Source organism: Shewanella gelidimarina, assembly GCF_023283945.1.
In the GTDB taxonomy this organism is placed as follows: Bacteria; Pseudomonadota; Gammaproteobacteria; order Enterobacterales; family Shewanellaceae; genus Shewanella; species Shewanella gelidimarina.
Map to the genome: position 1 here is coordinate 1 of NZ_JAKIKW010000001.1, position 57,671 is coordinate 57,671.

General features: G+C 43.3%; 50 protein-coding genes and 2 rRNA genes. 27 read left to right on the top strand and 25 right to left on the bottom strand.

Features of this window, described 5'->3' with window-relative positions:
* Together L2729_RS00005 and rrf are read left to right on the top strand one after the other, a co-directional pair.
* Positions 1 to 93: ribosomal RNA gene (locus L2729_RS00005) — 23S ribosomal RNA — on the top strand; the annotation flags it as partial.
* A 155-nt stretch (positions 94 to 248) separates the two neighbouring features.
* Positions 249 to 364 (top strand): 5S ribosomal RNA (rrf, locus tag L2729_RS00010).
* Positions 365 to 788: 424 nt separating this feature from the next.
* Here the strand turns inward: rrf and L2729_RS00015 are convergent.
* From L2729_RS00015 to L2729_RS00045, 7 genes are all read right to left on the bottom strand, one after another.
* Positions 789 to 1,763 carry an alpha/beta fold hydrolase gene (locus L2729_RS00015; RefSeq protein ID WP_248986398.1) on the bottom strand — a complete coding sequence of 325 codons (975 nt, stop codon included), beginning with the start codon at positions 1,761 to 1,763 and terminating at the stop codon, positions 789 to 791.
* 112 nt (positions 1,764 to 1,875) lie between these two features.
* Positions 1,876 to 3,672 (bottom strand): DUF885 domain-containing protein, encoded by a 1,797-nt coding sequence (locus L2729_RS00020; RefSeq protein WP_248986399.1) that lies wholly within the window; start codon positions 3,670 to 3,672, stop codon positions 1,876 to 1,878.
* A gap of 646 nt (positions 3,673 to 4,318) precedes the next feature.
* Positions 4,319 to 5,695, bottom strand: coding sequence for an oxygen-independent coproporphyrinogen III oxidase (gene hemN, locus L2729_RS00025; protein ID WP_101090170.1), 1,377 nt, complete (start codon positions 5,693 to 5,695; stop codon positions 4,319 to 4,321).
* A gap of 264 nt (positions 5,696 to 5,959) precedes the next feature.
* Positions 5,960 to 6,427, bottom strand: coding sequence for a DUF2489 domain-containing protein (locus L2729_RS00030; protein WP_248986400.1), 468 nt, complete (start codon positions 6,425 to 6,427; stop codon positions 5,960 to 5,962).
* Positions 6,428 to 6,516: 89 nt separating this feature from the next.
* Positions 6,517 to 7,068 (bottom strand): Der GTPase-activating protein YihI, encoded by a 552-nt coding sequence (gene yihI, locus L2729_RS00035; protein ID WP_248986401.1) that lies wholly within the window; start codon positions 7,066 to 7,068, stop codon positions 6,517 to 6,519.
* A gap of 45 nt (positions 7,069 to 7,113) precedes the next feature.
* Positions 7,114 to 7,791 (bottom strand): class I SAM-dependent methyltransferase, encoded by a 678-nt coding sequence (locus tag L2729_RS00040; RefSeq protein WP_248986402.1) that lies wholly within the window; start codon positions 7,789 to 7,791, stop codon positions 7,114 to 7,116.
* 1,524 nt (positions 7,792 to 9,315) lie between these two features.
* On the bottom strand, positions 9,316 to 9,936 hold the full coding sequence (locus L2729_RS00045) for a c-type cytochrome (RefSeq protein WP_248986403.1): 621 nt from the start codon (positions 9,934 to 9,936) through the stop codon (positions 9,316 to 9,318).
* A 169-nt stretch (positions 9,937 to 10,105) separates the two neighbouring features.
* Here L2729_RS00045 and yihA point away from each other — a divergent pair, with 169 nt between their 5' ends.
* A complete protein-coding gene (gene yihA, locus L2729_RS00050; RefSeq protein ID WP_248986404.1) occupies positions 10,106 to 10,774 on the top strand; it encodes a ribosome biogenesis GTP-binding protein YihA/YsxC in 669 nt (222 codons plus the stop codon).
* A gap of 666 nt (positions 10,775 to 11,440) precedes the next feature.
* Here the strand turns inward: yihA and polA are convergent.
* Positions 11,441 to 14,194 (bottom strand): DNA polymerase I, encoded by a 2,754-nt coding sequence (gene polA / locus L2729_RS00055; RefSeq protein WP_248986405.1) that lies wholly within the window; start codon positions 14,192 to 14,194, stop codon positions 11,441 to 11,443.
* A gap of 386 nt (positions 14,195 to 14,580) precedes the next feature.
* Here polA and elbB point away from each other — a divergent pair, with 386 nt between their 5' ends.
* Entirely contained in the window at positions 14,581 to 15,234 is a 654-nt protein-coding gene (elbB, locus tag L2729_RS00060; RefSeq protein ID WP_248986406.1) for an isoprenoid biosynthesis glyoxalase ElbB, read from the top strand.
* A gap of 99 nt (positions 15,235 to 15,333) precedes the next feature.
* On the opposite strand, the gene glpG is transcribed toward elbB, so the two are convergent.
* The 4 genes from glpG to L2729_RS00080 all read right to left on the bottom strand — a co-directional run bounded on the left by glpG (position 15,334) and on the right by L2729_RS00080 (position 19,138).
* The gene (gene glpG / locus L2729_RS00065; RefSeq protein WP_248986407.1) at positions 15,334 to 16,173 is read right to left on the bottom strand and encodes a rhomboid family intramembrane serine protease GlpG; all 840 of its coding nucleotides are present in this window, start codon (positions 16,171 to 16,173) and stop codon (positions 15,334 to 15,336) included.
* Between the two features lie 280 nt (positions 16,174 to 16,453).
* The gene (gene glpE / locus L2729_RS00070) at positions 16,454 to 16,762 is read right to left on the bottom strand and encodes a thiosulfate sulfurtransferase GlpE (RefSeq protein ID WP_248986408.1); all 309 of its coding nucleotides are present in this window, start codon (positions 16,760 to 16,762) and stop codon (positions 16,454 to 16,456) included.
* 64 nt (positions 16,763 to 16,826) lie between these two features.
* Complete coding sequence (tdh, locus tag L2729_RS00075; protein WP_248986409.1) at positions 16,827 to 17,852, bottom strand: L-threonine 3-dehydrogenase; 1,026 nt, start codon at positions 17,850 to 17,852, stop codon at positions 16,827 to 16,829.
* An 89-nt stretch (positions 17,853 to 17,941) separates the two neighbouring features.
* Positions 17,942 to 19,138, bottom strand: a complete 1,197-nt coding sequence (locus L2729_RS00080) for a glycine C-acetyltransferase (protein ID WP_101090147.1) — start codon at positions 19,136 to 19,138, stop codon at positions 17,942 to 17,944.
* 186 nt (positions 19,139 to 19,324) lie between these two features.
* Here L2729_RS00080 and L2729_RS00085 point away from each other — a divergent pair, with 186 nt between their 5' ends.
* The gene (locus L2729_RS00085; RefSeq protein WP_248986410.1) at positions 19,325 to 19,516 is read left to right on the top strand and encodes a hypothetical protein; all 192 of its coding nucleotides are present in this window, start codon (positions 19,325 to 19,327) and stop codon (positions 19,514 to 19,516) included.
* A gap of 12 nt (positions 19,517 to 19,528) precedes the next feature.
* On the opposite strand, the gene L2729_RS00090 is transcribed toward L2729_RS00085, so the two are convergent.
* On the bottom strand, positions 19,529 to 20,188 hold the full coding sequence (locus L2729_RS00090; RefSeq protein ID WP_101090145.1) for a TetR/AcrR family transcriptional regulator: 660 nt from the start codon (positions 20,186 to 20,188) through the stop codon (positions 19,529 to 19,531).
* Positions 20,189 to 20,366: 178 nt separating this feature from the next.
* On the opposite strand from L2729_RS00090, the gene waaA reads away from it, so the two are divergent.
* Entirely contained in the window at positions 20,367 to 21,638 is a 1,272-nt protein-coding gene (gene waaA / locus L2729_RS00095; protein WP_248986411.1) for a lipid IV(A) 3-deoxy-D-manno-octulosonic acid transferase, read from the top strand.
* A gap of 21 nt (positions 21,639 to 21,659) precedes the next feature.
* On the opposite strand, the gene L2729_RS00100 is transcribed toward waaA, so the two are convergent.
* Positions 21,660 to 22,394, bottom strand: a complete 735-nt coding sequence (locus L2729_RS00100) for a 3-deoxy-D-manno-octulosonic acid kinase (RefSeq protein ID WP_248986412.1) — start codon at positions 22,392 to 22,394, stop codon at positions 21,660 to 21,662.
* 84 nt (positions 22,395 to 22,478) lie between these two features.
* On the opposite strand from L2729_RS00100, the gene L2729_RS00105 reads away from it, so the two are divergent.
* The 5 genes from L2729_RS00105 to L2729_RS00125 all read left to right on the top strand — a co-directional run bounded on the left by L2729_RS00105 (position 22,479) and on the right by L2729_RS00125 (position 27,843).
* Positions 22,479 to 23,543, top strand: a complete 1,065-nt coding sequence (locus tag L2729_RS00105) for a glycosyltransferase family 9 protein (RefSeq protein WP_248986413.1) — start codon at positions 22,479 to 22,481, stop codon at positions 23,541 to 23,543.
* Between the two features lie 56 nt (positions 23,544 to 23,599).
* On the top strand, positions 23,600 to 24,685 hold the full coding sequence (locus L2729_RS00110; protein ID WP_248986414.1) for a hypothetical protein: 1,086 nt from the start codon (positions 23,600 to 23,602) through the stop codon (positions 24,683 to 24,685).
* Entirely contained in the window at positions 24,682 to 25,767 is a 1,086-nt protein-coding gene (locus L2729_RS00115; RefSeq protein WP_248986415.1) for a glycosyltransferase, read from the top strand. Before L2729_RS00110 ends, L2729_RS00115 begins: the two co-directional genes overlap by 4 nt.
* An 85-nt stretch (positions 25,768 to 25,852) precedes the next feature.
* Positions 25,853 to 26,866 carry a CDP-glycerol glycerophosphotransferase family protein gene (locus L2729_RS00120; RefSeq protein ID WP_248986707.1) on the top strand — a complete coding sequence of 338 codons (1,014 nt, stop codon included), beginning with the start codon at positions 25,853 to 25,855 and terminating at the stop codon, positions 26,864 to 26,866.
* An 80-nt stretch (positions 26,867 to 26,946) separates the two neighbouring features.
* Positions 26,947 to 27,843: a WavE lipopolysaccharide synthesis family protein gene (locus L2729_RS00125; RefSeq protein WP_248986416.1), complete on the top strand. Its 897-nt coding sequence runs from the start codon at positions 26,947 to 26,949 to the stop codon at positions 27,841 to 27,843.
* An 86-nt stretch (positions 27,844 to 27,929) separates the two neighbouring features.
* Here L2729_RS00125 and L2729_RS00130 read toward each other — a convergent pair whose 3' ends face one another.
* The 4 genes from L2729_RS00130 to L2729_RS00145 all read right to left on the bottom strand — a co-directional run bounded on the left by L2729_RS00130 (position 27,930) and on the right by L2729_RS00145 (position 31,876).
* Complete coding sequence (locus L2729_RS00130; RefSeq protein ID WP_248986417.1) at positions 27,930 to 29,003, bottom strand: glycosyltransferase; 1,074 nt, start codon at positions 29,001 to 29,003, stop codon at positions 27,930 to 27,932.
* 193 nt (positions 29,004 to 29,196) lie between these two features.
* Positions 29,197 to 29,913 carry a glycosyltransferase family 2 protein gene (locus tag L2729_RS00135; RefSeq protein ID WP_248986418.1) on the bottom strand — a complete coding sequence of 239 codons (717 nt, stop codon included), beginning with the start codon at positions 29,911 to 29,913 and terminating at the stop codon, positions 29,197 to 29,199.
* Complete coding sequence (locus L2729_RS00140) at positions 29,913 to 31,493, bottom strand: capsular biosynthesis protein (RefSeq protein ID WP_248986419.1); 1,581 nt, start codon at positions 31,491 to 31,493, stop codon at positions 29,913 to 29,915. The genes L2729_RS00135 and L2729_RS00140 overlap by 1 nt, the downstream gene beginning before the upstream one ends.
* Positions 31,484 to 31,876, bottom strand: coding sequence for an HAD-IIIC family phosphatase (locus tag L2729_RS00145; protein ID WP_346347747.1), 393 nt, complete (start codon positions 31,874 to 31,876; stop codon positions 31,484 to 31,486). The genes L2729_RS00140 and L2729_RS00145 overlap by 10 nt, the downstream gene beginning before the upstream one ends.
* 260 nt (positions 31,877 to 32,136) lie before the next feature.
* Here L2729_RS00145 and L2729_RS00150 point away from each other — a divergent pair, with 260 nt between their 5' ends.
* Positions 32,137 to 32,298: a DUF2986 domain-containing protein gene (locus tag L2729_RS00150; protein WP_248986420.1), complete on the top strand. Its 162-nt coding sequence runs from the start codon at positions 32,137 to 32,139 to the stop codon at positions 32,296 to 32,298.
* A gap of 153 nt (positions 32,299 to 32,451) precedes the next feature.
* On the top strand, positions 32,452 to 33,675 hold the full coding sequence (gltS, locus tag L2729_RS00155; RefSeq protein WP_248986421.1) for a sodium/glutamate symporter: 1,224 nt from the start codon (positions 32,452 to 32,454) through the stop codon (positions 33,673 to 33,675).
* A gap of 3 nt (positions 33,676 to 33,678) precedes the next feature.
* Here the strand turns inward: gltS and L2729_RS00160 are convergent, their stop codons facing one another.
* Both L2729_RS00160 and L2729_RS00165 read right to left on the bottom strand, forming a co-directional pair.
* On the bottom strand, positions 33,679 to 34,299 hold the full coding sequence (locus tag L2729_RS00160) for a LysE family translocator (RefSeq protein WP_248986422.1): 621 nt from the start codon (positions 34,297 to 34,299) through the stop codon (positions 33,679 to 33,681).
* A 67-nt stretch (positions 34,300 to 34,366) separates the two neighbouring features.
* Positions 34,367 to 34,918 (bottom strand): lysophospholipid acyltransferase family protein, encoded by a 552-nt coding sequence (locus tag L2729_RS00165; protein WP_248986423.1) that lies wholly within the window; start codon positions 34,916 to 34,918, stop codon positions 34,367 to 34,369.
* A gap of 136 nt (positions 34,919 to 35,054) precedes the next feature.
* Between L2729_RS00165 and L2729_RS00170 the strand changes: the two genes are divergently transcribed.
* Positions 35,055 to 35,477 carry a YybH family protein gene (locus L2729_RS00170; protein ID WP_248986424.1) on the top strand — a complete coding sequence of 141 codons (423 nt, stop codon included), beginning with the start codon at positions 35,055 to 35,057 and terminating at the stop codon, positions 35,475 to 35,477.
* A gap of 51 nt (positions 35,478 to 35,528) precedes the next feature.
* Here the strand turns inward: L2729_RS00170 and L2729_RS00175 are convergent, their stop codons facing one another.
* Both L2729_RS00175 and L2729_RS00180 read right to left on the bottom strand, forming a co-directional pair.
* Positions 35,529 to 36,278 (bottom strand): NRDE family protein, encoded by a 750-nt coding sequence (locus tag L2729_RS00175; RefSeq protein ID WP_248986425.1) that lies wholly within the window; start codon positions 36,276 to 36,278, stop codon positions 35,529 to 35,531.
* 65 nt (positions 36,279 to 36,343) lie between these two features.
* Entirely contained in the window at positions 36,344 to 37,882 is a 1,539-nt protein-coding gene (locus L2729_RS00180; protein WP_248986426.1) for a metal transporter, read from the bottom strand.
* A 240-nt stretch (positions 37,883 to 38,122) separates the two neighbouring features.
* Between L2729_RS00180 and L2729_RS00185 the strand changes: the two genes are divergently transcribed.
* From L2729_RS00185 to L2729_RS00195, 3 genes are all read left to right on the top strand, one after another.
* Positions 38,123 to 38,713 (top strand): YhgN family NAAT transporter, encoded by a 591-nt coding sequence (locus L2729_RS00185; protein WP_248986709.1) that lies wholly within the window; start codon positions 38,123 to 38,125, stop codon positions 38,711 to 38,713.
* A 141-nt stretch (positions 38,714 to 38,854) separates the two neighbouring features.
* Positions 38,855 to 41,011, top strand: a complete 2,157-nt coding sequence (locus L2729_RS00190; RefSeq protein WP_248986427.1) for an MGH1-like glycoside hydrolase domain-containing protein — start codon at positions 38,855 to 38,857, stop codon at positions 41,009 to 41,011.
* A gap of 285 nt (positions 41,012 to 41,296) precedes the next feature.
* Positions 41,297 to 44,128: an immune inhibitor A domain-containing protein gene (locus L2729_RS00195; RefSeq protein WP_248986428.1), complete on the top strand. Its 2,832-nt coding sequence runs from the start codon at positions 41,297 to 41,299 to the stop codon at positions 44,126 to 44,128.
* Positions 44,129 to 44,221: 93 nt separating this feature from the next.
* Here L2729_RS00195 and L2729_RS00200 read toward each other — a convergent pair whose 3' ends face one another.
* Positions 44,222 to 44,791: a chorismate--pyruvate lyase family protein gene (locus L2729_RS00200; protein ID WP_248986429.1), complete on the bottom strand. Its 570-nt coding sequence runs from the start codon at positions 44,789 to 44,791 to the stop codon at positions 44,222 to 44,224.
* 154 nt (positions 44,792 to 44,945) lie between these two features.
* On the opposite strand from L2729_RS00200, the gene L2729_RS00205 reads away from it, so the two are divergent.
* Positions 44,946 to 45,344, top strand: coding sequence for a flagellar basal body-associated protein FliL (locus tag L2729_RS00205; protein WP_101090122.1), 399 nt, complete (start codon positions 44,946 to 44,948; stop codon positions 45,342 to 45,344).
* Positions 45,345 to 45,405: 61 nt separating this feature from the next.
* Complete coding sequence (gene rlmF, locus L2729_RS00210; RefSeq protein ID WP_248986430.1) at positions 45,406 to 46,458, top strand: 23S rRNA (adenine(1618)-N(6))-methyltransferase RlmF; 1,053 nt, start codon at positions 45,406 to 45,408, stop codon at positions 46,456 to 46,458.
* Positions 46,459 to 46,829: 371 nt separating this feature from the next.
* Here rlmF and L2729_RS00215 read toward each other — a convergent pair whose 3' ends face one another.
* Together L2729_RS00215 and L2729_RS00220 are read right to left on the bottom strand one after the other, a co-directional pair.
* The gene (locus L2729_RS00215; protein ID WP_101090120.1) at positions 46,830 to 47,735 is read right to left on the bottom strand and encodes a substrate-binding domain-containing protein; all 906 of its coding nucleotides are present in this window, start codon (positions 47,733 to 47,735) and stop codon (positions 46,830 to 46,832) included.
* A gap of 45 nt (positions 47,736 to 47,780) precedes the next feature.
* On the bottom strand, positions 47,781 to 48,608 hold the full coding sequence (locus L2729_RS00220; protein WP_232775011.1) for a formate dehydrogenase accessory sulfurtransferase FdhD: 828 nt from the start codon (positions 48,606 to 48,608) through the stop codon (positions 47,781 to 47,783).
* A gap of 293 nt (positions 48,609 to 48,901) precedes the next feature.
* Between L2729_RS00220 and L2729_RS00225 the strand changes: the two genes are divergently transcribed.
* From L2729_RS00225 to L2729_RS00260, 8 genes are all read left to right on the top strand, one after another.
* A complete protein-coding gene (locus L2729_RS00225) occupies positions 48,902 to 49,372 on the top strand; it encodes a DUF3305 domain-containing protein (RefSeq protein WP_101090118.1) in 471 nt (156 codons plus the stop codon).
* On the top strand, positions 49,369 to 49,992 hold the full coding sequence (locus tag L2729_RS00230) for a DUF3306 domain-containing protein (protein ID WP_248986431.1): 624 nt from the start codon (positions 49,369 to 49,371) through the stop codon (positions 49,990 to 49,992). Before L2729_RS00225 ends, L2729_RS00230 begins: the two co-directional genes overlap by 4 nt.
* A gap of 144 nt (positions 49,993 to 50,136) precedes the next feature.
* Complete coding sequence (locus L2729_RS00235; RefSeq protein ID WP_248986432.1) at positions 50,137 to 51,816, top strand: 4Fe-4S binding protein; 1,680 nt, start codon at positions 50,137 to 50,139, stop codon at positions 51,814 to 51,816.
* A gap of 10 nt (positions 51,817 to 51,826) precedes the next feature.
* Positions 51,827 to 52,492: a TorD/DmsD family molecular chaperone gene (locus L2729_RS00240; protein ID WP_248986433.1), complete on the top strand. Its 666-nt coding sequence runs from the start codon at positions 51,827 to 51,829 to the stop codon at positions 52,490 to 52,492.
* Between the two features lie 154 nt (positions 52,493 to 52,646).
* Positions 52,647 to 52,844 carry a twin-arginine translocation signal domain-containing protein gene (locus L2729_RS00245; protein WP_101090114.1) on the top strand — a complete coding sequence of 66 codons (198 nt, stop codon included), beginning with the start codon at positions 52,647 to 52,649 and terminating at the stop codon, positions 52,842 to 52,844.
* A 35-nt stretch (positions 52,845 to 52,879) separates the two neighbouring features.
* Positions 52,880 to 55,729 carry a formate dehydrogenase subunit alpha gene (locus tag L2729_RS00250; protein WP_248986434.1) on the top strand — a complete coding sequence of 950 codons (2,850 nt, stop codon included), beginning with the start codon at positions 52,880 to 52,882 and terminating at the stop codon, positions 55,727 to 55,729.
* A gap of 26 nt (positions 55,730 to 55,755) precedes the next feature.
* Complete coding sequence (gene fdh3B, locus L2729_RS00255; RefSeq protein WP_101090112.1) at positions 55,756 to 56,346, top strand: formate dehydrogenase FDH3 subunit beta; 591 nt, start codon at positions 55,756 to 55,758, stop codon at positions 56,344 to 56,346.
* A gap of 50 nt (positions 56,347 to 56,396) precedes the next feature.
* The gene (locus L2729_RS00260) at positions 56,397 to 57,407 is read left to right on the top strand and encodes a formate dehydrogenase subunit gamma (protein WP_101090111.1); all 1,011 of its coding nucleotides are present in this window, start codon (positions 56,397 to 56,399) and stop codon (positions 57,405 to 57,407) included.
* Positions 57,408 to 57,671 lie beyond the last annotated feature (264 nt).

The following is a 57,671-nucleotide window of genomic DNA, read 5'->3' on the forward strand; positions in this document are numbered from 1 at the left end:
AGCCGTTCGAGACTAGGACGTTGATAGGCAAGGTGTGTAAGCGTTGTGAGGCGTTGAGCTAACTTGTACTAATGACTCGTGAGGCTTAACCATACAACCCTGATGGGTTTTGTATGAGACTGGTGTTTCAACAGAAACCAGAATTAGAACTTACTCTGAAAAGAGTGGGCACTTAATGTAGTGTGAACTCAATAATTAATTTCGATTACTTGCAGTAGCGAGTAACAGCTTTTCGAATTCCAAATTTGTCTGGAGACCATAGAGCTGTGGCCCCACCTGATCCCATTCCGAACTCAGAAGTGAAACACAGTATCGCCGATGGTAGTGTGGGGTTTCCCCATGTGAGAGTAGGTCATTTCCAGGCGCCTAATTTCTCGAAAGAGAGTGAACAGCCCGTTGCTAACGCAACGGGCTTTTTTACGTCTGCGATTTGTGGTTTTTAAGTTGATGAACTGACGGAACAACAGAATGCAGTAGGCCTTATCAAAGTGCTGTGGTCGATATTACCTAGGTGCGAGTCGAATATTTCCAGTCGGCACTCTTTTTATCTTGGTCTGATAAGAGAGTGAATAGCCCGTTGCTAACGCAACGGGCTTTTTTACGTCTGTTATTTAGGAGCTGATCCAGCGGCATACAAGTGCTGTTGAGTTGTTGGCGGGCACTTAACAAACTTAAATAGGGCTGGATAATTGTAGTGTCAGAATGGTCGTCGCAATAATACGCTTTAAAGTACTTTTTGAAATGCTTTTCTAAAGCACGTGTTATACGTACTTTAGAATATTGGCTAGCTATGCCTCTATGAAGTTAAGTAAAGCAGTTAGTGCAGTATTTCTGGCTTTGTCACGCTCCATAAAGATCTCATGCCGTGCATAGGGGATTTTGATCAACTTACAAAAGCCAGTACTTGCGCGTTTCTGGGCTGCATTAGACACAATGGTATCTTCCTCTGCCTGAAGTATTAACAAAGGAATATTGATATTCTGAGCTGCTTTTATCGCATTTTCTCCAGCATCGATAGATTCTACTAACCAACGGTTAGTGGGTGAACCTAATTGGAGTTTAGGTTCTTTTTGGTAGAGATCTCGATAATCGTCATAGCGTAATTTGCTATTGGTCAGGTCATTCTTTTCAAATGCTGGAGCATGGTAACCTTTGCCACCTAAAATATAGTTTGGTTGCTGGCTATTATTGTTATCTAGAAGTGAAGCGAGTTTGCGAATGAAACGCTTTGGCAAGGGCAATTTTATGCCATACATTGGGGCTGACAATACCGCCGCTTTAAAGACCCCTGGTTGCTGTGAAAGGTATAATGTTCCTATCGCCCCTCCCATTGAATGCGCTACAAGGAAATAGTTTTTTTCAGGTACTGGTTTTACAATCTTGTCTATAAATTCACCGAAGTCGTCGACATATCGCTGGAACTTGTCGATATGTCCCTGATGAGGATTAACCGTTGTTCTACTGGAAAGACCTTGTCCGCGATGATCGATAGCAAACAAGTCGTAGCCTTGTTGGAAAAGATCGAACATCAGTTCTTTATATTTTAAGTAGGACTCAACTCGTCCACTGCTCAACACAATAGTACCTTTGCTATTTTGTTGAATAACCGATGCATAAGCGAGTGATATACCATCTTTGGTTTTAAAACTTGCTTGTGTTACCTGCTGCCAAAATGCAGTTTGCTCGGGGCTGCTTAGATGATGCTCAGATGAAAAGGTACAGACAGAGCTTAGTGATATGGCGGGTTCAGCAGCATTTGGCATGGTTGTATTCTATTGGATAAAGATATTTGCAGTGTAGCAAACTCCCTTTGCTATAAGGGGCTCTAGTGGATAATAAAATGGTCGCTTATAGCGACCATTTTATCGGGTCAGGTTAAAGCGCTGCTTGCTGTTGCTCTATAAAGTCGTTAATTTGCTGCTCAAGAATCGACATCGGCACTGAACCATTGGCCAACACTGCATCGTGAAATGCCCTGATATCGAAGTTTTCGCCTAGTTCTTGTTCCGCTTGGGCGCGTAAACGCTTTATGGTTAACTCCCCTATTTTGTAAGATAGAGCTTGGCCAGGCCACGAGATGTAGCGGTCGATCTCTGTCGTCACGTTATGTAGTGATAAAGCGGTGTTACTTGCCATAAAGTCGATCGCTTGCTGACGACTCCAACCTTTTGCGTGCATACCCGTATCGACGACAAGTCTTGCTGCGCGCCACATTTCATAGGTAAGTCGACCGAAATTACTGTACGGATCTTGATAGAATCCAGCTTCCAGCCCTAGATACTCAGAGTAGAGACCCCAACCTTCACCAAATGCTGAGATATAACCATAACGTCGAAAACTGGGTAGATCTGTTAGCTCGCGATTTAATGATATCTGTAGGTGATGCCCCGGTACTGCTTCGTGTAATGTTAAGGCTTCCATTTCATACAGAGGTCGTTTATCGAGCGCATAGGTGTTGACCCAATAGTAGCCTGGTTCATCATCTCGGTTGGAGCCAGAGTATCTGCCCGTGGTGTATTTTGGTGCTATTTCAGCGGGTACCGGTGCAATACCGTATGGCTGACGTGGTAGTTTACCGAAGTACTTGGGCAGCATAGCATCTGCTTTTTTGGCGATGTAGGCCGCTTCTTTTAGTAGTTCTTCTGCTGTTTTAGGGTAAAACTGCGGATCTGTTCTTAGGAAGTGTAAAAAATCAGCAAAGCTGCCCTCAAATTCAACCTCATCAATGATCTGCTGCATCTCTGCTCGAATACGCTTAACTTCGCTCAAGCCTAGTTGGTGCACTTCATCTGATGTCATGTCTAGTGTTGTGTAGTAACGAACCCGGTTTTCATAAAACTCTTTACCATCAGGCAGTTTTGAAGCCGCAATATCAGTACGCGCATTTGGAATATATTCATTAACCATGAAGTCATAAAAAGCTTGGTACTGAGGTAATACAGTGTTCTCTACTAGTTCTAAACCTTGGTTGGTTAACGCTATCTTTTCAGCGTTACTGAAATGCGCTGGATATTCAGTGAAAGGCTTAAAGTAGCCGCTTTCTTCCACTGGTACAATAAAGGCGCTAATGCTGGTTTCGAATCCATTTAAGGTGACTTTGGCTGGTGTGATCCCGGATGCAAGTCCTTGCTTTAACCAATAGGTTTGCTGTGAAAAGTAAGTCGGCAATGCTTTCAGCTGGCTAATATAATTTTGATAATCTTCTATTTTTGCAAAGCGACCATTGGCGATTGAGGCTATATATGCATGAAAGCCGCTCTCGGCTGACAAAGGGATGTAGTGGTCTTTATAGCGAAATTGGTCAACGCTATTTTGTAATTGGTCTTGTAAAATTTTGGCGTTGATAACATCGCCGGGATTCAACTCCGCTCTATTAAGTGCTTTTATTTCACTTAACAACGTAATACGACGTTGATTTAGTGAGCTTAGGGCTGTTGGCGATAGATCTTGCAGCTTTCCTGCTGCGGATAGATCGCCCAATGAATATGCCAAACCAGGACTTTCATCTAATGATATCTGCCATGCCTGATCGATTGCTATTTGCAGTTGTGCATTTATCGATTGTTTTGCTGATGTTGCAACCGTCGTTGTTTGAGAGGTCGGAGCCGTTGAATTAGTTTGGCAGGCACTGAGACTGATGACTAAAATGGAGGGGAGCAGGTATTTGTACATGTTATATCCGTTTTTGTTATGGACTTATTTTTATTCTGACTTCGATTATGCCGATTGTGGCGTAAAAGGTCACGCCGATAAGTTAAAGCAAATGTGACAAACAGTGCTAGATTGAGATGAATGTGAATAGTGTTATGAGTATAGATAACTGGTTTGAGGCTACTATTATAAGTTCATGACTAATAACAAAAAATAAGTAGAGTGTCTGTTCGCCTTAGAGTTAAGCACCGTCGATGTATTGGTCATCTCGATGACAATATCAGGGCGTTAGCTAATTGGGAGTTCAGATAAAATTATGTCATAGCGTTACTAGTGGCAAATATTGTCCCTTTGTTACTTCGTGGTCAAATTGAAGCTGGGTAACGACTCCAATTGCTTTTGTTAATGTTAGATGTGCTGGCTAATTTAGATTGAGTCAAGCGTGCCGCTTAGCAAACATGTCTCTATTATATTATGAGTGCTTTATCCATATGGCTAGCGATGCTGTATAAATTGGCTTTGGAAGGTGTTGTTAAAGCCGTATGGATACTTTTCGGTGGCTGCTATAAAAGGTTAATTTAGTCTGTATTAAGACTGCAATGAGTCGCTGCTTTGTTGCAGGCATAAAAAAACCGGCTAATGCCGGTTCTTTATGTGTGAATCTTAATTAGATAACACGCGAGAACTGTTGCTGTCTTGCTTTTTCACGGTAGTAAACATCAAAACAGATACAGATATTACGGATCAACAAACGGCCTGTTGGACTGATGGTGATCTTTCTGTCAGTAATGTCGACTAACTCATCATCAATGAATGTCTGTAGCAGTTTTAAGTCTTCTACAAAGTACTCTTCAAAGTTGATATTCAGCTTTTCTTCTATCAGGGCCATATCAAGCTCGAAGTGACAGATAAGCTGCTTAATAACGACGCGACGAATCTCGTCATCGCGGTTTAAGCCACAACCTTTCCAAAGTGCGTGACCATTAGCATCGATAGATTCGAAGTAAGGGCGAACATCTTTTTGGTTCTGAGCATAACAATCACCAATTTGGCTGATAGATGAGACACCTAAACCAAGTAGGTCACACTCTTCTTGGGTGGTATAACCTTGGAAATTACGGTGCAAGCGGCCTTCATTTTGTAAAATTGAAAGCTCATCATCAGGCTTAGCAAAGTGATCCATACCGATATACTGGTAACCAGCACCGGTTAAGGTTTCGATTGTTTGATGCAGCATATCTAGCTTTTGCTGTGGAGAGGCTAAGTCTTCATCTTTAATCTTACGCTGCGCTGCAAAACGTGATGGCAGGTGAGCATAGTTAAAGACAGACAAACGGTCCGGATCAAGATCGAGAACACGTTGCATTGTTTCAGCAAATGTCTCTGGAGTTTGATGTGGCAAGCCGTAGATAAGATCAATGTTTGTAGAAACAAAGCCAAGTTCTTTAGCGCGTGCCATAAGGTCAAAAATAAACTGCTCATCTTGTTCGCGATTGACAGCAATTTGAACCTTTTTATTGAAATCCTGAACACCGATAGAGATACGGTTAAAGCCCGCTTCTTTTAGTGTGTCGAGCATCGATAGCTCTATTTCACGTGGGTCAACTTCAATCGAGTATTCACCGACTTCTGCAACGTTAAAGTTTGCTTTAACAAGTGCTGACAGCGTTAGAATCTGCTCAGGAGTAAGGAATGTTGGCGTACCACCACCCCAATGAATTTGTGTGACTAAATAGTTTTTAAATAACGGCGCGCGTTTAATTATCTCTTTCGCAAGATACTCAAGATACTGATCGGCTTTATGCTGATGACGAGTGATGACTTTATTGCAGCCACAGTAGTAACAAAGCTTGGCGCAAAAAGGGATATGGATATAAAGAGAAAGCTTATCACTCTTGCTGTTTTTAATGGAGGTCAGCAATTTATCTTCGGTAAACGAATCATCGAACTCAAGCGCCGTTGGATAAGAGGTATAACGTGGGCCGCTATAGTTGTACTTCTCGATCATTGACTGATCCCAGCTAATTTGGGTGGGCTGCTTCAAGGCGTATCCTCCGATGTATAGTAATTTAGCAACATGTGAAGTATGCATCGTTATTTGTGCAATAACTTTGATCCATGTTGTAAATTTGAAATGTGGGTAACAAAGAGCGATAGAATATCGCTGAATTTGGAGTTTATGTCTGCGCTGTTAAGTAGATTTTGTGCACAGACTCACCCTATATTAATAAAATCTTCTATAACTGAGATCTGGGTAGAGATCTAATATAGCCATAGTACACGCTATAACTATAATTGTAGCGGGTGATTAATGCAGTGCGGAGGCGTTAAATTGACTAAGTTGTTTAGCTTCTTTTAAGATTTTACTCTCTAGCTCACCCTCTGATTTTATTCGAGCAAAATCGAGTTTCATTCGCTGTTTTTTGGACAGTGCAGTGCGACTTTCTTTAATGGGGTGCTCTTTGATGACTTCAAAATGCTTGAATGTTGCAGGATACTGTTCGCTGACTAACTCTGACATACCGACTAAGTTAAATAACTTAGCGATACGCATTACCCCTTCTGATAGCTCACAACGCTCCTCGAGCATCGCTGCTGCTATGTAACGTACACTGTCGAGTAACTCTTCTGACTTTGCTTTTGCCGTTGCAGCCTGTTCTTGTTGCTGCTTGATTTTAGCTTGATTTTGCTTACGTATGCGCATCAGCAGGTAAGTTGCATAAGTCGTTAGTGCAACGATAATAAAAAAGCCAATAACGATAAGAGCTGTGGTCATGCTAAATCCTGTTACAGTCGGGAAGTGAGAGTGTCAGATAAAAATATGGCATCAATTAAGATGCCATATAGGAGCTGTGTCTCTAAGGACTAGTCCTTCTGTTGGAAATCCTTAAGCAGATCTGCACCAGATTCAAACTTGTCGAAGAGGTCGTCATCGCTGACGGCTTTCTTCGGTTTAGTCTTAGGCTGTGGCTGTGGCAGCTCTTCTTCTTCGGTAATCCCGAGTTTATCTAACAGAGTTTCAATTTGGGTTAATTGCTTATTTAACCACTTTTGATCATCTGGAGTTAGGTTTTTACCCTCCTCAAGCATATCCAATAGACCATTGAGTCTCGGATTCTCTTCTAGCTTTAATAGTTTTTCATCATCAGATAGTTTTGGCCCTTTTGGCTTGCTTTCTATCTTCTGCTCTTTAACGATATTAAGCTGAATAGGCTTTTTACTGCCGTGACGTGGGTCGCTGTTTTTAGCGCTGCCACCGTTCGCTTGGCTTTCAATCATTGAAGCGTTATGACGACTTCCCGCTTTATTGCCGGCAATTTGTTTCTTACCTCCAAGAACACGATCATTTTTCTTAGTTCTTGGGGCTAATTTTGGAGCATTCTCGTTGCTCTTACGCGATTTCTTACTACGGGACATGATTTGCTTATCTCGTTAACTTAAATGACTCTGCTGCCGACAAAACTAATAATCTCTATCAACAATTGAAGTTTGGCCGCGTGTTATACCAGATCCTGATGGTTTTTGCACCAGAATGAGATCGTTTGCCGCAAATAATAGCTTAAAACCGGCATTATTAGCCAGATATTTGAAACTTTGTTGTTGATAGAAGCTAACGTGGGTGATGTTATTTTTGTGGTGCCATTTATCAAACCCGTCGAGATCGGTCAGTAATGGCGTGTTAATCGCAATCCAGCCGCCAGGTTTGACCAATTCACACAGTAGTCTCCACTCTTTGTAGGGAAACCTGAAATGCTCAAAAACACGATAGCAGCAGATGAAATCGTATTGCTGTTTTAGCTGACGATTCCAAGGTGCGAGGCTAGGGTCATATTGATTAATTATATGGCCATGCTCTGTCACCCTTTGCAAACTCTTGGGATCTAAGGTTCTGCCGAAATTAAGACCGAGTAATGATTGTCCGCTTGTTTCGCATTGAGACACTAAATCAAACAGGAATTGTGAGAGTAATTTGTGTTTGTTATTAGCGAGGCGATACTTTTGCAGTTCGGCATTGGGTGGCAAATGCGAGTTGGCGTCAGCAAATACCAGTTCACATTGGTGACAACGATATAAACAGCGTTTTTTATTTTCATAAAATAGTTGGCTATTGCTACTCAAGCACAACGGGCATCGACGCATAAAACGATTCCCTCTCAAATCAATGCATTAAAGATATGGAAACCGAAACAGACGGATAAAAACGTGGTGCTATGCTAAATGGCGAACTAAGAGTCTGAATTGATAACGACATATAAACCAATTTTTAAAGGGTCTTTAGCCAGTATATACCTGTTCTCCCTGAAGATGCAGGATTCAGTGGGAGTTTAATGGGGTTTAATCAAAGCATTGATTGCAAGTAATGGTCGCTCCCTCGATAAAATCAATAATGTAGAGTAACCCCCATTAAAACCCATCGTAGAAGGCGTTGTGCAAGCCCACTTCGTTGTTGCATTAACTTAAAAGGGAATAACCATTTCTTTATTAATGCGTCTAGAATTGAACTCGCACACCGCCTCTGAAACGAGCACCTTCAAGTAGAATGGGTATATACCTAAGTGACTTTAAAATGCTTGTTTCAAAGATTTTGTAAGGAGCTGGAGAAGGTATTGGTTGGGATAATGGTATTTTGCCTTTTAAATGTCACTAAAGCAGGACTGCGTTCCCATGGGGTGCTTCTGTAAAGGCAAGGCGAAACGTCACCAGCTTTTACATTCTTTTTTGATAAACATAGATTTTGAATTCGAATATTCAGAATGGCTATTTTTTGAAGACAGTCACGGACGGAAAGTCGTTAATGCTGTGACCATTATCGAGCTTAAACTCTGCCACTGCTTAGCATGGTGAGCACTGCATCTCGAGGTTGTTTTGCCATAACGCGAGGACATTTGAATGGAATACAATGAATCGGCTTTTTTGAGTAATAAAAAAGGCGACAGATAAACTGTCGCCTATAAAAGTGCAATTAGCACCAATTCTTATTTCAAGTATCCATACTTGCTAGTGACTATCCCGGTCAATATCCATCTTATTTTTTTGTTTGCTTTCCATGCAATTATTTTTAGTTTTTGGTCGTCCTGACACTTTATTGTTAATCCTGTTGTCATCCTGACCACAGTTTCCGTAGATGGTCTTTATGACACATCTCAATTCATCGTCTATCAATGACGCCTAAGTAACCATCCATGTTAGTTGTATCTAAGTATCTTCCAGTGATAACAAGCTTCCAGCGAGTGCATCCTAAGCAATTAGCTTCCTTTGCCAATGTTTGTATCCTACAAACATTCTCCTATTTATGCGTGTTTCTCTGAACGTAAGGGTAAATGCTAAATAGCGCTTTGGCCTTCCTAACCAAAATCCTTACTAAAATTCTTACGACCTGGACTTCAAATAGAAATCTCTACTCTTATTATTGTTAGTGAGTGGTCTCAATCATATTATTATTATGTGTCTAATTTATTCTTATATCTTAAATGTATAAATACCGAAATCTGAAAGTTGTTATTAAAATTCTTGTACTAACAGTTGGGTTCATCTCGGTACGGGGCTCATTAAACAGAAATCTGTGATCACTGTCAAGTAAGTTTTTAAGGGAAGTTTACGTAAACGTTAATCTTGTTAAATAAAAAAGGACAGCTTTACTGTCCCTTTAGGATTAACTAATGTTTACTTAAGGCTTGATATATACTTAGATAATGCATCCATATCGTCAGCATTTAGCTTTTTAGCGATATCTTGCATCATGCCATTTAAGTCGTTGTTACGATTTGTATCGTGGAACTTATTTAGCTGGATCTTGATATAATTAGCATGTTGTCCGCTAAGGTCAGGGAAGCCTGCAGCTTCAGAGCCTTTACCTTCAGGTCCATGACAAGCAATACATGCCGTGACGCCACGAGCGGAGTCACCACCCTTGTATAGCTGTTCACCCAAAGCAGGAACGTCTTTAACGTCGATCACTTGCTTTGTTTGGCTTGAATAGAATGCAGCGACATCAGCGATGTCTTTATCGCTAAGCATCATTGCCATACCGCCCATGATTGGATCGGCACGGCCTTCTTTACCACCTGATTTAGCCGCACTGCGGAAATCATGTAGTTGCTTTTCGATATAGGTCGATTGTTGACCTGCAAGTTTAGGGTACATGTCTATCATGCTGTTGCCGTCAACGCCGTGACAAGCAGAACAAACAATGGTTTTAGTTTTTCCTGCTTCAGCATTACCTTCAGCCATTACTGGTGAAGACATTGTGGCTAAAACAGACAGCGCAAGAGCTAACTTTTTCATAGCGTTCCAACTTCTTATTAAAATATTTGTCATGGGCTTACTAGGGAGACCCGCAAGCGTGATAAAATGTATTTTATGTGATCGAGGTAATATTTTACACGAAATTGTGAAAATGTAAGCAACTCTTCGATATTTAACAAAGTTAGTTGATAAAATTTTGGAGTTAATTGTGAGTGAATCTCGTATCGATTTCCGTAAAGCTGAGTTTTTAATTAGTGCGCCAGACATCGCACACTTAAATGAATACCTGCCTGGTGATGTTGGGGTAGAGATAGCCTTTGCGGGTCGTTCGAACGCGGGTAAGTCTAGTGCGTTGAATCTACTAACGGAGCAGAAGATAGCCCGTACCAGTAAAACGCCTGGTCGTACTCAGCTCATCAACGTATTTAGACTCGATAAGCATCGTCGTTTAGTGGATTTACCTGGTTATGGTTTTGCCCAAGTTCCTTTGGCGCTCAAGAAAAAATGGCAACTTGCGCTTGGTGAGTATTTACTCAAGCGTAATTGTTTGGGTGGCGTGGTTGTGTTGATGGATATTCGCCATCCGCTTAAAGATCTTGATATGCAAATGATTGAGTGGGCTGTAGAAAGCGACATTCCAGTTTTAGCACTGTTAACTAAGGCTGATAAGTTAGGCCAAAGTGACAGAATGAAGATGGTAAATGAAGTGCGCAAGAAGCTAAGTCATTTTGATGATGCGGTAAAAGTTGAACCGTTCTCATCGCTCAAAGGTATAGGTAAAAGCAAGGCACTTGGTATTTTGGATGAATGGTGTAAGCCTGAATGGTTGAAGCAACAGTTAGCGGTAGAAGCCGCAGACGAAGCTGATGGCGAGTAACGTCGAGGTTGTTGATTGATATAAAACGCTCCTATTTAGGGGCGTTTTTTTATGGCTAGAATTGCCGTTAGTCGATTTGAAAGCAAAAAAAAACCGACGGAATAAACCATCGGCGTAAATTAGCTCTTTTGGGGAGAAGCTAAATTCAACAAGACTCAAGACCTACCAACCTAAGTTGATAGCACTTAATGAAACTATGATAACTCTTTTTTTGAGCGATTTAAAGTAATTGCTCTAAATCAAATTTTAGACGAAAAAAAGCCCCAGCAAATTAGATTTGCTGAGGCGCCATAATTTGGCAATTCACTTTAAATCAGTGAATTTAAAAAAGGTCTGAAAGATAGAACATCTTAACCTCTGTACCCTACGCAGAGAATATTACCCTATTAACCGTATTATGAAAAACTGTTTTTGTAAAAAAGACACAATAATGTGATGAAGATCTCAAGGTTTGTTCAATAAAAACACACTAATTGATCTATATATTTCATATTACGGATTCAAAAACATAGGTTTATATCAGGTTTTTAGCTGAATAATTATTTAGCGATCAATGTGGAGGCGTTATAAAGGGAGGGCTTGGGTTGGTGGTTTTGCTGGCATAGATTCAGATTTTCAGTTGGTTGTCGAGACAACCAACTGAAAAATGACTGTAGCTGAGCTTACTTAATGGGCTTGTTCCCAGTTGTCGCCTACACCGGCTTCTGCGAGTAATTCGACATCGAGCTTGGTAGCTGCAGCCATTAGCTGACAGACTTTGACTTTTAGTGTCTCCGCTTGCGCTGCATCTACCTCAAAAACCAATTCATCGTGCACTTGCATGATCATGGTTATCTCACCTTGAGTCTCCGTTTCAATCCACTTGGCAACATCGATCATGGCTTTCTTAATGATATCGGCAGCCGTTCCTTGCATCGGCGCATTAATCGCTGCACGTTCTGCAGCTTGTCTGCGCATGGCATTGCGGTCTTTAATGGCCGGTAAATATAGACGACGGCCGTACAGAGTTGAAACATAACCGAGATCTGCTGCTATGGCGCGCGTTTCTTCCATATACTTCAGCACACCTGGGTAACGCTTAAAGTAGGTGTCGATATAAAGCTGTGCTTCTGCGCGTGGGATATCAAGTTGTTTGGCTAAGCCAAAAGCTGACATGCCATAGATTAGACCAAAGTTAACCGCTTTAGCGCGACGACGCTGATCGGTGGTGACTTCACTGAAATCAACATTGAATACTTCTGCTGCTGTGGCTTTGTGAATATCTTTGCCTGCGGCAAAGGCGGTCAGTAGGCCCTTATCTTGAGATAAATGCGCCATGATGCGTAGTTCGATTTGCGAGTAATCGGCTGCGAGAATCTTTTTCCCCGCTGGGGCTATAAACGCATGGCGAATACGGCGACCCTCTTCTGTTCTAATCGGGATATTCTGCAAGTTTGGCTCACTAGACGATAAGCGACCAGTGGCGGCGTTGGCTTGATGATAACTGGTGTGGACTCGCCCCGTTTTGGCATTAACCATCAAAGGCAGCTTGTCAGTATAAGTGCTCTTTAGTTTTGCCAGGCTACGATGCTCAAGAATAATCTTTGGCAGAGGGTAGTCTAATGCGAGCTCAACCAGTACCTCTTCAGCTGTTGAAGGCGCACCTTTAGGCGTTTTCTTTAGGATAGGGTAGCCGAGTTTCTCGAAAAACAGCTCTTGTAGCTGTTTCGGTGAGGCAAGGTTAAAAGGCTGGCCAGCAATCTCATGCGCTTTACTTTGAAGTTCATCTATTTTCCGGGCGAGCTCTTCACTTTGCTGTCCTAACAACATGCTATCAATGAGCACTCCTTGGCGCTCAATGGTCGATAGAATATCAATTAATGGCAGTTCAATATCAGTAAATACACTGGCTAACTCAGGCTGCTTTTCTAGTCGAGGCCACAAATGCTGATGAAGTCTTAGGGTAATATCTGCATCTTCAGCTGCGTAAGGTGCTGCAACCTCAAGTGGAACTTGGTTAAAGGTGATCTGTTTTACGCCTTTGCCGGCAATCTCTTCGAAGCTAATATTTTTATGACCAAGATACTTAAGGGCTAAGTCGTCCATATTGTGCTTTGATGCAACGGAGTTAAATACATATGACTCCAGCATGGTGTCGAACTGAACGCCACGAAGGGTTATGCCTGCGTTAGCAAAAATGCTGATGTCGTACTTTAAGTTTTGCCCCACTTTCTTGATGGCTTCGTTTTCCAGTAATGGGGTTAACTTTTCAAACACCATTGCTTTATCGAGCTGCTCTGGAGCATCAATGTAGTCATGTGATAATGGTAAGTAAGCGGCTTTGCCTGCTTCAATAGCAAACGAGATACCAACCAGTTCAGCTTTCATATAGTTGAGGCTGGTTGTTTCGGTATCGATGGCTATAAGGTCGGCTTTATTAAGTTTTTCTATCCAGTTATCGAGTTGTTCGACCGATAGAATGGTGTCGTATTCTACGCTGATATCTTGCTTAACGACGACTTCGTCGGTGTCATCGTTTGCCGTTACTGCGCTGGGTTTGTTATCGAGTACTTCTGCTAACCAACGTTTAAACTCCATTTCGCCGTAGCACTTAATTAACTCGTCTTTGTTTGCAGGCTCTATGTCCATAGTGCGCCAGTCTTGCTCAAGCTCTACATCGAGCTTAATCGTGGCTAGCTCATAACTTAACTTGAGCATATCGCCATGCTCAATAATCTTAGCTGGCATGGTTTTAGAACCACGAAAGCCAAGCTCAGGCATTTTTTCTGGTGCCGCTAGAATATTGGCTACGGAGCCAACGCCCGTTAACATTGCCAATGCTGTTTTCTCGCCAACACCAGGCAGGCCTGGGATATTGTCGGCCTTATCGCCCTGTAGCGCGAGTAGGTCAATAATGAGCTCTGGGCCCACACCAAACTTTTCAGTGACCTCAGCAGGACCCATTATGGTATTAGTCATGGTGTTGATTAGGGTGACATTTTCGTCAACCAGTTGCGCCATATCTTTATCGCCAGTACTGATTAATACGGCACGCCCTTCTTTACTTGCTTGAGTGGCAATCGTACCGATAACATCATCAGCTTCAACACCCGAAATACACACGAGCGGTAATCCTAGGGCTTTAATGAGTTTATGTAAGGGGGCGATCTGGCTACGAAGATCATCAGGCATTGGCGGACGCTGCGCCTTATATTCCGAATACATGTCGTTACGGAATGTTTTACCCTTTGCATCAAAAATAACTGCCATTTGGCTAGGCTTATATTGATTTAAAAGACTGCGAAGCATGTTGATCACACCATAGACTGCACCAGTTGCTTCACCTTTAGAGTTAGTCAAATGAGGTGGAGAATAATAGGCGCGGTAAAGGTAAGAAGAACCATCCACAAGAACTAAAGGGTTGTCGGCAATTTTAGGCATAATAGGTATTCGTTTATCGCATTTCGATGATGGCGCTAGCATGCCATATCAGGGCTGTTTCAGCCATGGATAAATATTAGAGAGCCTGTGGATAACTCTGTGCATGGAACAGCCGAACTTAAATCCACTGATTTTTATCAGTAAAACTGACAAGGCATAAGTAATTGAAAATTAGCTATTAAATCTAATTGTGTGAAGTGGGTGCTATTTTAGATAATTAAACTATAAATGTGGACTTTTTATTTTCACTCGCATTACAAACCTATTCCTTGGTCAAATAATCACCGTTTGATAAAGTGCAGTGATAACTTAGCACGATAATTAATCTGATCAAGTGCTTCGTTGCACTTTTGTTAAAACAATATGATATATAAATGGAGATTTTAATGAAAAAAGTCGCAGTTCTTTTAAGTGGGAGTGGTGTTTTTGATGGCGCAGAGCTACATGAATCGGTTTTAACCTTACTGGAGATTGCTCGTTCTGGCGCTAGTTACCAATGTTTTGCGCCTGACATGGCTCAGTTGCATGTCGTCAATCATCTTACGGGTGAAGTTGATGAAGCCGATAATCGGAATGTGTTAGTGGAGTCGGCGCGAATTGCTCGTGGCGATGTGAAGCCGGTTGCTGATCTTAATGTTGACGAATTCGTGGCGTTAATTATTCCAGGTGGTTTTGGTGCGGCTAAGAACCTGTGTAACTTTGCTTTAGCCGGCGCCGATCATATTATTGAATCCAGTGTAAAACACTTCATTAGTCAGTTTACTCAGGCTAAAAAGCCCGTTGGCTTTATGTGTATTTCACCCGTCATGATCCCGCAGTGTTATGAGGCAGGTGCGCTTGGCACTATAGGATCTGATGTTGGCACCGCTGCAGCGTTTGAAAAGCAAGGAGGAGTCCATAAGGTGGCTCTGGTTGATGATATTGTTGTCGATGAGGTCAACAAGGTGGTGAGTACGCCTGCTTATATGCTTGCGGACAATATAGTCGATGCGCATAACGGCATCACTAAGCTGGTAGCGAGAGTGTTAAGTATGGCTTAAATCATAATATTGGGCTTATACCCGAGTGGCTAAACTCCCACTGAATCCTGCATCTTCAGGTAGGACGGGTATAAGCATTTTCAGCAAGGCAAGATTAAGCTATACCTGCTGTTTGCGGCTATCGATAAAGCCTTGTAACACGCCGACAAGTAAACCGCCTAGATGTGCGCCATTTGCGATAGAAAGGCCGAACATATCGGTAAAACCAAATACTAGCCATAGCAACATAAAGCCGATGTAGGCGGGTGGAAGTCCTATTCCAGATTCAGGACGTTTAACGCCCATAATCCAGGTGTAGCCGACCACGGCATAAACAACCCCTGATAACCCCCCAAAATTAGGGCCTGCCATATAATATTGCAATATGTTAGGTAGAGTGCCGCCAATCAATAGCAGAATAAACAGCGGTTTAAAGCCTATTTTGTTTTCAATCTTGCCGCCTAAGTACCACCACCATAATAAATTAAAGATGATGTGCATTGCAGAAAAGTGGATAAGACTGGGGGTAAATAATCGCCAAAATTCACTGATAGATGCGGGTGAAGTCGCGCCAAAAAATGACAAGGTTTCAAAGATGGGGTTAGCAAAGCCGAGGTTCATTGCGGCATAAATAACAATGCAGGTGAAAAACACTCCTAAAGTGAGTGGTCCCGCTCCCGTCAAAAATTGGCTCAGTAGTAGTAACTTGGGATTGCCGTAATCTAATTTTGTATGGGTGTCGCCATAGTCCCATGATGCCGCTAAGTATTTTTCATCATAAGGGTTACTTAGAAAGGCTTGATACTCTTGCTGTACGCGAGCGTGGTGTGGTTCATCGTGCAATACCAGCATAACGCCTTGCTCGGCAGGCACTACTGCGCAGTTTATGTTTTGCCCTTTTAGGTAGTCGATGAGTGCTTGCGCTGCTCTGCTATTGGGTAAGCTGCCTATCTCTATCATCGACCTTTCCTCTTATACCAATTCCACTAAATAGTTGATCATTCAGCGGGAATTAAAATTACTTTAGGCAAGCAAGTGGGTTGTAGCTAATAGCTATTCTATATCGAAAATCACATGCGTAGTATAAAGTGATTTTAAAACCGCACAACGTGAGCTTCTCAGGACTTTCACTGCTGCGTTGCATAGCCTTAAAAGGGAATAACCATTTTTTCAACAATGCGCCTAGAATTGAAAGCCCTGAAAGAGCTCTGAATTGAACACATATTTAATGGAACTGGTATTACGCGTTAGCCTGATGCCAAGCACTATAGCCGCCATCCAAGCTATAAACATGATCAAAACCCTGCTCACTTAAATAGGTGGCCGCACTTTGGCTACTAATCCCATGATAACAGACAACGATAACAGGCTGATCCATATCAGCTTCAGCAATAAAGTGACTGATATTTTCGTTATTGAGATTAACAGCAGCGTCAATGTGTCCCGCGTCGAAGCTCGCGGCATCTCTTATATCGACAATCTGTAAATCGGCGGTGGCTTCCTGCATATGAATAAGTTGATTGATACTTAAGTGTTGAAAATCTGACATAGGAAACCTGTAGTAATAGTGGAATAAAAAGGGGCTGACATTACTGTTAGCCCCATAGGACTAACTAGTCCCAGTTTAAGATTACTTTTCCTGATTGGCCTGAACGCATAGCATCAAAACCTTGTTGGAAATCATCAATCTTAAAGTGATGAGTAATAATAGGAGATAAATCTAAGCCTGACTGGATTAAGCTTGCCATCTTGTACCAGGTTTCAAACATCTCACGGCCATAAATACCTTTGATGATTAACCCTTTAAAGATCACTTTGCTCCAATCAATCGCCATCTCGCCACCGGGAATACCCAGCATGGCGACTTTACCGCCATGGTTCATGGTGTCGAGCATTGAGTGAAATGCAGCAGGTACGCCCGACATTTCAAGACCGACATCGAAGCCTTCGGTCATGCCAAGCTCGCTCATAACGTCATCTAAGCTTTCTTTAGCAACGTTGACGGCACGCGTCGCGCCCATTTTTTCGGCGAGCTCAAGGCGATAGTCATTAACGTCGGTGATCACAACGTGGCGTGCACCAACATGGCGACATACCGCGGCAGCCATAATCCCGATAGGACCAGCACCGGTGATTAATACATCTTCACCGACAAGGTCGAATGACAATGCGGTATGAACAGCATTACCAAACGGGTCAAAGATAGACGCTAAATCGTCAGAGATATCATCAGGGATCTTAAAAGCGTTAAACGCTGGGATCACCAAATATTCAGCAAAAGCCCCTTCACGGTTTACACCAACGCCTGAAGTGTTACGGCATAAATGGGTGCGACCACCGCGACAATTACGGCAATGACCACAGGTAATATGACCTTCACCCGAGACTCGGTCACCAATCGTAAAACCACGTACTTCTTGGCCCATATCGACGACTTCACCCACATATTCGTGGCCGACTACCATAGGCACGGGAATGGTGTTCTGTGCCCATTCGTCCCAGTTGTAGATATGAACATCAGTACCGCAAATAGCTGTTTTGCGGATCTTAATCAGTAGATCGTTGTGGCCCATTTCAGGTTTAGGAGCATCAACCATCCAGATGCCTTCTTCAGGCTTTAATTTGCTAAGCGCTTTCATCTTATGACCTATGACAGACCACTCAGTCGCAGTCTGCTAAATTGATTCAATTAGGGTGACAACATCGTGTCGCCCTATTTGGTTTAATTCTAGCTGATAATACCCATCTCTTTAGCGATACGGGTGAAGGCTTCGATTGCTTTGTCGATCTGCGCTTTAGTGTGCGCGGCTGACATTTGAGTACGAATACGTGCTTGGCCTTTTGGTACTACAGGGAAAGAGAAGCCAACGACGTAGATTTTTTCTGCGAGGAGACGATTAGCAAAATCACCCGCAATTTTGGCGTCGCCAATCATTACTGGAATAATGGCATGATCGGCGCCCCCAAGAGTAAAACCTGCTGCAGACATCTTCTCACGGAAATAACGACTGTTTTCCCAAACGGCTTCACGTAAATCTTGACCTGTTTTGAGCATTTCAAGAACATGAATCGATGCGGTAACAATCGAAGGAGCTAACGAATTAGAGAAAAGGTATGGGCGTGAACGTTGACGTAACCATTCAACAACCTCTTTTTTAGCAGAAGTGAATCCACCTGAAGCCCCACCAAGTGCTTTACCTAAAGTACCGGTAATGATATCTACACGGTCCATCACATCGCAAAATTCGTGGGTACCGCGACCTTCTTGACCAACAAAGCCAACAGCGTGTGAGTCATCAACCATCACTAGCGCATCGTACTTGTCAGCAAGATCGCATACGCCTTTGAGGTTAGCAATGACGCCATCCATTGAGAATACACCGTCAGTCGCAATCAGGATATTACGTGCACCGGCTTCTTTAGCGGCTTTTAGCTGCGTCTCAAGATCGGCCATATCATTGTTGGCATAACGGAAGCGCTTGGCTTTACATAAACGCACACCATCAATGATTGATGCATGGTTAAGTGCATCAGAGACAATAGCGTCTTCTGCACTTAACAGTGTCTCAAACAAACCGGCATTAGCATCAAAGCATGAAGAGTAAAGAATGGTATCTTCCATGCCAAGGAAAGCGCTTAAACTGGCTTCCAGTTGCTTATGGATATCCTGTGTGCCACAGATAAATCGTACTGATGCCATGCCAAAACCATGAGCATCAAGCCCGCCATGGGCAGCTTTAATCAACTCTGGGTGATTAGCCAAACCTAAGTAGTTATTGGCACAAAAGTTGATGACTTGGTCGCCATTAACTTCAATTGCTGTTTGTTGAGGAGAAACAATTACGCGTTCACTCTTATAAAGGCCTTCTGCTTTTACATCGGTAATTTGTTGATTTATTTGGTCGTAGAATGAGGTCTTTGACACCCAAATTCTCCTTAATTAGTATTGTTTTGATTATTGGAGTGGCGGCATTTTAACCTTAAACAGCCCAGCCCCACAGCCTTTTTTTAGCAGCGCTAGCGAGATAAGTTAGATTAGGGCTACTGTATGTTTCAGATTAGTTAAACTAATTGTTTATTTTGTATTTTAGTGTTTGAGGACGCCATATGTATGAATACGTGTAGCTGGCTGTTTTATAGGGCGCTTAGATTTGCACTTGAACGTGCCGCAGCCCAAAATTTAATGCCAACAGAGGTCATAATGGCTAATGAGAAGCCAATGCCTTGGTTGCTTAATGACAAGGACACGTTAATTCAAAAGTTACTTTTTGCAAAAATGGCTTCAAGTCAGATGTTGCAGTAGCACTTTATTAAACTAAGAGGGTGTACTTGTACTGAGTGCCATTGAGCGGTAGTACTCTTCAAGCCTTTCAAATGTAGCGGTAGAATTCGGAGTAGAATAGGCCTTGAATATCATGATCACCCTAAGTAGCCCTTCATATAGTGACTCTTTGGTAATTGAGCCGATACAAGACTGTGTTTGGGTCAGTTTATAGCTTATCCAGAAGCTAACCAGCATTTTAATGGTATCAGCAAGCGGGGCTATATTTTCTTCATTAATCGCTAAAAAGCCATCTTGAGTCAGTTTTATAAGGACACTGCTAGAGCGTGCTAAAACGTCTTGTTGTGCCTGTAAATATCGATTTTTTAACGCTTCATCGCGGCTAAGAATGTCTGCAAGGTTGGCATACATAAAGCGGAACTGCCATAAGGTGTAGAACATCGCATCAAAGTAACCAACCAAGAGATCGACATCGACCTCTTTGTCGACGTAGGGCTGAAAGCCTGATTCTAAATGTTGCTCATAGAGACTGAAAATTGAGCGGATGATGTCTTCTTTATTACGGAAGTGATAATAGAGGTTACCTGGACTAATATTTAGGTGGGCTGCAATATGATTGGTTGTGATAGCTCTTTCGCCATGCTGATTAAATAACTCCAAGCTGGCTTGTACGATTTTGTCACGGGTTTTCATATTCATCCTAAATGATTAATATCCACGAAATCGCCAAGCTTAGTGAATGTTTTGCTTGGCAATCTAAAATGCGAGAGCAACTCTACATATTCGCGATTATGCATCTACGTTAAGTTATGACTATCATGTTAGCATTGATGTAATTCTTCAAGTAAAAATCACTAAAGTAAAAAAATTCATGAATCGCAGCCTTTATTCCGCTTTGCTCTACCTCATTTCGCCGCTGTTATTGGTCTACTTAGCGGTACGTGCTTTTAAAAGCCCTGATTACCGCAGTCGTTGGAATGAACGATTTGGCTTTAAAGGCTTACAACAAACAGATCTGTTACTGCATTGTGTTTCAATGGGAGAGACTATTGCGGCGATCCCGCTGATAAAACAGATCCAAGCGAACTACCCACACTTAACGATTACGGTAACAACAACCAGCCCAACAGGATCTGCTGCCGTGTTACGCGCGTTTAGTGATGAGGTACAGCATTGTTATTTACCCTTTGATTTGGCTTGGTGTAGCAGGCGGTTTGTAAAGCAAGTGGCACCGAAAACCTGCATCATTATGGAAACCGAGCTTTGGCCTAACTTAGTTCATTATCTAAAGTGCAATAACAGCAAAGTGTTACTGGCCAATGCTCGATTATCGCAAAAATCTGCTGATGCTTATCAAAAACGCCCGCGTTTGAACTTACCGATGTTACAGAGTTTAGATGCAATCGCGGCTCAGTCAGACCAAGCAGCGACTCGTTTTATTGAACTCGGTGTCAATAAAGACAAGGTGACTATATGTGGCAGCTTGAAATTTGAGTTAGATGTGGCACCCGCACGCATTGAGGCCGCGAAGGCTGTGCGTGAGGGCTGGCAAGCAGTGCATCGGCCTATTTGGGTGGCGGGGTCTGTTCACCCAGGAGAGTTTGAGCTAATACTACAAGCTCATCAAAGAGTGATGCAGCACTATCCAACAGCATTGATGGTGATGGTGCCACGACACCCTGAGCAGTTTGATACCGCTGTTACCGCAGTAAAGCAAGCTAATATGCTGGTGGCTCGACGTAGCCTTAACGATGATGTGACAGCGCAAACACAAGTTGTCGTTGGCGATACGATGGGGGAACTACTGACGTTGTATGCCGCGGGCGATCAAGCTTTTGTCGGCGGCACTTTAATCGAGGGAGGGGGACATAACCCTTTGGAGCCAGCAGCGGTAGGTTTACCTGTTTTTGTAGGGCCTCACCATTGGGACTTCAAAGAGATCACTCAGCTGCTACAAGCTGAAGGCGCATTACAGGTTGTTGAGGCAAGTGAGCCATTAGCTCAGATGTTAATTGAATTTTTCGGCAATAAGCAGGCTTATACAATGGCGAGCAATGCTGCTAAGAAAGTGGTCGCAGACAACAGAGGCGCGCTGCAAAAGCAGTTTGCACTGGTTGAATCACTTATTAATCGTAAGGATTAAGTCAGCGATGTACTGCTCTGCTTACTTACTGGCTAATGCGCTGTGATAAGCTCTATGCAGGTGTTGCCAATCAGCCTCGGTAAAGGCCAGTTGTGGCAATTTGGCCAACTCTTTTCTAAATGAACGCAGTAAACGGTCTAAATTGGCGCGTTGCCAATTCGCCTTAGGCGATCTTATTTCACCACGATCAAAATCGATTAAATAGAATTTATCTGCGGTAATGAGTATATTTTTGGCATTTAAATCGGCGTGATAGACACCGTGATGATGAAAACGAGCAATACATTGCCCTAAAGATTGCCATTGCTCAGTGGTCATGGCCGTCTTACTTAACCTAGCGACTAAATCCTCAGCTCCATCCACTCGCTCAATTATCAAATCCGCACGATACCACAGCCCATTACGTTCTACATTAGCAGCGATGGGTTTGGGCACTGGAAACCCTTGTTGATACAAATTTTCGAGTAAAGTGAGTTCAGCTACTGCACGGGTATTTTTGAGGCTGGTGAAAAAATATTGATCACGGCTGACTTTTTCAATAAGTCCACCACGATAATAATGGCGCAGTACCCACTGTTGCTGCGTGGGATCTAGCTTACTCGCATCGACAAACCAAGTGGTATAGCGGCCTTTAGATGATCCCGTTACCGCGGAGTGTCCACGCCAAAAATCCACACCAAACCAAGTGACTTCAATTTCTTGAGGTGTTTGTTCACAATAAGTGATGCTGCCAGTGGCTGTTTTTTTTAACTTCATAGATAGAATTGTACGCTAAAGCGTGGAACCTGCAGCCATTCTACATTAAGATCGGTAGATTACGCCAAACAACCTTCGAGCATTATGAGCCCAAGTAACCACGCCGAACCGTTAGATTTAACCAATGCTAAGTCTTTGTGCTTGTTGCGGCTATCCGCCATTGGCGATGTATGCCATGCCGTGGCGATGGTGCAAGCGATTCAGCGACGTTATCCTGATCTTCAAATTACTTGGATTCTGGGTAAAATTGAATATCAGCTATTAAAACACCTCCCTGGGGTGGAGTTTGTCATTTTTGATAAATCGCAAGGCTGGCGTAGCTACTTTAATTTAAAGCGTGCACTTAAAGGCAAAAAATTCGATGTGTTGTTGCACATGCAAATAGCACTAAGGGCGACGATTGCCTCTTTGGCTATATCGGCAAAGTTACGCATCGGCTTCGATCGATTTCGAGCAAAAGAAGGTCAGTGGCTAGTCACTAATCACCGCATCGAGCCACAAGCCACCCCGCACGTGCTTGAAGGCTTTATGGGGTTTGCGAAAGCGCTAGGCGTCACGGAATCTATTCCTCGCTGGAATATTCCAGTATTAGCCGCCGATACTGAGTTTGCTGAGGCGCTTATCCCAAGCGACAGTTCGGTATTGGTTATTTGCGCTGCAGCGAGTAAAGCCGAACGTAACTGGTTACCTGAGCGATATGCGGCAGTGGCAGATCATGCTGTGGAGAAGGGTTATCGAGTCATCTTATGTGGCGGACCGACACCACTTGAGCGAGTGCTTGCTGATAATATTCAAACTGCGGCTAAATCTGAGCTTGAAAACCAAGTGGGTAAGACCTCACTGTTGCAACTTTTAGCAATATTAAAACAGGCGAGTGTTGTGCTCGCGCCTGATACGGGCCCTGCTCATATGGCGGTAACTCAAGGGACGCCAGTCATTGGGCTATATGCACATTCAAATCCTGGCCGAACAGGCCCTTATACCTGTTTAGATTCAGTTGTCAGTGTTTATCAGCAGGTTATTGCCGAACAAAAGCAAGGTGATATTCCTTGGGGAACGAGAGCAAAAGGTGAACACCTAATGGCATTAATTACTGTTGATAGTGTTATTAACGAATTGGACTTGTTGTTGGATAAACAGGACTCGTGATTTTTTGTTAGTATAATGCGCTAGCATTTTGCTTTTGTCGTCTGATGAGTAAATCAATGACCCTATCTGCTCCGAAGTTTTTATTTGTTCCAGTGTCTTCAGCCGAAGGCGTTGGAGAGTATATGCGCTCGTTGATTGTCGCTAATGAAGTGAAGCAACGTTGGCCCGAGGCCGATATTCAATTCATTTTGAGCCGTCACGCGCCTTATGCCTCCACTTGCCCCTATCCTGTAGCGTTGTTAGATGATACCCCTACAAAAAACATTAAAGCGGTGAATGACTTCATCTCTTTCTATAAGCCTGACTTTGTTATTTTTGATGCTGCTGGTCGCCGATCTCAATTAGTTCATGCCCATAAGTTGGGCGCCAAAGTTATATTTATAAGTCAGCATAAGCGTAAGCGTAGTCGAGGCATGAAAATGCTGCGTGCACGGGTGACTGATAGCCACTGGGTTGTGCAGCCTCAATTTGTTATTGGCGACATTAGTTGGTTAGATCATCTAAAACTAAAATTAATAACGAAAGCAGCCCCTCAAGTCATTGGGCCGATTTTTGTTAACCCGAGTAAAAATCGACAAGCCGAATTGTTAGCCCATTATAGTCTTACCAATGGGCATTTTATTTTACTAAATGCCGGCTCCGGTGGACACCAAAATAGCAATGGCTACGTAATCGAAGAGTTTGCAAGAGCGGCCGCGAGTATTTACCAGACCACGCAAATCCCTTGTGTCATTGTGTACGGACCGAGTTACCCCCATGACATTCCCTTGGTTGAAGGTGTTACTGCAATTAAAACGCTTAGTCATGAAGCGCTAATTGATTTATTGGATGCCGCCAAAGTGGCTGTATTGAGTGGTGGTGATACGTTATTACAGGCTATAGCACTAAAGAAAGTGACCTTATCTATCGCGGTCGCAAAAGATCAAAATTATCGCGTCAAAGCCTGCAAAGAAGCTGGTTTTACCATAAGTTCTGAGGCTGATGCACAGCAGATGACAGGCCATTTAGTCACGTTAATCAAAACAGATAACCAACTTGCACTGCAGTCAGCGCTGGCTCAGTGTGATTGTGAAAACGGATTAGATATCGGTATGACCATAATAAGTGATTTATTCCACTCTAAATTTGGAGCTCGGCAATGAGAGTTGCAATAGCAATTGACAGTTTGGCGGGGGGCGGCGCAGAAAAAGTGATGCTAACACTCGCTAACGAATTTACTGAGATGGGGCATGAGCCACATTTCTTAGTCATGACAGATGATGTTGCATTCGATATACCTGAAAGCTTACCAGTGCACGTCTGTTTTGAAAAAAAAGATAAAGACTTTAATCGGTTTTGGAATTTGGCACCCGCCGTTGCAAAGCTGACAAATAAAATTAAGCAAATTGAATCGAGTGTCGGAAAGTTTGATCTGTTTTTGTCTAACTTAGATAAAACCAATCGTTTAATGACCAAAACACAGGTGTCGCCGATGTTTGTCGTGGTACATGCTTCTGTTGAAGAGGAGTTAAGCCGACACGCTAAGTTAGGTCCGTTTGCATTTTTGAAGAAGCTCTGGGCTAAAAAGGCATTAAATGGTCATCATTTAGTGACCGTATCCCAAGGTATTGCGGATGAAATAAAGCGAACAAAGCGTATCGTCCCCGCATCGATTCAGTGTATCTATAATCCATTTGGATTTGACGATATCACCGCTCTTTCTCAACAGACACCTGAAGGCATTCCTGATAGCGATTACCTTATCCATATTGGTCGTTATGTAAAGCAGAAGCGTCATGATGTGCTGTTCCAGGCCATCGCACAAATGGAAAGCCAAATACCTGTGGTGCTCTTATGCCACAACCCTAAAAAGGCCCTAAAGGCGGCTAAGAAATACGGGGTTGAGCAGAGGGTGATTATTCCGGGATTTCAGCCAAATCCCTTTCCATGGATAGCCAATGCCAAAGCTTTAGTGTTGAGTTCTGATTTTGAAGGGTTACCGACAGTGTTAATTGAATCGCTAGCGTGTGGAACACCAGTGGTCAGTACTAATTGCCCGCATGGGCCGAGTGAAATTTTGACGGGAGAGCTGACAAGGTTCTTAGTTCCGCGTCGCGATCCTAAGGCGTTAGCTACTAAGTTAGATGAAGTCTTAGTGTCACCGCCGTCATTGGTAGACGTTGATATTTTGGCAAAAGTAACAGCGGTACGTATTGCTCAAGAATATTTGGCCTTGGTTAAATAACATTGAAAAGTTTCTATGGGGAGTTGTTGTGAGTTCAAACAACAAGCGATATTTATTATACATTGCACAGAATTATTCTTACGCGATGTTAAGGCCGTTGCAGGGCGCTATTCTGGCCCGAGGTGGTGAGGTGTGCTGGTTTTTCGAAGGCAATGAAGTGAACCCCTCATTTCTGAAATCGACCGAAAGACGGTTATCCACGATTACAGAAGTACAAGCTTGGCAGCCTGATGCCGTTTTGGTTCCTGGCAATGTGGTGCCGAATTTTATCCCAGGCGTAAAAGTGGGTGTTTTTCATGGTTTTAATGCTGGTAAAATGAACCATAAAGGTCGCGAAGACCATTTCGAAATTCGCGATTGTTTTGATCTTTACTGCACCCAAGGCCCCGCAACTACCTTGCCATTTATTCGGCTGGCTGAAAAGTTTGTAACGTTTAAAGTCGCTGAAACGGGCTGGCCAACACTCGATCCTATGTATAAAGGGAGTTTGCCGCAGCCCTATGCTGTAGAGGGTGATGACAGACCTGTGGTACTCTTTTGTTCGACATTTTCTCGCAGTTTGTCTTGCGCCCCAGCTGTATATGAACAAATAAAGGCCATGTCGACACAGGGGAACTGGCGCTGGTTAGTGCAGTTTCACCCAAAGATGAATCAAGATATTGTTGAAAAATATAAAGCGCTTGAGAATGAGAACCTGAGCTTCGTTGAAACCGATAACGTATTGCCGTTATTGAAAGCTGCCGATGTGATGTTATGTGATACTTCATCGATACTGATTATGTTTTTATTACAGGGTAAACCTGTGGTGACCTTTAATAATCAAACCCAAAGTGCACATCTAGTGAACGTGGATCACATTGAAGATATTCAACCGGCATTAGAACGTGTTTTAGCTAAGCCTGCTGAGTTGATGGCGAAAATAGAGCAGTATTGTAATAATATCCATCCCTACCGTGATGGTCTCTCTAGTGAACGAGTCTTAGCCGCAGTGGATCAATTGATTGAACAAGGTACCGACGACCTTAAACCTAAACCCGCTAATCTGCTGCGTCACTTCAAGATGCGCAAGAAGCTGGGTTACTGGAAGTTTAAGCTTTAGACGTTCATCGTTACCTCAAGTTAGTTACTTACTGACTTTGAGGTAACAAGAGCAAAACGCTATATAGAGAAGCAAAAAAAATGAAAGCACTGACGTTTGTCGTACAGGGACCTTACTTTACGGAAACTGACCGTAATCATATCGCTTCAGAGGAATGCTTTGCCTCTTTACGTAAGTATTACCCTGATGCTACCGTTATATTTTCAAGATCTGACCAAGTTGAGATGCCTAAATCAATTTTAGAATTAATAGATCATGTGGTCTTCCCTGAAGATGCAGGCCAAGTTAAAACTGGATATATTAATGGGGTTGCGAAATTTGAGAATGTAAATAGGCAAATACTAGGTGTCCAAACGGGTTTGGCATTAGTGGAATCTGAATATTGTTGCAAAGTTAGGCCTGATTTTAAGTTCACAAGTAACAGTCTAGATCATCTATTAAAATTGTCAGGGCAGAGAACCCCAAGATTAGAAGGGAAGATTACCCTATTAGATATCTACGCTAGAACTGAATATTTTAAGTTTATGGGGAAAAGCTACGTAGATTATCATCTTAGTGATTTTATCCTTTTGGGTAAAACAGCGGATATGAGGTTGTTCTGGGAAGGAGACTTGTTTGAAAGTACAAACACTCAGTACCCACATTATAATAACTATAGAACTATAGAGCAGATGTTAGGGCGCCGATTCTATAAGCATTTTTATCCAAATATTGAGATTGATGCCTATAGAGACGTCAGCTTCGAAGTTGGTGCTGTATCAAGTAAGCGAATCAGAGATGATTTTAATTTCCTCTCTTTTAAAGAGTTGGGTATAGAGATCCCACGCCGATTTAAGCGTTCATACCGAGATCGTTCTTACTTTATAAATGGCAATCGGTTTGGTCGCGTAGTATTTTATTTCCACTTTATGTATAAGTGGCTGCTGAAGGAGTCTGGTTTGAGAGGGGCTTGGAATAAGTTAATAGGTAGAGGTTAATGCTTAATTAGTTAAAGTCAGTTTGATTTTTCAAAGAGCTTTATAACATTTCCCCTACCCATTACTGCTAGAATGGCCACTCTTTTTTATACCGCTAGGTTGATGTACTGCTTAGCTATATATTGGCTATCGACAGCTTGCAATATTGGTAATTCATTTAACAATGGTGGATTGGCTAAGCACGCTAAAGCTTTTTCGGCTAATAGAGTTGGCTGACGTCTTGGTACTAAGTACTGAGCAAGTGCACCGGTTAGGATTTCACTCGGCCCATGTGGACAGTTTGTGCTGACGACTGGCGTACCGCAGATCAAAGATTCTATTAAGACGGTGGGTAGACCTTCGAAATCAGAGCTCAATAACATCAATTCTGCTCTAGCTATCCATGCATAGGGGTTACTTTGAAATCCCGGTGTAATTATGCGGTTTTCTACCCCATACTTTCTCGCAAGCTTCCGCGCTTTTTCTGGGCGGTTAGTAAGTAAAACTAATTTTGGTGCAGATGGCATCGCTTGTAACGCTTGAAATAGAATATCTAAGCGCTTCTGCCTAGTCACCCGGCCAATATGAATCATGAATGGTTCATTTGGTAGCCCATCAACTGCTTCTTCCGCTTTAACCTTGATATCGTCAATTCTAAAGGGGTTGTAAATAGCTTGTACGCTTTTGGGTTTTAACCAACGCGTACCTTTAAGCTCTGTAGCAATTCCTTCCGAAACGGTAATAATACGCTTTCCTATAAGCGCCTTTGCTTTGCGCCAGCGACGTAAGAAGTGTATTGGTCCTCGCTTTAACTCCATAATGAGCTCTTGCTGGAGTGCACAGTGGCAGAAATAATAGCATGGAGCAAAATTGCAGCCATTTACGACGACATCACAATCAGTGGAATTACTGAGGAATAAAGAGAACTTTCCGTTATGTTGCTCAATATCCTGAATACAACTCTGTAATTGTTGTTGTTGCTCTGCTAGTGACAGTGTTTTTTGTGATTCGAAAACGTAATGAATTTGCACATTTTGTGGAGGAGTGAAATCACCTTCTCTATTAAAGATAAATAGGTGCACATCTTGTCCTGCTTCCTGTAAAACTTCAGCTTGAGTAAGGGCTACTTTCACAGTGCCGTTAGCAAGTAAATTATGGCAGAAGATTGCGACTTTTTTCATTTTGAGACTCTTAAATTACTCAATATTTTTTATAGTGAATATTATACCTAATCCTTAACCTGATCGGGCTGCTTGTGCCACTTTATTTATAGACCTCGTGAACGATGAAATGGTTCTTCTTTTTTTAAAGCTGATATATGACTTTTGAGATCTACACGCATGTTACTTAAAAGAAAATAGGGTTAATCTTTTATTATTGAATAAAATCTAGGTATTCGTCTGGTACGCCACAAAAAATCACATCACTTCGATCTATGAGGTTGTAGCGAATATCTTTACCCTCACTTATCATATGGTTATATAGCGGGGCTATATAAAGCTCCTGTTTCTGCCACTCAGATATAGGCCTTGTAGCTTCGAGGTTAAATATCCTTTTAAAATCCTTTGCATAGCTAAAGTGATAGAGACCTGTGCTGCACAGATCTGAGATCGGGTTCTTCTCTGCTGTTTCAATTACACGATTGGAGGTTGAAGATAGTGGTTTTGCATATGACCAGTTGCTCCCTTTACCTTTAAATACTTCTAGATAACCATCACAGTCGCTTACAAGTTCGGGTAACGTAAAATTGGGCCTGAAAGTATCAATATTAAAAATAGTGATTGGCATATCATCTTCAATATCCTTAAGTCCAAGGTACACTGTTTCTGCTTGGCCACGAGTTTCCGCCGTTAACACTTTAATTTGATAGTTTTTAATCCCCAATTTCCGACAACTAGTTTCGACAAATGATGGGGTGTCATATTCACTACGAACAATAAAGAGAAATGGCAACGTGTCAAAGTAAGCTTGAAAGCTTAAAATTGCATGATCAAAAAGTGTTATACCATGGGCTAGTAGCATATATTTAGGTTTGTTATAGCCCGCTTTAAAAAAGCGAGAACTCAACCCTGCCATTGGGATCACTATCATTAGGTACTTCCTGAATTTAATTTAATCTTGTCAAAGAGGCGGTAAGCGTTACCGATAAAGCCTAGCTGACGATCTTGCCTATCACTATGCAGTGGCAGCATTGAGATGAACAACTGAATTTGCATGGCATATAGTTGATTCTCAGTGATACCAAATTCATCATATATCATATGAATAAAATCCGTAATAATTCTCTCTTGTCTGGGCGTAGACATAATGCTAAAGGTTAAGTCTTGCTGTTGTAGTGCTGCATCAAAGTAGCCCGCAATAATAGCATCATAAAGACCAATAACAGAATGAGATAATTTGGCGATATCGTATACGGTGTTGCCATATATACTTGGCTGGTCGGCGGCATCAATCCCTCTAGGATCGATGACTTTTATATTACACGTTCTAAAGTCATATAGAATATTACTAAAGCAAAAATCACCATGTAATACATTTATTTGACCTGAATCCAGGGGAAGGTACTTAAGGCTTATCTCGGCTAATTCTGCCAAACTCGGCTGCTGTTTGCCATTTACGGTAATCGGACTGTTAATATCTAATTGTGTATGAGATTTATACGCGAATAAACGCTGTTGGGTTTTCTTTGCAAAAAGCTGATCGAGGCTCTGTTTATCTGTGTCACGGTGCTCGCTGGCTTGCTTTAGAAATTGACAGCAGGCTTTTAACATTTTTCGCCAAGAAAATGCCGGCAACTGGCTGAATACATATAGCTCGTTCAATGCAGTTAGATGAAAGTATTCAATACTATAACCAAAAGTATCTTTAGTATTGTTGGTTGCCAGCAATTGCGGTGTATAACTGCGGAGTGTGCCTGGGATTGTTTGGTACCAACGAGCCTCTGCCGCGAGCTTATTCTTTTTGTAACTCGCCTTGGTTACAACTTGTCCGGAGATACTCATTTCATTAAACGCACGCTGCGTGGTCATGCGGGACTTCGACTGAAAATAGGTATGGCAGTGGCCAAAATCATACCAATGTTGGTATAAATGTGGTGCCATTCCTATATCTTGTATATAAGCGTTAATTCCCAGAATAAAATCCCAGTTCTGGATGATGATATGACGAATTAATATCTTCGGAGCTGAAAAACTAAAAAATCCATTCGAAATCAGTTCACTAGATAATGTTTTTTCTGGGGTGAATTTACTTAGTCTTGCAGTATGTGGATTATATTCTGCCCAGTCATAATTATCTTCAACCTGGCTTATGCCGAGTTGATCTAACTCTGAAGAGAGTTGATCTAGTAGTGTATCACCGTGAAGAATAAAAAGTGCTTCGTCATGCTCAAGTTCAAGTAAGTTTAAAGCGTAAACAACAGACTCACCTAAGTTAAGGCGTGTAGGTAAATATAGTAATTCAACATTTCTATCCGCAAGTGAATCACTATCATACTGACTCGGATTGAAGCCCTCTGGTAATGTTAGAATAATTCTTTCATTCCTGGGGATGAGTGCTAATTGATGGTGGAATAAACGTTTGTTGCCCACTGGCAGAAAACTCGGCGGTAGAGGTCCAAATTCAGACTGAAGTTCAGTGGCAACAAAAGCTGCAGAGGTGATCAGGTACATGCTTTGTCTTCAATAATGAGTTGTTGAATTTCATCATAGCTAAGACGAGCAAACTCCGCAGGCCTGATCGCTCTGTCATCAATATAAAACCCTTCGTGACCACACCATGGTTTACCTACTAAAATTTCATCATAGGGAACCTGGTGCTTATCTAACCATGCGGTAATAATCGGCAGGGTATGGATATTAATTTTGCCGATGTTACCTTCAAAAGTACGCATATTGCGGGCTGTAGATATTACGATTTCAAAGCCATTATTTTGATATTCTTTGAGCCTGTCGATCACCTCTTGGCGTGGGGCCACCTCGGGATAATTACTTGTATCGGCCATGGTAAGTGTACCGTCAAGGTCTACGATTAATTTTTTCATTTGCAATAACATAATAGATGAACCATTAGATAAACATTCTACACGCTTTATCTGTATGCGTCATATAGGGCTAATGGGATCGAGTGTTTGACTGCTAATCCCTAGAGCAAATTGCTTTTCCCAATACAGGGCAATGCAATTAAAGCTAAACGAGTCTGTATCTAGAACGCTCTGAATGTAGGTTAGTTAAGTATTTATATTGAACTTGTAAACTCAAATATTTGGATTTTGAGTTATAATTCTTTGAAATAAATAGGGCTGAAATCGACGACATGAACCGCACTAAAAAAATCACTAAAAAATTTATGGGTAAGGCTAAAAAAGCTAATTCAAAACTGCATACTGCTAACAAACCCAAATACGTTTCTAAAGCCGAAAGAGATCGTTTGGAAGCATTAGAGATAGCGGGAAAGGCTATCCAAGAGATAGATTAGAGTAGTTTTTGCTCAAAAATGTGGTTTTATTACATGAATATTCATATTTCGGACACAGCTAATATTAATTACCCTAATAGATATGGCAGAATGCTCGGCTAATTTTAGCTTAGCAGTGCTAACTGCGAAGCCGATGTAACGGATAGGAGTTTCATGGATATCGTATATTCAATCGGGGAACTAGAATCATTTTTGGTCGCGATAATGGTGCTATTTATCGGGCATAGTGTTAATCGCCATGTGGGTTTCTTCAAAAAGTACAACATTCCCGAACCCATTATCGGCGGGTTAGTGGTTGCGGCCATTACCACCGCCTTACATTTTCAGAATATTACCCTTAAGTTCTCTTTGCCGATGCAGAACACCTTAATGCTAATGTTTTTTAGTACGGTGGGCTTGGCTGCAAGCTATAAGCTGTTAGCTAAAGGAGGGAAGAAGGTGTTTATCTTCCTTGGCATAGCCTCCATCTACATTGTTATTCAAAATGCCGTCGGCGTGAGTCTAGCGACCGCATTAGGCTTAGAACCATTAATGGGTTTGGTTGCCGGCTCTATTACGTTATCTGGCGGTCATGGTACTGGTGCTGCTTGGGCACAAACGTTTTCTGACAACTATGGTATGAGTACGCTAGAATTTGCGATGGCCGCCGCAACATTTGGTCTCGTCATGGGCGGGATTATTGGTGGCCCTGTTGCACAGAGATTGATTGATAAAAACAAACTGGTGTCATCTTATGGCATCGGGGGCAATCATCATAAAGATCACCCCGATCTTGTGACGTATGATCAGCTTGAAGAGGACCGAGTCACCGCCAAAAGTGTCATGGAGACCTTGTTCATTTTATTGCTTTGCGTAGTGGGTGCTAGGTGGATTGAGCACTTGGTATCGGTGTTTGAGATCAGTTGGTTAAAAATGCCTGACTTTGTCTATGCATTGTTTCTTGGTGTGGTGATAACCAACCTTACCGAATTAACTCGCGGGTATAAAACCAATAATGAATGTGTAGATATATTGGGTACCGTCTCTTTATCACTGTTTCTAGCGATGGCATTAATGAGCTTAAAGCTATGGGAGATTTTTGATCTGGCCATTCCTCTGCTTATTATCTTATTAGTGCAAACCATCGTGCTCGGATTTTTTGCTTACTTTGTCACCTTTAGATTGATGGGCTCGAATTATGATGCTGCTGTTATTGCGGGTGGTCATTGCGGGTTTGGTATGGGGGCAACCCCAACGGCAGTGATGAATATGGGGGCGTTAGTGTCTCGAAATGGCCCCTCTCCACAAGCATTTATGGTAGTGCCAATTGTGGGTGCGTTTTTTATCGATATCGTTAATCTAATTGTGCTGCAGGGCTATATTGGCTTTATCTTGTAGATTCTAACGGATCAATAAAATGGCGGCGAGGGTAATAAAGACCCCACCGCTGGTGCGATCAAACCAATGTAGTTTGTTGCTGGATTTTAGTGTTGGCGCAAGCACATTTGCCATACACGCATAAATCATAACGAAGCTAAAGTCGACTATCGCCCAGGTTAGCGCCAATATGGCTAACTGTGGCCCTTGCGGCAGGGTGATATCGATAAACTGTGGGAATAGAGCGGCAAAAAAAAGTAGATCCTTTGGATTGCTTATCCCGACTAAAAAAGCCTGTTTAAATAGCTGCAGAGGTGCTCCACTACCTTTTGCTTGCGCTAGTTTGAGGCCTTGCCCATCAGCTTTGGTGAGCAGTAGCTTTATGCCTAGAAAGAGTAAATATGCGCCACCACACCATTTCAATATCGTGAAGCCATATTCCGTTGTATTTAATAATGCGCCCAAACCCGCGGCAGATGCCATCATCAATATGAGTGCAGATGTCACGCTGCCTAAAGCGGTCGCTAAGCAGCGGCTTTTACCATAATGAATACCGTGCCCCATGGATAAAACGGCCATAGTGCCGGGGGAGATAGCAATAAGCAGAATGGCGAAAAGGTATAGCAACCAAGTATCAAAAATCATAATATTTTATACAATGTCTAGGATCTGGCTGCACTATAGCGGGCAAATTATCTTTAGGCAATGAGGCTTAGCGCTGGAAATCAGGGATCACTTTGGGATGACGTCCCTTAATAGAGCGATAGAAAGCGATGATATTATCCATATCTTGTTGGATATCATCGGTGGTGTCTTTGCCCTCAGGAATGACAACGGTCTTACTGCCAAAATCTAACCCCACAGTGACGATGGGGACTTGAGCTTTACTGGCGATATGGTAAAACCCGGTTTTCCAACGTGTTACTGGGCTACGTGTACCTTCAGGTGCGAGTGCTAAGCTAAAGTTAGCATTGCTATTAAAGATCTCAACGACGGCATCAACCAAGTTATTATTCTTTCTTCTGTCTACCGGCACGCCGCCCATTGCGCGGAAGAACCAACCCCAAGGCGGAATAAAAAGCTGATGTTTACCCAAAAAGTTAACCTTGGCTCCCATAGCACCACGCGCGACTAGGCCAATGACAAAATCCCAATTACTGGTGTGTGGACCAACAATAGCGAGATATTGATGATGGGTTGGCAGCGCGCCGACTATTTTCCAGCCACTGGCTTTGAGTAAGAATTTGAAAAATGATTGAAACATGTAATGCAAACCGCCTTAACTTTATTCTTAGTATTATTGTTTTCTGTGACTTTTACCAATGAGGGACCATAATGGGTAGCAAGACGCCAGAAGCGAGTTTGGGTATAGTACACGCAATCACCAGAGGGAGAGAGTCATGTTTAAAAAAGGAATTAGCGCCTTACTGTTATGTTTAGCTTTTAATGCTAACGCTGTGCCGACGGATGATATTGCTAACATTTTGGCCGGACAGGAAGCTGCTTGGAATCGAGGCGATTTAGACGGGTACATGCAAGGCTATTGGAATAGCGAAAAAATGCGTTTCGTATCGAATGGCAAATTCCGCTATGGCTGGGAAGACACGCTCGCTGCTTATAAAAAACATTATCCAGATAAAGCGACATTAGGTCAGCTGACTTTTACTATCGAAGAAACTAAAATGTTGAGCAATTACGCGGCGATTGTTGTTGGCCGCTGGGCGCTAGAGCGGGCTAAAGATAATCCAAATGGTGTTTTTACCCTGTTAGTAGAGAAGATAGATGATCGCTGGGTGATAACCCATGATCACACTTCTGATTAGTCACTAAGCCTATAGATGGTGGCGCACGTCATCGCTTAGGCCGTAGAGTGCTTATAAGGTAAAATCATCTCGGCCTAGATCCCTGCCTTTGCCATCATAACGCACTTCAGAAAATTGCACTTTCCCATGCTTGTCCTTCAAAATGATACTGGTTGAACGGGTACCGTACTCTTGATGGTGAATATAGATCGATGAAAGGTGACGTTCCCACTCTAAACTTACCCCTGTTTGTGGTAATTCGGCATCTGGAGCCTGTGTTCCGTCCTTCATAATAGCCAACAGCGAATCAATACAGGGGGTACTATTATGGGTTATGTGCGCTTGAATCGCTTGAGTACCGCGTGACATCTTTGGCCATATATCATCAAGTGCGCCGTTACTGATAGAGTGAAACCCAGCCGTGAGTCGCATGAGCTGTTGGTTACGGCTATCAAAACAATATAACGCCTGTTCATCCCCATATAGCAGGTTAAATGGATTATAGAATGGGCTATAACGTGTTAACCATGGCTCATCTATGCCACCGTTCATTAGCGCGTTTAGGACCAATTCCCCGCGGCTTCTCATATCTGACTGAATTAACTCAGGGTCGCGAATATTGGTTAATCCCGCAACCATGCCATGTTGATTAACGCCAAGCCAAGTGCCGCCGGCCTCTAAGTCTTTGCCTGCGAGTAGCTGGTCATGACTGGGCCAGAAATGAGCAGGTTCGGTAGGGCGATGATGAAATTCATCACGGTTGGCGCAAATAATGAGTGGGTATTCAGGGTGCGCCTCGAGGGCGACAAATAGAATGCACATAAGCCAGAATAAAATGGAATGATGAGTACAGACTAATACCCATCCCCAAGAAAAGCTATTCTGGCTTAGTGATGATGACCATTGGCGTGGTTGTGCTCATGAGAGTGCGGCTTCGTTTTAAGTAACATGAGTCGGCTCATAAATTTACGCGGACCTAAGCGAAGTAAGCTAGCCGCAAACAAGGCCGCAACCACCCAAAGACTAATACTGTTGAGTAAGTGTGGTAAATGCCCCAATGCCTGCCATTGCGGTTGGATCCATTCAATAACGGCAAGTAAGCCAAAGAGTAGAACAAACAAGGCCACTCTTTGTGGCCAGTCCATCAACTTTAACTGCGCAAAGTTGATAATCGGTGCTGCAATTAATGGCAACAATACCGCTGTTGTCGTCCAGCCGCTATAAGCCAATGAAAGTGATAGTACTGCGGCGCCGAGATTACAAAAACGCATCGGTAAAAACACCAATAGTAATACGGCAACTTGCACTATGGGGTTGGATAAAGGCACCGCTGGATGACCAATTAAGTTGGCTAAAATAAGGCTAAGCACAATCCAAGGTGCACTGCGGTCAACTAAGTGAGCAAAACCAAAACGCACCGCTGAGGTTGGTAATGAGTCATGGGGATCTGTTGGTTCAACCTTGCAGTAAGTTAACAGCGCACCTATCAAAACGACTGAAATTGCTTGGATGAGCGTGAAAATAGGTCCGAGCAACAAGCCGGTAATGATAATAGCTTCAGGGCCAAGTAGTCGTTGTAACCAGCGTCGACTGAGCGCCTTATTTTGAGGTGTTAGCCCAAAGTAAAAACGAATGCTCGCAACGGCATAGCTGAGTAATAAGATCGGCGCGATGGTGAGCATCCAATCCAATAGATGTTCAGTTGAATGACTGTGCTGATGATCATTTCCACCAGAGTCCATCATTAATAGCAGAAAGAGCAGTCCGATACCGAGTAAACTTCCTATCCCCGCGTGGTACTCAAATCGACCCTGTTTATCTGTATTGGGTTGACCATGGGGTTGATGCAACACAACGTGCAATATGGAACCAGTAACAAATGCCTGTAAATAAACCGTATTTTCCAGGCTTAGATGCGACAAGAACTGTTCGCCAGCAAAGTAGCCAATGCCCGTAAGCAGCATCATACCGGTCAACACTAACATCGCCCAACGGCTACCGACTTGAGGCTTTAGCAGCCACCAGATAGCGACACCAACAGGCAAGCGATGCAAGATAATACCGAGGGCAAGCAGCGGTGAGTTACCGTCTTGCTGGGCCAAAATCATGGCTCCGCCATCAGTAATGGTATGCAGCAGTAATCCACCAACACCAAGGATAAGGGTCAGGTTATGGGTGACTTCAGAGTAACGATGAAATAAGCGTTCGCTCAGCGTGGGACCCCAAATACCAATGATGACAAACACAATAGCCAGAAAACCACCGTGCTCTAATAGTTCGGGTAAAATATGGATCAGCACTAAGCCACCCAGTGAAACGAATATAAATCCGTCTAGGCCTTTTTGTAACCCCGTTCCCGATGAAAAGAATCGGTAAAACAAGGGTCCTAATAATAGTGCAATACAGCTAGCTAAGAGATACAACATGGGGATCCCATTTTAAATCCGCGAGTGCGAAAAAACGCCACAGTATACCAGTGTTAAGGGTAATTAGCAGGGCGATAAGTTGAATTTACATTGATATATAACCACTGCTACATTCGTGTTAATTTTGAATGTATTGCTCATGAGTGTAAATATTCTATAACTTTTTATTAGCTTTGCTGTAAAACATTATAGAATAATCTTCTTTTCAAGTAATTAGGCGTCACCCAAGCAATGGATACAATGGATACTTTCTCAGCGGCAGTCATGCTATTTCTCATTATGGATCCGTTAGGCAACCTCCCCATATTTGCCTCCATCCTAAGGCATATCGAGCCGAAAAAGCGTCGTCGGGTGTTGATCCGTGAATTGCTATTCGCGTTAGCGATTATGATGTTGTTCTTGTTTGCGGGTGAAGCGATCCTTAATTTCCTTAATCTACGTTCAGAATCAGTGAGTATTGCGGGTGGTATTATTCTGTTTTTGATCGCTATTAGAATGATTTTCCCACAGCCCGGTGGCGTTGTTGGACTGGCGGCAGGTGAAGAGCCCTTCATTGTGCCAATGGCTATTCCATTGATGGCGGGACCTTCGGTGTTGGCAGCGCTCATTTTGCTTGCTCATACCGATGGTACTAGAATGATGGACTGGACTGTTGCATTGCTTGCTGCGTGGGGATTAAGTGCCATCATTCTATTGTTTTATAAAGTGTTTACTAAAGTGTTAGGAGAGAAAGGCTTAACGGCAGTAGAACGCCTGATGGGCATGGTGTTGGTGATGATATCAGTGCAGATGTTCCTCGATGGCATTGCAAGTTACATGAAGGCACTCTAACGGCAAACTTCAGTTTGATTGGTGTAACTTGCCGTTACGCCAATCAACATCCTAGGACTTAACCGCGAAATACAAATGTTGCAGAACAAATACTAGCCTGTAATACTCTGAATACAATATTCAAAAATTATAATAACAATCATGATTACCTGCCTACTGCTTTGTGCTGCAAGTCTGACCTCCATCGATGCTGTCGATTATCAAAATTTGCTGCCTTATCAGGGCGTGCCAACTTCAATGGAGCAGCGAGATAACAAAGGTAACTTGAGCATAGGCTCTGTATATGTCGATCAAGGCGCATGGCATGGTTTTCATTTACCTAACTCTGCTGAGTACTATGGCAGCTTCACTGGGCCGCTGTTTATTGCGCAAGAGTATAGTCTGCACCTTAGTGATAGTTTGCAACGCTTACAGCTGATCAACGTCACTACTGATAAGTTCTTATCTTTTGATAGTGCTGCCCAAATCGATATTCACAGCCAGCCAGATGGGTTGGTGCAAACCTATACATGGTCAGATATAAAAGTCAGTTTGAAACTGAGTTATAGCGACAACCGCACTGCAACGGTAATGACTGAGCTGACAAATCTTTCAAACCGCGATCAGCAATGGCAGTTAGTATGGCGTGGCCAACCTTTTTCCAGTCATCCAGAACAACCACAACACTCGCTCATTGCTGAGACTGAATCGAGCGCAAATCATATCAGCTGGCACTTTAAGCCTGTGATGCAAACATGGCGTATGCAACTCGCCGATGCCCAATATCAACTTTGGTTTGACCGTGACATGGCGATTAGAATCAATGCCCAATCGGGTTATTTGGCCATTGCGGAGCCGGTCACTATTGCCGCCAAGCAATCTTATCTATTCAAAAGTGCACAGCGTTATTTTCATAACGAGAAAGAGGCACAAGCGCATACGGATCCTGATTGGCAACTGATAAAGCAACAGCTGGAAGATAACCAACAGCGCTGGCAAAGCCGGATGGATAAGTTATTAGTCGGTGGCGATAAAACGGCCCGCCAACTGGCAGTCAAGAGCATGCAAACCATCATACATAATTGGCGCAGCCCTGCGGGGGCACTACAGCATGATGCTATTACCCCCTCAATCACTTATAAGTGGTTCAATGGCGTTTGGGCTTGGGATACTTGGAAGCAAGCGGTTGCAGTTGCACTATTTGAGCCTGAATTGGCTAAATCAAATGTACTGGCGATGTTTGATTATCAGTACACAGAACAAGATAAAGTACGACCGCAAGATGCGGGGAGCTTGCCCGATGCTATTTTTTATAATCAAGATGCTGAACGTGGCGGCGAAGGTGGCAATTGGAACGAACGCAATGGCAAGCCGCCATTAGCAGCATGGGCGGTATGGCAAATCTATCAGCAAGATGGTGACCGTGAGTTTATTAGCACCATGTACCCCAAACTTGTTGCCTATCATCAGTGGTGGTATCGCAACCGCGATAATAACGATAATGGTTTGGCGGAGTATGGTGCCAATCTTCATCCAGCGCACATTAAAGATGGCAAACTTAATGTTGAGGCCATTATAGAGGCCGCTGCTTGGGAGTCTGGTATGGATAACGCCCCAAGGTTTGATGCTGATACCAGCTTAAATGTATGGCAAAACCGTCAAGGTGGCGAAGTCGTAGGCTACTCAGTAGCGCAAGAGTCAGTTGACCTTAACGCTTATCTTTATGCTGAAAAGCGTTTCTTACAAGAGATGGCGAAGGTACTTAAGTTAACAGCAGATATCCAAAAGTGGGATGTAGAGGCAGCGCGGTTAGCCAAGCAAATCCAGATGCAGATGTATGATCCAGAATCGGGTTTCTTCTACGATATTCGCTATACCGAAACGGGTAGCGAGTTAATGATCGATAAAGGCAAAGGAGTTGAAGGCTGGTTGCCCTTATGGGCTGGTGCGGCATCGAATGCGCAAGCAAAAATCATTGTTGAGCGTCATTTGAATCTACAGCAGTTTGGCACCAAAATGCCATTTCCCACCGTCAGTGCCGACAGTCCTCATTTTGCGGCAGCGCAATACTGGCGTGGACCTGTCTGGCTCGATCAAGCTTTGTTTGGCTTACAAGGTATTGCTCGCTATGGTTACCATGAGCAGGCGCAAAGATTAGCACTGCAACTTGTGACCGAAGGCGAGGGGATTATTGGGCAAAGTCCCATTCGTGAAAACTATCACCCAATCACTGGTGAAGGCTTGCATTGCACTAACTTTAGTTGGTCAGCCTCAGTGCTATTGCTCATCTACGATGCTTGGTTAAGCGGGCCAGAGTAAGCATTCATCTTTCGTTTATGTTAACGATGACTGCTCTGCAGTTTGACTCATAATGTTGGGCTGGGTTATCTATATTGTTACTGATACTTATTGGCACCGCTTTTGTGACTAATATTTTTAGCCATATTGTGTGGTTTAGGTCTTTTACTGCAAACTCTCCTAAAATAGATAGATAAAGATGAAAACTAATTTGCAACAATGCGGTCTGATTATTAACAGGATGACAGCATTTGAGTGGGCATAAACGATATGCAGTACAAAGCAGCAATAAAAGGAGCGCTTGATATGAAGGGTCTTTTCCAAAAAAGTGCCGTTATTAGTTTTTTACTGAGTGCTTTGGTTGTGATGAATACAGCGTTGGCCGTCCCCATTGATGGCACCACCGCGGATGCAAATATTGTCGATAAAGAGCGTGTACTTTATTGGTTAATTAAGCGGGGAGAAGTCGCCAGCAGTGCATCTGATATAGAAAAAAAACAGGCTGTTGAAGCTTTTATAGCTCGCTCAAGAGGGGCGAGAAAAATATCGCTACGTGAAGCTCGGTACGAAGCGGCCCGCCTGCAGCAAAAAAAGCAAACAAATAAGTTTGTCAGTTTTACCGCAGCACAAACACAAAGTATCACCAATAAAACCGTTAAGGTGTTGGCGATATTGATCGATTTCCCCGATCTTCCTCATGACAAAAATGGCTTAAGCAGCAGTGATACCTCTATGTATTACAGCGCTTATACTGCTGAACATTATAACAACTTACTGTTTTCTACCAATGGTTATGCTGGCCCAACAGGGCAAACGTTAATGACAGGCTATGAGTATTATCAGGCTGAATCGGGTGGTAGTTTCTTTTTTACCGGTGACGTTAAAGGCTGGTACCGCGCAGCAAATAACGCGGCAGTTTATGGTGGAAACGATGATGCAGATGATGATATTGGGGCAATAGAGCTGGTTAAAGAAGCCGTGAGTGCCGCCATAGCCCAGATGAGTAGTACTGAATTAGCGACTTATGATGTTGAAGACCCGTTTGACGTTAACCAAAATGGCAACTTAAACGAACCTGATGGTGAGATAGATCATGTGATGATTTTCCACTCCAGCATTGGTGAAGAAACTGGGGGAGGAATGTTAGGTGCCGATGCTATTTGGTCGCATCGTTCATCAATCACTCCGTACACTCTCCCTGGAACCAATATGAAGCTGGCCAGTTATACTATTCAACCGATTGATGCGGCATTAGGTGTATGCGTACATGAATTTGGTCATGATCTTGGCCTACCGGATGAATACGACATTAGCGCAAAAGGCAAGGGCTCACCCGTCGGTTTTTGGTCTGTTATGGCTTCAGGCAGTTGGGCGGGTGCCATTCGAGGTACCGAACCCACTGGATTTAGCCCTTATGCACGTTCATACCTGCAAGGTAAATACCAAGGTAATTGGGTGTCTGAGCAAAAAGTTTTGCTAAACACACTCGACTCATCGGGACTGGATATCGCCTTAGTTGAGGCGGTGAATCATGATCAAGTTAATCAGGTATCACTGGCTATCCCTGCGGAAGAAGTTAGTTTTACCGCCCCTTATGCGGGGGATTACCAATTTTATTCTGATCAAGGTGACATGATTAATCATGCAATGTCGTTTGATATTGAACTCCCCGTAGCGACGCCGTTAACACTATTGATGAAAGCGCATTGGAGTATTGAGTTAGATTATGACTATGCTCAAATTATGGTTGATGGCATTGCGCTGGAAGGGCGATACACTAAAGCCAGCAATGAGAGAAATTCAGCACGTAACATTATCACGGGTAAGTCGAGTGATTTGGCTGCGGCTGAAGGGACCAATGGTTGGGTCGAACTCGAGTATGATTTAAGTCCTTATGCTGGACGCAATGTACGCTTAGCAATCAATTACGTTACAGATCAAGCCGTTGGAGATTACGGTATTGTGATTGATGACATCACCATTAATCAAGCCGATACAGCGGTGTTATTTAATGGTGCGGAAACTTTAACGGATATTGCTTACGCCGGTTTTTTACGTGTCACTGATACGCGACCAGGTAAAGATCGTCGCTACATTGTTCAACTACGGAGTCTCCAAGGCGTTGACAAAGGTTTGAAGAGTCAACGTTACGATCCTGGCGTGGTGCTTTGGTTAGAGAACAATGATTATAGTTCTAATGAAGTCAGTAATCATGCTGGGTATAGCTTGATTGGTGTCGTCGATGCCGATCAAAATTTGATTGGCAGCTTAGAGACTCAATTTCAGATCCGTGATGCCGCATTTAGCTTATTTAATCAGTCTTTTTTCAGTTATGGTGGCGCATCAGATGAACATTTATCAGCCCAAAAACTGTTTGAGGATTCGAACGACTATGCCGCGCCACTGCAGCCGGAGTCTGGTATGGCATTACCTGAGCTCGGTTTATCGATAGAGGTAATGACACAAGCAGAGAATAGCAGCAGCGCTACAGTGCAGTTTACTTACACTGGGATGGCTGAGCCATCGACAGAGTTGAGCGCTGTTATTTCTAAAAATCAGCAAGGTACTCGAGTTGATTTTTCCGCTGAGGTCAGCGGTGGCGATGGTAACTACCTCTATGCATGGGACTTTGGTGTTGATAATGCAGTGAGCACTGAAGTGACACCTAGCTACACCTATAATGATGCTGGCAGTTATTTAGTCACATTGACCATTACTGACGGTAATGGTGTTGAGTTTACCAATAGCACGACGGTCAATGTTAGTGTCACGCTTGATGTTAGTTTTACATTAACGGTGAGTGCTCTGTCGGTGACCTTTAATAATAAATCGGTGGGTGGCAGCGGTGACCTTAGCTATGCATGGCAATTTGGTGATGGCGCAATAAGTATCGAGACATCTCCATCACATACATACGCAGCAGCAGGCGAATATAATGTAATTCTCACAGTGACGGATAGTCTAGGTAAAATCGGTGTTATGAGCGGTATGATCAACGTCGCGTCAGCAGTGACAACCACCACGACTCAGAAGAGTAGTTCCAGCGGGGGCGGTTTAGGCATGTTATCGATAGGGCTCTTATGTTTGCTTGCGGGTTATCGCCGTAAAATTATGCTGAGTGGCCGAATAGACATTTGAACTTAGTTATTTAAACTTGGACAGTTTGGGCAAGCACTGTATTTGCGTAAAGTGGCTTGCCTTATTACTTTAATCTGAACAATGTAACGGCGATTAATTAGTGAGTGCCGCAATGGCCTTTTGAGCGGCTGGTAGGAATATTTCGCTAACAATGAGTTGTTCTTGTTGATGTTGGAAATAACGTCGACGCCCCCAAAGTGTATGGCTGGAATCTTGGTCTAATGATTCGGCGAGTTTGGCTATTTTGCTACAAGCCTCAAAATGTGCAACTTCGATTCTGCCTGGCGTGAATTCATCTTTAGAATAGAGCAACTCCCCTAGCGGTCTCGTACCTAAGCCCAGAAAGTCCTGCTGTTTTTTTTCGAGTAAGCGTCCAGGGATTAATGTACGAGCAAAAATCCAAGGCACGCCATCCAAGACTAGCAATACTTCACGGATCCACACTTGTTGATAATCGGGATACTCGTTGGTCAGCGGCGAAAGGGTGTCTTCACCTAGTACTTTTACTTCGAAATGTTGGCATTGAGCTTTTAGCTTTTCAGTCAAACTACTGGTGCTTAGCAGCCAATCTTTAAAAGGCGGCGAAGGCAAATTAGTTATTTTGTCTGGTGAAATCCACTTAATTGATTCACCATAGGGGAAGCTTAACCTAGTCACACTCATCTAATTCTCGGTACAATGTTAGCAAACCGAAGCAGTCTAGCATGCCAGTGTCATCCCAGATAGCCGTTGTCGGCTTTGAACGGGTAGGTTGGCGTGATAAGAAAATAGCATGAGGTTTTACCTCATCACATATCGACTAGGAGTCAGTTCCACAATGAAAACAATTATCGCGATATTACTCTTAGGTTTAAGCAGTTTTAGTCTGTTTGCTGCGAATGACAAACCGCTAGAGGAATACGCTTATTACGGTTTTGAGCCTGAAATCGTCACTAACTACATATCTAATCGAAATAAGCTGGGCTATGTCAGGCTCAGTGTTGAGTTAATGGTCAAAAATCCTGAAGATTTAGTGAGCTTGGAAAGACACGATCCATTATTACGAGCCGCAATCGTAGAGATTTTGGGTAATCAAACTGAAGATAAAGTGAAGTCGTTGACGGGTAAAGAGGAAATTAGACGTGAGTGCTATGAGATGGTCAATCGCCTACTAGAACAAGAAACAGGTAAAGATCTGGTGGTTAATCTACTTTTTACTAAATATCTATACGATTAACACCACCATAGCCGATATCGATTTTTACGCCGCCATAGTGAAGTTATGCTGCAGAGTGAACATGAATAAACCGAAGAAAACGCCTACGACGCGAGCATCTGTGACAACTGGTAAGCCAGCTCCAAAACTCAATAAAGGGATGCATCCGCGTAACCTTCACAATGCAGGCTATGACTTTCCCGCGCTAATGAGCAGTTATGGCGAACTTAAGCCATTTGTGAGTACTAATGCATTTGGTAATTTATCGATAGATTTTTCTGCGCCTAAAGCGGTTAAAGCACTCAATGCTGCTTTGCTTAAGCATCATTACGCTGTGAATGCTTGGGATATTCCGTCAGGATTCTTATGCCCACCGATCCCGGGACGGGCTGATTACATTCATCATGTAGCTGATCTGCTAGCGATAAAAAAATCGAGTAAGCAGCGTGTGCCTAAAGGTGAAAAAATTAGGGCGTTGGATATTGGCACTGGGGCGAATGTTATTTATCCGCTATTGGGGATCCAATCTTATGGGTGGCAATTTGTGGGTAGCGATGTTGATCCTATTTCAATCAACAATGCCCAACAAATTTTTGCTAATAACCCCGATCTTAGTAACAAGTATTCCTCTCGCTTACAGTGCAACGCCCAACATGTATTTCAAGGTGTTATTGTTAAGGGTGACCGTTTTGATGTCACTATCTGTAACCCGCCTTTTCACGCATCTCTTGCCGAAGCGAATGCCGGAACGACACGCAAACTTACTAACCTTGCCGCAAATCGTGCCGCTAAATCTGGGCAGAAAAGTACAGCTGCAGTACCACAAGATGATTCTGGAGTGCTTAATTTCGGTGGTCAAAAAGCGGAGCTTTGGTGTGAAGGTGGAGAGAGGCAGTTTTTGAGTAACATGATCACCGAAAGCCAAATGTTTGCCGATCAATGTTTATGGTTCACTACCTTAGTATCTAAAAAAGAGAATTTAAAGCCTGCGCAATCGTTACTGCAAAAAGTTAAAGCGCGTGAGATTAAAGTGATTGATATGCACCAAGGCAATAAAATCACTCGTATTTTGGCTTGGACCTTTCTAACTCTTGAACAGCAACAGCTATGGTTGCAATATCGCGATCAGTTTTAGCTTACCAATGTAATTGAGTTAGCAGCAGGGGTTAATACCGATGAGATTAGATCGGTAGTCAATTCAGAAACGCTCAAGAATTTTAAATTCGCGTTTAATTAGTGATTATTTTGTTGAGCTTTCCGTACCGGTTGTGGTTTGGGAAAACTGAAGTGTTAGCGATATTTGCGGATGTCCCCGGATATTGAAATCCATCATTCAGCAGTTGGAGATCTAACCGATGGGCTTTGTTAGGTATTTTATCGCGCCAAACTAGAAAAGCTGATGATAATATCACCCGCTTTTCTATGCGACGTTCTATTTGGCGTAACCACCAAGAAGTCTAGCAACTGTAGCGTAATCAAAGTACGTTCTACAAAGTATTTTAAACGCTATTGTCCATTCCAGAGTAGCTTGCCACAATCAGTTAAGTCATAACCCCCGAGTGTTGCTGCTAGTTGCTTTGTTTGTGGCTCGGCCAGTAAATTGAATAAACGTTGTAGCTGACGTCTGAAGTAAATGCCTTGTGGCATAACAAAATCAAAAGACTCTGTTACCAATGGCACAAAGCTTAAACCACTTTCAAGTGCTACAGATTGACAACCGAAACCGATATCCGCATCACTTCTGGCAATATAACCCGCAAGTTCTCGCTCGCTTTGTGCCACTAAACTTGAGTTTAATTGCTCAAACGCAGCGCCTTGCTTCATTAGCCACTGCTCTAAGTGTTGTTGACTGCCAGCGCCAGCCTGGCGTGCAACCCAGCGCCAAGACTGTTGGGATATTTTGTCGAGTTCTTGGCAACGGTGATGCATATCGGGGCGCATCATTAAGCCTTGTTTACGAGTATAACCATGCACCATCACCCATTGCTGGTGGTTTGCGTATCCTTGCAGTAAAGCAGGGTGACGAATTGCCCGCTCTTCAACGCTGCCCCAATGTAAAGTACATACATCAGCATAACCACGAGATAATAGGTCTAGCCCCAGACGGGAGCCCGTGGAGCTATAACTGATTAGCTCACTTTTACCAACCTGCGACATCATGCGTGCGACCAACATCGACAGTAAAGGGTCATCACTGCCAGTGATATGCATACGATCTGATAGCATACCGCTGTGGCAAGAGTCCATAATCCAACGGTCAATTAAGATTTTAGGAAAGAGCCATTTACCAGTAATTTTAGTCGCGGGAAGAATACGATCATTCGCCATTGAGTAGACTTTTTTCTCATTGAGATCAAGATACTCTGAGACCTGTCTAGCACTCATGTAGATCAGTTCTGTTGGCTCAGTCATTTTCTGTCCTTGTGGCGCAAAATCGTTTGGTCATTATTTGGCAGGTTAAATAGCATCAAATTCAATGTTTTCAGCACCATTATAAACTAAAAAGTGGCGACCTTTAGCGCGAGCTATCATAGTGATCCCCATTTGTTGTGCTAACTCTAAGCCCATTTGCGTGGCGCCACTTCGAGAAAGCAAAACGGGTATGCCCATCTTGGCCACTTTAATCACCATTTCTGAGGTTAAGCGCCCTGTGGTATAGAATAATTTATTGTGTCCGAAATCATGATTAAGCCACATCTCACCAGCAAGAGTATCAACCGCGTTGTGACGACCTACATCTTCAACAAAACCTTTTATCTGGTCGCCTTGGCATAAACCGCAACCGTGTACGGCGCCGGCATTCTTATAAGTTTCGTTATAGGCACTTATATTATTAAGTAAGCTATAAATTGTACTTTGTTTAATTTGTGGTGTTGTCAGATTGATATCATCGAGGCCAGCCATAAAACTGCCGTATACCGTCCCTTGTCCACAACCTGAAGTGACTGTTTTCTCTGATAGTTTTTCATCTAAGTCTTCGATTGTTTCACTGGTAATAATCGCGGCTGAGCTGACATCCCAATCGACAATGACAGATTCGAGCTTGCTCAGGTCAGAAATAAAGCCCTGATTCTTGAGATAACCTAACGCGAGAGCTTCTGCTCTGGCACCTAATGTCATCAAGGTCACTATCGGACGCCAGTTTAAATAAACAGTGAGTGGGCGTTCGCAAGCAATAAATTTATCCACTTTTTCGCCCTTCTCATTAATTGCTGTCACTGCAATTGTCAGGGGGACTTCGGTGTTAGTTTTGATTAAAGTTGGGTTGCTCTTGTTTGCTGTCATATAGCCCATCATCAGTTAAGAGAATTAAATACGTCTAATACTAAGCAATATCTGTACCTAACTTGATAGGAGATAAAGTTAGTGGCAGATCACATTTATTAGCCATCAGTCGCCCTTTTATGTCCTATCGCAGATTGCAATTTGGACAAAATGTCCTAGTCTTGGATGATATTAGTTGATCCAGTTCAAACTATTTTGCCCAAACTGTGTGGCACATAAATTGCTTTGTTAGATAAGTATCTATTTAGTTGGTCTGTCATTTAGGCAGCCATCTCAGGCAAGACGGAGACTGAATGCAACATACCGAAAGCCAATGGCCAATGTACGTTTCTCTTAAAAAGATTGAGACACAAGTCGGAAGATGGACCTCAGTACAGTGGGAAGTCGATCAAATACTTCCTGCTACCCACGCCGCACCAGAAGGTGCAACTCTCGTCTTGCTAGAACTGCATAAAGACGAACGCGGTAGTTACCGTATCAATATCGACATGGATAATGCGATGTTATACATCGTTTGTGATGAAAACCATGACGGTGACTGGATCCCCGCAGCCCTATCTGCTGATCAAAATGTTGCAGCAAGCTGCTTAGAAGGCGATACCCCGGTGCTTAATATTCTGATGCCACCCGCTATCGCGTGTTGGATTGAAGCGTTTATTACTCGTCATGGTGAAGTTGAAATTAAGGCTCACCGCCGCGCAAAACATGTTAACCGTCGTAAAAATGAAGGTCCAAGTACTAATCATTTAGCGGGTAACTCATGAGTGGTTTGCTGTCACGTTGGAACTTGCGTCGACAGAAAGTAGAGCAGGAAGCTGATATCGAGGTGTCTGAAGCCGTTGAGGAACAATCGGTAACAGCTGAACTCGCAGCGTCAGAGACGACAACCACAGCAGAAAGTACTGATGCTGAGGTCATTGAGTCCGGCGAAGAAACACTGCTGACTGCGGAAGACCTTCCAGATCCAGAAAAGATTGAAGTTGGTGGCAGTTTTGCCAGCTTTATGGGTGCCAACGTAGACCCTGCTGCTAAATCTGCTGCACTAAAAGCCCTTTGGAAACAGCCTCACTTTAGTGAAATTGATGGGCTGCTTGAATATGCACTGGACTACAGTAATCAACCTAAGTTGTCGGCTGAAGTATCTGCTGAATTGGCAAAGAAAGTATTCCGTCATGTCGTTGAAGAAAAAGATGATGAGGAGGAGAACGAAATTGAAACAGTTTCAGAGCTTGAGTCAGATGAGATGACCGACGCTGAAAATACTGTTGAAACTGAAGTTGTTAGCGATACTAAACAGGTATCGGACATTTTGGACGTTGATGATGATGAATTAGCCCAAAATGAACCAGAGCACCCAGACGTCATAACAAACAAAGTTGTTTAACGTCAGTATAGAGTGTTTTTAATTCCACAATATTGGTATGTGAATTGCTGTACTTAGGGTAAAGCTGGCGTTAATGATAGACGCATTAAATAAACAGCAACTTATAAGTATAGAAGCAGCCAAAGAACTGTTCAGGAACGCAATGTGAGCAATCGTGAAACACAAGTTGGACTCAAAGAGGTTCGACAACAGGTTCTTGCTGGGACCCAGGTTATTCAAAATCTAATCCCACCGACCGTGAGTTATACCACCGAGGGCAATGTGCTCGTTATCGGGCCAGAAGATTTGGCGCGTCTAGCAGCTGACAAATTGTCCCACATGGGTAAGTGTGCCATTTTGGCAAACGAAGCCATCACTAGCCAAGACGAAGCACATCTAGAGCTCGTCATGACTTCAGCCGAAGATGTTGAGAGCTATTACAACAAGCTTATCGAGATAAAAGGTTTCCTTGGTCAATTCCAAGTTAAAGTTGAACATGAAGAGGGTAGTGCGGATTTAAGTGTTGTTGCTATTCGTAAAGCGCATTTCGACTTGATTCTTGATTTGAGCATGAGTCCTTGTATTAACCTTGAAATGCTACCGCCTGGCTATTTTTATGTTGGCCAAGATCAAGCCAAACTAGCCGAAGCTATTGAGCAGTTACCCGATCTAATCGGCGAGTTCGACAAGCCGCGTTATATCAAAGTTAATAGCGACATCTGCGCACATAATCGTAATGGTAATGAAGGTTGTACTCGTTGCTTGAATTTCTGCCCCGCAGATGCGATTGCCAGTGTTGAGAAAAAAATCGAAATCGATCCATACCTCTGCCACGGTGCGGGTAGTTGTACGAATGCGTGCCCAACGGGCGCGATTAGTTATGACCTTCCGACTCCGCAATCTATGCATACCTATCTGAATCAACTGGTGACTCGTTTTCGCTCGAAAGCGCAAATAGCACCTGTCGTGTTGTTCCATGATATAGGTAAAGGTGCAGAACTGGTCACTGACCAATTAGCGGGCGATATTATCCCTGTTGAATTGGAAGAGATAACCGTCGCTAGTGTTGATCACTGGATGTCGTCTCTTGCCTGGGGCGCTCGTCAAATCTTGATCCTTAACACTGATGCTACTGCGCCGACACTCACTCAAATGCTGAAGGGTGAACTGGCGTTAGCCAACGACATTCTCGATGAGATGGGGCAACCACGCCGTATTAGCTTAATCAGTGAACATCACTTAACTGAAGCTGGTGCAGATGAATTATCTGAACTGCTGACTACCAGCGCAAGCTGGCCAGTTATAGTACCTGCAGAATTTGTGGCTACAACCAAGCGTGAAACGATCTATGAGGCTATCGATCATCTCAATAAGCAAGCGGCATCAGTCGACACTTGCCTGTCTCAAAGTAACATCCCTTATGGCCGTGTCAGCGTTAATGTTGAGAGCTGCACCTTGTGTATGTCTTGTGTGGCAACGTGTCCTACAGCAGCGTTAACCGACGGTGGTGACCTGCCTTCACTGCACTTTGTAGAGCAAGATTGCGTGCAATGTGGACTGTGTGAAGCCGCCTGTCCTGAAAACGTCATCAGCTTAACGCCGCAGGTTAATTTAGATAAAGCTGCGCGTCAGGCGCGTCAAACCTTACATGAGGAAGCCCCGTTTGAATGTATTACTTGCGGCACACCATTCGCAACGCAATCCATGGTCAAACGGATGTTAGAAGTGGTAGGAACCCACAGTGCCTTCAGTGCCAACACAGATCGTTTAAAGATGTGTGGCGACTGTCGAGTGAAAGACATGTTTGAAGACATTCTTCAAGATCCTGAAAAGCAACTGCGATAAGAGTTTAGCCATGACCGAATTAGTAAGAGAAGTTTCAGAAAACGATCAGTTGAGAGCGGATATTTATCAGCTACTAGCTGCACTATTACGTCGCCAGCCTAGCACCGAATTATTGCAGTTTTTAGCGGGATTAGAGATTGATGCTAATGACGATAGCGATATGACCAAAGCTTGGGTTGGACTCAAGTTGGCGGCAGAGCAATTCACTTCAGAGCAGCTTGAGGATGAGTATTTCGATATTTTCCTCGGTGTGGGCAGTGGTGAAATCTTACCTTATGGCAGCTGGTTTATGACAGGGTCACTAATGGATAAGCCATTAGCCTTGTTACGTAATGACCTAATGCAGCTTGGTTTCGAGCGCGAAGAGGAAGTGAAAGAACCTGAAGATCACGTTGCCGCTTTATGTGAAGTAATGGGCACTTTGATCCTTGAAGCACCTGGTTACCGCCAGCTCGCTTTCTATCAGCGTCATATCGGTAGCTGGATTGCACGTTTTTGCGAAACGTTAGCTAAAACACCAAGCGCGGCGTTTTACGCCACGGTAGCAGAACTTGCAAAAGCATTTTTCGTTATCGAAGCAAATGAATTTGAACAGTTAAGTTTAAATATTCCAGTTAACTGCCCAGGCAGCGAAGCGGAAAAGATTGAACCAAGCACTAATGAACTGGCTTCGTAAGCCACTGTAAGTGTAAGGCTGAATTTATGTCTGCTGAGTCTTAGAGTTAGCAGGCATAGACAAAAAAAGAGAGCAATCTCTACATTAAGTGAGTGGTAGGTTTAATTTTGATTAAGCAAATTATCTCAATATCAGTAAAACCAAAGGAGACACTATGAAGAAGCAAGCTTCCGACATGGGTCGTCGTCAACTGCTTAAAGCATTGGCGATCGGCAGTGCCGCTGGCGCAGTGGCAACGGTCAGTGGTCAAGCGCTAGCTGCGACACCTGAAGTTGCCCCCGCTGCGAAAGGCGATGGCTACCAAGAGTCCGATCATGTTCGTAGTTATTATGCGTCGTTACGCAGTAAATAAGCGTTTCGTAGTCAATAATTAAAGGAGAGTGTGTGATGCGATTAACCCGCAAAACAGACCAAGCAGCCACAACTACTAAGGCTGTCTTAGGTTTAAACCGTCGTCAATTCCTCAAGTCTGCGAGTCTCGCAACGGGTGGTATTGCTGCGGCATCAATGCTTGGCGCAGGTATGATGCGTAAAGCAGAAGCAAAAGATGTACCTCACGATGCCCCAACTGAAATTAAGCGTACTATCTGTTCTCACTGTTCAGTTGGTTGTGGTGTGTATGCTGAAGTGCAAAATGGCGTTTGGACTGGCCAAGAGCCAGCATTTGATCACCCATTTAACGCTGGTGGACACTGTGCAAAAGGTGCGGCTTTACGTGAAGTAGGTCATGGAGCTAAGCGTCTTAAATACCCAATGAAGCTAGAAGGCGGCAAGTGGAAACGTCTTTCATGGGAACAAGCGATTGAAGAAGTTGGTCAAAAAGCGCTTGATATCCGTAAAGAGTCTGGTCCAGATTCCGTTTTCTTCATGGGAAGTGCCAAGTTCTCTAACGAACAATGTTATATGTATCGCAAATTAGCGGCAATGTGGGGCACGAACAATGTCGACCACTCAGCGCGTATTTGTCACTCTACCACTGTAGCTGGTGTTGCAAACACTTGGGGCTATGGTGCGCAAACTAACTCAATCAACGATATGCGCAACTCCAAAGTGATGATGTTTATCGGTTCTAACCCTTCAGAAGCGCATCCTGTCGCGATGCAGCATATTCTGGAAGGTAAAGAGCGTGGCGCTAAAATTATTGTTGTCGACCCTCGTTTTACTCGAACTGCAGCTAAGGCTGATGAGTTTGTACATATCCGTCCGGGTACCGATATTCCATTCATCTATGGCCTGTTATGGCACATTTTCGAAAATGGTTGGGAAGATCAAGATTTCATTAATCAGCGTGTTTACGGTATGGAACGTATCCGTGAAGAAGTGAAAAAATATGATCCAGCTGAAGTTGAAAACGTGGTTGGGATACCAAAAGCGCAGATGTACCGTGTTGCTAAGCTTTTAGCTGAAACTAAGCCTGGTACTGTTGTTTGGTGTATGGGTGGTACTCAGCATCACATCGGTAATGCGAACACTCGTTCATACTGTATTCTCCAGTTAGCCCTAGGTAATATGGGCGTGTCTGGTGGTGGTACGAATATTTTGCGTGGTCACGATAATGTTCAGGGTGCAACTGACTTTGGTTTATTATGTGATACTTTGCCAGGATATTATGGACTAAAAACAGGTTCTTGGAAGCACTGGTGTAATGTTTGGGACTTAGATTATGAGTGGGTTAAGAGCCGCTTTGATCAAGAGAAACATTTAGGCCAAGACCCAATGACCTCTGCAGGTATCCCATGTTCACGTTGGCATGATGGTGTACTTGAAGATAAAGCTAATATTGCGCAGAAAGATAATGTTCATATGGCATTTTTCTGGGGACAATCGGTTAACACTGAAACCCGTGGTCGTGAAGTGCGTGAAGCATTGAACAAGATGGAAACAGTGGTTGTAGTGGATCCATATCCAACTATGGCGGGTGTTATGCACGAACGTACGGATGGTGTTTATTTACTTCCTGCGGCAACACAATTTGAAACTTACGGTTCTGTATCAGCGTCTAACCGCTCATTACAGTGGCGTTCACGAGTGATTGAACCACTATTCGAATGTAAGCCAGATCATGTGATTATGTATAATTTGGCGAAGAAGTGGGGCATTGAAGGTGAGCTCTGTAAGAATATCAAGGTGAATGGTGAAGAGCCGTTGATTGAAGATATGACTCGAGAATTCAACCGTGGTATGTGGACTATTGGTTACACAGGTCAAAGTCCTGAGCGTTTGAAGATGCATCAAGAAAATTGGGGCACATTCGATATTAAATCGCTTGAAGCACCAGGTGGACCTGCTAAAGGTGAAACCTATGGCTTACCTTGGCCTTGTTGGGGTACTCCAGAGATGAAGCATCCAGGTACACAAATTTTGTACCGTACTGGTCGTGAAGTGATTAACGGTGGCGGTAATTTCCGTGCTCGTTATGGTGTTGAACATAATGGCACAAATATTTTAGCTGAAGGTTCTTACTCAAAAGGCAGTGAGATCCAAGATGGTTATCCAGAGTTTACCGACAAGATGCTTAAGCAACTTGGTTGGTGGGATGATCTAACGGCTGAAGAGAAAGTTGCTGCTGAAGGTAAGAACTGGAAGACTGATATCTTAGGTGGTATTCAGCGAGTGGCTATCAAGCACGGTTGTATTCCTTACGGTAACGCTAAAGCGCGTTGCGTCGTTTGGAACTTCCCTGATGATATTCCATTACACCGTGAGCCACTATATACACCACGTCGTGACTTGGTTTCTAAGTATCCAACTTATGATGATCGTATGGTTTGGCGCCTTCCTACCCTGTACAAATCAATTCAGGAAAAGGATTTTGCTAAAGACTTCCCACTCGCCGTTACAACTGGGCGTTTGGTAGAGTACGAAGGTGGTGGTGAAGAGACTCGTTCAAATCCATGGCTTGCAGAACTTCAGCAAGAAATGTTTATCGAGATCAACCCTGCGGATGCTGCTGATCGCGGTTTACGTGATGGTGATGATGTTTTCGTTCATAGTCCTGAAGGGGCAAAAATCACAGTTAAAGCGATGGTAACTCCTCGAGTTACCGCTGGCGAATGTTTCATGCCATACCACTTTGCGGGTGTATTCGAAGGTAAGAGCCTTGAGAAGAACTACCCCGAAGGAACAGTACCTTACGTTATTGGCGAATCTGCCAACACTGTAATGACCTATGGCTATGACGTTGTGACTCAGATGCAAGAGACGAAAGCCTCTTTGTGTCAGATCAGCAAAGCTTAATTAACTTGATGAGGAGATAAGCCATTATGGCAGTCATGAAATTCTTATGTGACACCAAACGCTGCATCGAGTGTAACGGTTGCGTCACAGCATGTAAAAACGAAAACGATTCCGCTCTAGAGTGGGGCATTCAACGTCGTCGCGTAGTCACTATCAATGATGGTGTACCAGGTGAAGCGTCAATCTCAGTGGCATGTATGCACTGTACTGATGCACCTTGTATGGCAGTCTGTCCTGCAGATTGTTTCTACCGCACTGAAGATGGCATCGTATTACACAATAAAGATACGTGTATCGGTTGTGGTTACTGCTTCTATGCTTGTCCTTTCGGAGCGCCTCAGTTCCCTCAGAAGACAGCATTTGGTAGTCGTGGCAAGATGGATAAGTGTACTTTCTGTGCCGGTGGCCCAGAAGAGACTCATTCAGATGCAGAGCGCCAGAAGTATGGTGCTAACCGTATCGCCGAAGGCAAATTGCCAATGTGTGCAGAGCTTTGTTCAACTAAAGCACTGCTAGCGGGTGATGCTGGCGTAGTATCTGATATCTACCGTGAGCGTATTGCAGCTAGAGGAAACCCTGGCGCAATATGGGGCTATACCCCAAAGACTGGCGCGTAGAGCTGAATAGGGCTATGCACTATGGTGTATAGCCCAATTAAGGAGTGAATATGTATATGAAATCACTGCGCAGCTTGTTCGCAATGCTAGTTATCCCTCTGGTTTTTTCTATGGGGTTGGGACTTAGCACATCAGCAATAGCAGCAGATGAACAATCGAGCCAACAGCAAGCGGGTAAAACCAGTGAAGCTGATCTTTGGCGCGCGGTAAGAGCAGGCGACTCAGGCTTTACAACAGCTCAAGGTATTGAGCCTGGTGTATTGATTAACGTTGCGGGTAACCAAGGTAAAGACGTAAGAAACCAGTACTTAACACCAGTGATGGGTATTACTGTTGTCGGTGTATTTGCTGCGTTCCTGTTTTTCTACTTGGTAAATGGTCCTTCTAAGCTGAGTAAGGGCTTTTCTGGAAAAATGGTGCTGCGTTGGACTAAAGCAGACCTGTGGATCCACTGGGTATTAGCGACATCATGTTTAGCACTGATTTTTACTGGTTTAAATATCATGCTAGGTAAATATGTATTGCAGCCTTATGTTGGGGAAGGCTTCTGGGCTGGTCTCATCTATGGTACCAAAACGATACATGATTGGGTCGGACCGATATTTATTGTGTCTTGGATCCTGTGTGTTGTTAAATGGATGCCAATGCAAACCTTCAAGATGTATGACTTAAAATGGTTCCTAGTAGTTGGTGGTTATATCAACTTTGGTCCATTTAAAGGCAAGCATCCTGATAGTGGCTTTGCTAATGCTGGTGAGAAGATGTGGTTCTGGTCATTAACCTTATTCGGGCTATTTATTGCCGCATCAGGTTTAATGCTAGTATTACCAGGTTTGGATCTACCGCGCGAAGCCTCTATGGCTGCACTGTTAATTCATGCTATTAGTGCGATTATCATCATCGCCTTTACTATCGTGCATATTTGGATGGCGACAGTATTAAGTGAAGGTGGTATGGAGTGCATGGTTTCTGGTTATTGTGACGAAAACTGGGCCTCTCAGCACCACAATCTTTGGTATGACGAAATCAAAGAAAACGGTACCTTAGAGTATAAAGATTAAGCTCTGATTATGAGTTATAAGTCTTAAGCTGTAAGTCATAAATAAATGCCCTTGGCCAAATAAGTCAGGGGCTTTTTTTTGCCGTTAATTCGCGAACGATTTTAATGCATTTGATAAGTCCTCCCCCCTACTTTAGCCTCTTGCAGAGGTTTAGTTTTGCTTGAAAATGTATCACGGTAAGTTATTCCACCACTAAATCATGTAACACTTAAGTTACTATAATTATTAACAATTAGTTATGCGCTTTATCGCTTTACTTGTACC

Excerpts from the sequence above, each read along its gene's own strand:
- L2729_RS00125 (WP_248986416.1), top strand. The coding sequence starts at position 26,947 with ATGAAAGCACTGACGTTTGTCGTACAGGGACCTTACTTTACGGAAACT.
- waaA (WP_248986411.1), top strand. The coding sequence starts at position 20,367 with ATGAATCGCAGCCTTTATTCCGCTTTGCTCTACCTCATTTCGCCGCTG.
- L2729_RS00200 (WP_248986429.1), bottom strand. The coding sequence starts at position 44,791 with ATGAGTGTGACTAGGTTAAGCTTCCCCTATGGTGAATCAATTAAGTGG.
- L2729_RS00245 (WP_101090114.1), top strand. The coding sequence starts at position 52,647 with ATGAAGAAGCAAGCTTCCGACATGGGTCGTCGTCAACTGCTTAAAGCA.
- gltS (WP_248986421.1), top strand. The coding sequence starts at position 32,452 with ATGGATATCGTATATTCAATCGGGGAACTAGAATCATTTTTGGTCGCG.
- glpG (WP_248986407.1), bottom strand. The coding sequence starts at position 16,173 with ATGATAGAGATAGGCAGCTTACCCAATAGCAGAGCAGCGCAAGCACTC.
- yihI (WP_248986401.1), bottom strand. The coding sequence starts at position 7,068 with ATGTCCCGTAGTAAGAAATCGCGTAAGAGCAACGAGAATGCTCCAAAA.
- L2729_RS00045 (WP_248986403.1), bottom strand. The coding sequence starts at position 9,936 with ATGAAAAAGTTAGCTCTTGCGCTGTCTGTTTTAGCCACAATGTCTTCA.
- L2729_RS00015 (WP_248986398.1), bottom strand. The coding sequence starts at position 1,763 with ATGCCAAATGCTGCTGAACCCGCCATATCACTAAGCTCTGTCTGTACC.
- L2729_RS00175 (WP_248986425.1), bottom strand. The coding sequence starts at position 36,278 with ATGTGCATTCTATTTGTCGCCCTCGAGGCGCACCCTGAATACCCACTC.
- L2729_RS00100 (WP_248986412.1), bottom strand. The coding sequence starts at position 22,394 with ATGAAGTTAAAAAAAACAGCCACTGGCAGCATCACTTATTGTGAACAA.
- L2729_RS00190 (WP_248986427.1), top strand. The coding sequence starts at position 38,855 with ATGATTACCTGCCTACTGCTTTGTGCTGCAAGTCTGACCTCCATCGAT.
- L2729_RS00170 (WP_248986424.1), top strand. The coding sequence starts at position 35,055 with ATGTTTAAAAAAGGAATTAGCGCCTTACTGTTATGTTTAGCTTTTAAT.
- L2729_RS00145 (WP_346347747.1), bottom strand. The coding sequence starts at position 31,876 with ATGTTATTGCAAATGAAAAAATTAATCGTAGACCTTGACGGTACACTT.
- elbB (WP_248986406.1), top strand. The coding sequence starts at position 14,581 with ATGAAAAAAGTCGCAGTTCTTTTAAGTGGGAGTGGTGTTTTTGATGGC.
- L2729_RS00085 (WP_248986410.1), top strand. The coding sequence starts at position 19,325 with ATGAATACGTGTAGCTGGCTGTTTTATAGGGCGCTTAGATTTGCACTT.
- L2729_RS00260 (WP_101090111.1), top strand. The coding sequence starts at position 56,397 with ATGTATATGAAATCACTGCGCAGCTTGTTCGCAATGCTAGTTATCCCT.
- L2729_RS00135 (WP_248986418.1), bottom strand. The coding sequence starts at position 29,913 with ATGATAGTGATCCCAATGGCAGGGTTGAGTTCTCGCTTTTTTAAAGCG.
- L2729_RS00090 (WP_101090145.1), bottom strand. The coding sequence starts at position 20,188 with ATGAAAACCCGTGACAAAATCGTACAAGCCAGCTTGGAGTTATTTAAT.
- L2729_RS00240 (WP_248986433.1), top strand. The coding sequence starts at position 51,827 with ATGACCGAATTAGTAAGAGAAGTTTCAGAAAACGATCAGTTGAGAGCG.
- L2729_RS00180 (WP_248986426.1), bottom strand. The coding sequence starts at position 37,882 with ATGTTGTATCTCTTAGCTAGCTGTATTGCACTATTATTAGGACCCTTG.
- L2729_RS00150 (WP_248986420.1), top strand. The coding sequence starts at position 32,137 with ATGAACCGCACTAAAAAAATCACTAAAAAATTTATGGGTAAGGCTAAA.
- L2729_RS00110 (WP_248986414.1), top strand. The coding sequence starts at position 23,600 with ATGACCCTATCTGCTCCGAAGTTTTTATTTGTTCCAGTGTCTTCAGCC.
- L2729_RS00020 (WP_248986399.1), bottom strand. The coding sequence starts at position 3,672 with ATGTACAAATACCTGCTCCCCTCCATTTTAGTCATCAGTCTCAGTGCC.
- L2729_RS00185 (WP_248986709.1), top strand. The coding sequence starts at position 38,123 with ATGGATACTTTCTCAGCGGCAGTCATGCTATTTCTCATTATGGATCCG.
- glpE (WP_248986408.1), bottom strand. The coding sequence starts at position 16,762 with ATGTCAGATTTTCAACACTTAAGTATCAATCAACTTATTCATATGCAG.
- L2729_RS00165 (WP_248986423.1), bottom strand. The coding sequence starts at position 34,918 with ATGTTTCAATCATTTTTCAAATTCTTACTCAAAGCCAGTGGCTGGAAA.
- L2729_RS00205 (WP_101090122.1), top strand. The coding sequence starts at position 44,946 with ATGAAAACAATTATCGCGATATTACTCTTAGGTTTAAGCAGTTTTAGT.
- L2729_RS00115 (WP_248986415.1), top strand. The coding sequence starts at position 24,682 with ATGAGAGTTGCAATAGCAATTGACAGTTTGGCGGGGGGCGGCGCAGAA.
- rlmF (WP_248986430.1), top strand. The coding sequence starts at position 45,406 with ATGAATAAACCGAAGAAAACGCCTACGACGCGAGCATCTGTGACAACT.
- L2729_RS00030 (WP_248986400.1), bottom strand. The coding sequence starts at position 6,427 with ATGACCACAGCTCTTATCGTTATTGGCTTTTTTATTATCGTTGCACTA.
- L2729_RS00130 (WP_248986417.1), bottom strand. The coding sequence starts at position 29,003 with ATGAAAAAAGTCGCAATCTTCTGCCATAATTTACTTGCTAACGGCACT.
- L2729_RS00160 (WP_248986422.1), bottom strand. The coding sequence starts at position 34,299 with ATGATTTTTGATACTTGGTTGCTATACCTTTTCGCCATTCTGCTTATT.
- fdh3B (WP_101090112.1), top strand. The coding sequence starts at position 55,756 with ATGGCAGTCATGAAATTCTTATGTGACACCAAACGCTGCATCGAGTGT.
- L2729_RS00120 (WP_248986707.1), top strand. The coding sequence starts at position 25,853 with ATGTTAAGGCCGTTGCAGGGCGCTATTCTGGCCCGAGGTGGTGAGGTG.
- L2729_RS00230 (WP_248986431.1), top strand. The coding sequence starts at position 49,369 with ATGAGTGGTTTGCTGTCACGTTGGAACTTGCGTCGACAGAAAGTAGAG.
- L2729_RS00195 (WP_248986428.1), top strand. The coding sequence starts at position 41,297 with ATGAAGGGTCTTTTCCAAAAAAGTGCCGTTATTAGTTTTTTACTGAGT.
- polA (WP_248986405.1), bottom strand. The coding sequence starts at position 14,194 with ATGCCTAAAATTGCCGACAACCCTTTAGTTCTTGTGGATGGTTCTTCT.
- L2729_RS00215 (WP_101090120.1), bottom strand. The coding sequence starts at position 47,735 with ATGACTGAGCCAACAGAACTGATCTACATGAGTGCTAGACAGGTCTCA.
- L2729_RS00105 (WP_248986413.1), top strand. The coding sequence starts at position 22,479 with ATGAGCCCAAGTAACCACGCCGAACCGTTAGATTTAACCAATGCTAAG.
- L2729_RS00220 (WP_232775011.1), bottom strand. The coding sequence starts at position 48,608 with ATGACAGCAAACAAGAGCAACCCAACTTTAATCAAAACTAACACCGAA.
- L2729_RS00225 (WP_101090118.1), top strand. The coding sequence starts at position 48,902 with ATGCAACATACCGAAAGCCAATGGCCAATGTACGTTTCTCTTAAAAAG.
- L2729_RS00040 (WP_248986402.1), bottom strand. The coding sequence starts at position 7,791 with ATGCGTCGATGCCCGTTGTGCTTGAGTAGCAATAGCCAACTATTTTAT.
- L2729_RS00140 (WP_248986419.1), bottom strand. The coding sequence starts at position 31,493 with ATGTACCTGATCACCTCTGCAGCTTTTGTTGCCACTGAACTTCAGTCT.
- L2729_RS00250 (WP_248986434.1), top strand. The coding sequence starts at position 52,880 with ATGCGATTAACCCGCAAAACAGACCAAGCAGCCACAACTACTAAGGCT.
- tdh (WP_248986409.1), bottom strand. The coding sequence starts at position 17,852 with ATGAAAGCGCTTAGCAAATTAAAGCCTGAAGAAGGCATCTGGATGGTT.